Origin of the sequence: Nocardia inohanensis NBRC 100128, assembly GCF_001612945.1 — a bacterium.
Taxonomy (GTDB): domain Bacteria; phylum Actinomycetota; class Actinomycetes; order Mycobacteriales; family Mycobacteriaceae; genus Nocardia; species Nocardia inohanensis.
Genome location: NZ_BDBK01000001.1, coordinates 1 through 56506, shown reverse-complemented (window position 1 = coordinate 56506; position 56506 = coordinate 1). Strand labels below are relative to the sequence as shown.

The 56506-nt window shown below is 68.5% G+C and carries 55 protein-coding genes, 1 tRNA gene and 1 pseudogene (1 of these 57 cut by a window edge); 29 read left to right on the top strand and 28 right to left on the bottom strand.

What is annotated here, in order from left to right:
* Window positions 1-2665: the 5' portion of an AfsR/SARP family transcriptional regulator gene (locus tag NI1_RS00290; RefSeq protein ID WP_067812947.1), read on the bottom strand. The gene continues 557 nt to the left of window position 1, outside the view; only the first 2665 of its 3222 coding nucleotides appear in the window; its start codon is at window positions 2663-2665; its stop codon lies off the left edge, out of view.
* A 71-nt stretch (window positions 2666-2736) separates the two neighbouring features.
* On the opposite strand from NI1_RS00290, the gene NI1_RS00285 reads away from it, so the two are divergent.
* From NI1_RS00285 to NI1_RS00275, 3 genes are all read left to right on the top strand, one after another.
* Window positions 2737-3315: a carboxymuconolactone decarboxylase family protein gene (locus NI1_RS00285; protein WP_067812945.1), complete on the top strand. Its 579-nt coding sequence runs from the start codon at window positions 2737-2739 to the stop codon at window positions 3313-3315.
* A 53-nt stretch (window positions 3316-3368) separates the two neighbouring features.
* Entirely contained in the window at window positions 3369-4322 is a 954-nt protein-coding gene (locus NI1_RS00280; RefSeq protein WP_067812943.1) for a pyridoxal-phosphate dependent enzyme, read from the top strand.
* Window positions 4323-4407: 85 nt separating this feature from the next.
* A complete protein-coding gene (locus tag NI1_RS00275) occupies window positions 4408-5847 on the top strand; it encodes a TIGR00366 family protein (RefSeq protein ID WP_067814933.1) in 1440 nt (479 codons plus the stop codon).
* Window positions 5848-6330: 483 nt separating this feature from the next.
* On the opposite strand, the gene NI1_RS00270 is transcribed toward NI1_RS00275, so the two are convergent.
* The 4 genes from NI1_RS00270 to NI1_RS00255 form a co-directional block, all read right to left on the bottom strand.
* Window positions 6331-7008 carry a PAS and ANTAR domain-containing protein gene (locus tag NI1_RS00270; RefSeq protein ID WP_067812941.1) on the bottom strand — a complete coding sequence of 226 codons (678 nt, stop codon included), beginning with the start codon at window positions 7006-7008 and terminating at the stop codon, window positions 6331-6333.
* Between the two features lie 26 nt (window positions 7009-7034).
* Window positions 7035-8123 carry a GlxA family transcriptional regulator gene (locus tag NI1_RS00265; RefSeq protein ID WP_245663008.1) on the bottom strand — a complete coding sequence of 363 codons (1089 nt, stop codon included), beginning with the start codon at window positions 8121-8123 and terminating at the stop codon, window positions 7035-7037.
* Window positions 8124-8125: 2 nt separating this feature from the next.
* The gene (locus NI1_RS00260) at window positions 8126-9004 is read right to left on the bottom strand and encodes an alpha/beta fold hydrolase (RefSeq protein WP_067812939.1); all 879 of its coding nucleotides are present in this window, start codon (window positions 9002-9004) and stop codon (window positions 8126-8128) included.
* A gap of 205 nt (window positions 9005-9209) precedes the next feature.
* Window positions 9210-9779 (bottom strand): DUF8020 domain-containing protein, encoded by a 570-nt coding sequence (locus NI1_RS00255; protein WP_067812937.1) that lies wholly within the window; start codon window positions 9777-9779, stop codon window positions 9210-9212.
* Between the two features lie 683 nt (window positions 9780-10462).
* Here NI1_RS00255 and NI1_RS00250 point away from each other — a divergent pair.
* The gene (locus tag NI1_RS00250) at window positions 10463-11029 is read left to right on the top strand and encodes a phytanoyl-CoA dioxygenase family protein (RefSeq protein ID WP_245663007.1); all 567 of its coding nucleotides are present in this window, start codon (window positions 10463-10465) and stop codon (window positions 11027-11029) included.
* An 11-nt stretch (window positions 11030-11040) separates the two neighbouring features.
* On the opposite strand, the gene NI1_RS00245 is transcribed toward NI1_RS00250, so the two are convergent.
* The 5 genes from NI1_RS00245 to NI1_RS00225 form a co-directional block, all read right to left on the bottom strand.
* The gene (locus NI1_RS00245; RefSeq protein WP_157534868.1) at window positions 11041-12048 is read right to left on the bottom strand and encodes a hypothetical protein; all 1008 of its coding nucleotides are present in this window, start codon (window positions 12046-12048) and stop codon (window positions 11041-11043) included.
* Window positions 12049-12147: 99 nt separating this feature from the next.
* Entirely contained in the window at window positions 12148-13062 is a 915-nt protein-coding gene (locus NI1_RS00240; RefSeq protein ID WP_245663006.1) for a D-alanyl-D-alanine carboxypeptidase family protein, read from the bottom strand.
* A 53-nt stretch (window positions 13063-13115) separates the two neighbouring features.
* Window positions 13116-13529 (bottom strand): PPOX class F420-dependent oxidoreductase, encoded by a 414-nt coding sequence (locus NI1_RS00235; protein ID WP_067812930.1) that lies wholly within the window; start codon window positions 13527-13529, stop codon window positions 13116-13118.
* A gap of 53 nt (window positions 13530-13582) precedes the next feature.
* On the bottom strand, window positions 13583-14425 hold the full coding sequence (locus NI1_RS00230) for an acyl-CoA thioesterase (protein ID WP_084522420.1): 843 nt from the start codon (window positions 14423-14425) through the stop codon (window positions 13583-13585).
* A gap of 47 nt (window positions 14426-14472) precedes the next feature.
* Window positions 14473-15036 (bottom strand): PadR family transcriptional regulator, encoded by a 564-nt coding sequence (locus NI1_RS00225; RefSeq protein WP_067812928.1) that lies wholly within the window; start codon window positions 15034-15036, stop codon window positions 14473-14475.
* A 122-nt stretch (window positions 15037-15158) separates the two neighbouring features.
* On the opposite strand from NI1_RS00225, the gene NI1_RS00220 reads away from it, so the two are divergent.
* Entirely contained in the window at window positions 15159-15575 is a 417-nt protein-coding gene (locus NI1_RS00220) for a nuclear transport factor 2 family protein (protein ID WP_067812927.1), read from the top strand.
* Entirely contained in the window at window positions 15572-16411 is an 840-nt protein-coding gene (locus NI1_RS00215; RefSeq protein WP_067812926.1) for an SGNH/GDSL hydrolase family protein, read from the top strand. Before NI1_RS00220 ends, NI1_RS00215 begins: the two co-directional genes overlap by 4 nt.
* A gap of 4 nt (window positions 16412-16415) precedes the next feature.
* Here NI1_RS00215 and NI1_RS00210 read toward each other — a convergent pair whose 3' ends face one another.
* A complete protein-coding gene (locus NI1_RS00210) occupies window positions 16416-17348 on the bottom strand; it encodes an LppP/LprE family lipoprotein (protein WP_067812925.1) in 933 nt (310 codons plus the stop codon).
* A 213-nt stretch (window positions 17349-17561) separates the two neighbouring features.
* Between NI1_RS00210 and NI1_RS00205 the strand changes: the two genes are divergently transcribed.
* A complete protein-coding gene (locus NI1_RS00205; protein WP_067812924.1) occupies window positions 17562-18170 on the top strand; it encodes an ankyrin repeat domain-containing protein in 609 nt (202 codons plus the stop codon).
* 6 nt (window positions 18171-18176) lie between these two features.
* Here the strand turns inward: NI1_RS00205 and NI1_RS00200 are convergent, their stop codons facing one another.
* From NI1_RS00200 to NI1_RS00190, 3 genes are all read right to left on the bottom strand, one after another.
* Window positions 18177-19442, bottom strand: coding sequence for a vWA domain-containing protein (locus tag NI1_RS00200; RefSeq protein WP_067812923.1), 1266 nt, complete (start codon window positions 19440-19442; stop codon window positions 18177-18179).
* Entirely contained in the window at window positions 19439-20692 is a 1254-nt protein-coding gene (locus NI1_RS00195; protein WP_084522419.1) for a sigma 54-interacting transcriptional regulator, read from the bottom strand. Before NI1_RS00195 ends, NI1_RS00200 begins: the two co-directional genes overlap by 4 nt.
* Before the next feature lie 75 nt (window positions 20693-20767).
* The gene (locus tag NI1_RS00190) at window positions 20768-21589 is read right to left on the bottom strand and encodes an LLM class flavin-dependent oxidoreductase (protein WP_245663005.1); all 822 of its coding nucleotides are present in this window, start codon (window positions 21587-21589) and stop codon (window positions 20768-20770) included.
* Window positions 21590-21754: 165 nt separating this feature from the next.
* Between NI1_RS00190 and NI1_RS00185 the strand changes: the two genes are divergently transcribed.
* Window positions 21755-22969, top strand: a complete 1215-nt coding sequence (locus tag NI1_RS00185) for a cation:proton antiporter (RefSeq protein ID WP_067812912.1) — start codon at window positions 21755-21757, stop codon at window positions 22967-22969.
* A gap of 249 nt (window positions 22970-23218) precedes the next feature.
* Window positions 23219-23291 (top strand) — tRNA-Arg (locus tag NI1_RS00180).
* A gap of 7 nt (window positions 23292-23298) precedes the next feature.
* Here NI1_RS00180 and NI1_RS00175 read toward each other — a convergent pair.
* A complete protein-coding gene (locus NI1_RS00175) occupies window positions 23299-23784 on the bottom strand; it encodes an FKBP-type peptidyl-prolyl cis-trans isomerase (RefSeq protein ID WP_067812910.1) in 486 nt (161 codons plus the stop codon).
* A 57-nt stretch (window positions 23785-23841) separates the two neighbouring features.
* On the bottom strand, window positions 23842-24180 hold the full coding sequence (locus NI1_RS00170) for a hypothetical protein (protein WP_157534866.1): 339 nt from the start codon (window positions 24178-24180) through the stop codon (window positions 23842-23844).
* Window positions 24181-24441: 261 nt separating this feature from the next.
* Here NI1_RS00170 and NI1_RS00165 point away from each other — a divergent pair, with 261 nt between their 5' ends.
* Both NI1_RS00165 and NI1_RS00160 read left to right on the top strand, forming a co-directional pair.
* Window positions 24442-25320, top strand: a complete 879-nt coding sequence (locus NI1_RS00165; protein WP_067812908.1) for an ABC transporter ATP-binding protein — start codon at window positions 24442-24444, stop codon at window positions 25318-25320.
* Window positions 25317-26504: an ABC transporter permease gene (locus NI1_RS00160; RefSeq protein ID WP_067812906.1), complete on the top strand. Its 1188-nt coding sequence runs from the start codon at window positions 25317-25319 to the stop codon at window positions 26502-26504. The genes NI1_RS00165 and NI1_RS00160 overlap by 4 nt, the downstream gene beginning before the upstream one ends.
* 9 nt (window positions 26505-26513) lie before the next feature.
* Here the strand turns inward: NI1_RS00160 and NI1_RS00155 are convergent, their stop codons facing one another.
* The 3 genes from NI1_RS00155 to NI1_RS00145 all read right to left on the bottom strand — a co-directional run bounded on the left by NI1_RS00155 (window position 26514) and on the right by NI1_RS00145 (window position 33127).
* Window positions 26514-29114, bottom strand: a complete 2601-nt coding sequence (locus tag NI1_RS00155) for a DNA translocase FtsK (protein WP_067812904.1) — start codon at window positions 29112-29114, stop codon at window positions 26514-26516.
* A 305-nt stretch (window positions 29115-29419) separates the two neighbouring features.
* Window positions 29420-32383, bottom strand: a complete 2964-nt coding sequence (locus NI1_RS00150) for an AfsR/SARP family transcriptional regulator (protein WP_067812902.1) — start codon at window positions 32381-32383, stop codon at window positions 29420-29422.
* A 126-nt stretch (window positions 32384-32509) separates the two neighbouring features.
* Window positions 32510-33127: a TIGR03085 family metal-binding protein gene (locus NI1_RS00145; RefSeq protein ID WP_067812900.1), complete on the bottom strand. Its 618-nt coding sequence runs from the start codon at window positions 33125-33127 to the stop codon at window positions 32510-32512.
* A gap of 176 nt (window positions 33128-33303) precedes the next feature.
* On the opposite strand from NI1_RS00145, the gene NI1_RS00140 reads away from it, so the two are divergent.
* Window positions 33304-33705 carry a DUF4189 domain-containing protein gene (locus tag NI1_RS00140; protein ID WP_157534865.1) on the top strand — a complete coding sequence of 134 codons (402 nt, stop codon included), beginning with the start codon at window positions 33304-33306 and terminating at the stop codon, window positions 33703-33705.
* A 33-nt stretch (window positions 33706-33738) separates the two neighbouring features.
* Entirely contained in the window at window positions 33739-34284 is a 546-nt protein-coding gene (locus NI1_RS00135) for a WKL family lipoprotein (protein WP_067812896.1), read from the top strand.
* Window positions 34285-34445: 161 nt separating this feature from the next.
* Here NI1_RS00135 and NI1_RS00130 read toward each other — a convergent pair whose 3' ends face one another.
* The gene (locus NI1_RS00130) at window positions 34446-36518 is read right to left on the bottom strand and encodes a ribonuclease J (protein WP_067812893.1); all 2073 of its coding nucleotides are present in this window, start codon (window positions 36516-36518) and stop codon (window positions 34446-34448) included.
* Window positions 36515-37423, bottom strand: a complete 909-nt coding sequence (dapA, locus tag NI1_RS00125) for a 4-hydroxy-tetrahydrodipicolinate synthase (protein ID WP_067812891.1) — start codon at window positions 37421-37423, stop codon at window positions 36515-36517. The genes NI1_RS00130 and dapA overlap by 4 nt, the downstream gene beginning before the upstream one ends.
* A gap of 147 nt (window positions 37424-37570) precedes the next feature.
* On the opposite strand from dapA, the gene NI1_RS00120 reads away from it, so the two are divergent.
* Window positions 37571-38059 carry a hypothetical protein gene (locus NI1_RS00120; protein WP_067812890.1) on the top strand — a complete coding sequence of 163 codons (489 nt, stop codon included), beginning with the start codon at window positions 37571-37573 and terminating at the stop codon, window positions 38057-38059.
* Window positions 38060-38068: 9 nt separating this feature from the next.
* Here the strand turns inward: NI1_RS00120 and NI1_RS00115 are convergent, their stop codons facing one another.
* Genes NI1_RS00115 through NI1_RS00095 form a run of 5 tightly spaced genes read right to left on the bottom strand, consistent with a single transcriptional unit; the run spans window position 38069 to window position 42196 of the window.
* The gene (locus NI1_RS00115; protein ID WP_067814923.1) at window positions 38069-39112 is read right to left on the bottom strand and encodes a DUF8320 family protein; all 1044 of its coding nucleotides are present in this window, start codon (window positions 39110-39112) and stop codon (window positions 38069-38071) included.
* Window positions 39099-40385: a sensor histidine kinase gene (locus NI1_RS00110; protein WP_067812889.1), complete on the bottom strand. Its 1287-nt coding sequence runs from the start codon at window positions 40383-40385 to the stop codon at window positions 39099-39101. The genes NI1_RS00115 and NI1_RS00110 overlap by 14 nt, the downstream gene beginning before the upstream one ends.
* Window positions 40382-41086, bottom strand: coding sequence for a response regulator transcription factor (locus NI1_RS00105; RefSeq protein WP_157534864.1), 705 nt, complete (start codon window positions 41084-41086; stop codon window positions 40382-40384). Before NI1_RS00105 ends, NI1_RS00110 begins: the two co-directional genes overlap by 4 nt.
* 57 nt (window positions 41087-41143) lie before the next feature.
* Window positions 41144-41596: a flavodoxin family protein gene (locus NI1_RS00100; protein ID WP_084522418.1), complete on the bottom strand. Its 453-nt coding sequence runs from the start codon at window positions 41594-41596 to the stop codon at window positions 41144-41146.
* An 18-nt stretch (window positions 41597-41614) separates the two neighbouring features.
* Window positions 41615-42196: a hypothetical protein gene (locus tag NI1_RS00095; protein WP_157534863.1), complete on the bottom strand. Its 582-nt coding sequence runs from the start codon at window positions 42194-42196 to the stop codon at window positions 41615-41617.
* A gap of 129 nt (window positions 42197-42325) precedes the next feature.
* Between NI1_RS00095 and NI1_RS00090 the strand changes: the two genes are divergently transcribed.
* From NI1_RS00090 to NI1_RS00080, 3 genes are all read left to right on the top strand, one after another.
* The gene (locus NI1_RS00090) at window positions 42326-42535 is read left to right on the top strand and encodes an NfeD C-terminal domain-containing protein (protein WP_218026659.1); all 210 of its coding nucleotides are present in this window, start codon (window positions 42326-42328) and stop codon (window positions 42533-42535) included.
* 9 nt (window positions 42536-42544) lie between these two features.
* Window positions 42545-43996 (top strand): flotillin family protein, encoded by a 1452-nt coding sequence (locus NI1_RS00085; RefSeq protein ID WP_067812884.1) that lies wholly within the window; start codon window positions 42545-42547, stop codon window positions 43994-43996.
* 108 nt (window positions 43997-44104) lie between these two features.
* Complete coding sequence (locus tag NI1_RS00080) at window positions 44105-44404, top strand: DUF6342 family protein (protein WP_067812883.1); 300 nt, start codon at window positions 44105-44107, stop codon at window positions 44402-44404.
* A gap of 480 nt (window positions 44405-44884) precedes the next feature.
* Here NI1_RS00080 and NI1_RS40035 read toward each other — a convergent pair.
* A pseudogene (locus NI1_RS40035) lies at window positions 44885-45229 on the bottom strand (class I tRNA ligase family protein); the annotation flags it as partial.
* Between the two features lie 371 nt (window positions 45230-45600).
* On the opposite strand from NI1_RS40035, the gene NI1_RS00065 reads away from it, so the two are divergent.
* Genes NI1_RS00065 through NI1_RS00045 form a run of 5 tightly spaced genes read left to right on the top strand, consistent with a single transcriptional unit; the run spans window position 45601 to window position 48204 of the window.
* Window positions 45601-46014, top strand: a complete 414-nt coding sequence (locus NI1_RS00065; RefSeq protein WP_245663004.1) for a hypothetical protein — start codon at window positions 45601-45603, stop codon at window positions 46012-46014.
* Window positions 46004-46825: a hypothetical protein gene (locus NI1_RS00060; RefSeq protein WP_067812877.1), complete on the top strand. Its 822-nt coding sequence runs from the start codon at window positions 46004-46006 to the stop codon at window positions 46823-46825. The genes NI1_RS00065 and NI1_RS00060 overlap by 11 nt, the downstream gene beginning before the upstream one ends.
* Window positions 46822-47289 carry a roadblock/LC7 domain-containing protein gene (locus tag NI1_RS00055; protein ID WP_245663003.1) on the top strand — a complete coding sequence of 156 codons (468 nt, stop codon included), beginning with the start codon at window positions 46822-46824 and terminating at the stop codon, window positions 47287-47289. The genes NI1_RS00060 and NI1_RS00055 overlap by 4 nt, the downstream gene beginning before the upstream one ends.
* A gap of 11 nt (window positions 47290-47300) precedes the next feature.
* Window positions 47301-47672 carry a hypothetical protein gene (locus NI1_RS00050; RefSeq protein ID WP_067812873.1) on the top strand — a complete coding sequence of 124 codons (372 nt, stop codon included), beginning with the start codon at window positions 47301-47303 and terminating at the stop codon, window positions 47670-47672.
* A gap of 28 nt (window positions 47673-47700) precedes the next feature.
* Entirely contained in the window at window positions 47701-48204 is a 504-nt protein-coding gene (locus tag NI1_RS00045) for a hypothetical protein (RefSeq protein ID WP_067812871.1), read from the top strand.
* On the opposite strand, the gene NI1_RS00040 is transcribed toward NI1_RS00045, so the two are convergent.
* Window positions 48182-49606, bottom strand: coding sequence for an MDR family MFS transporter (locus NI1_RS00040; RefSeq protein ID WP_067812869.1), 1425 nt, complete (start codon window positions 49604-49606; stop codon window positions 48182-48184). The genes NI1_RS00045 and NI1_RS00040 overlap by 23 nt on opposite strands.
* An 86-nt stretch (window positions 49607-49692) precedes the next feature.
* Between NI1_RS00040 and NI1_RS00035 the strand changes: the two genes are divergently transcribed.
* From NI1_RS00035 to puuE, 7 genes are all read left to right on the top strand, one after another.
* Window positions 49693-50133, top strand: a complete 441-nt coding sequence (locus NI1_RS00035; protein ID WP_084522417.1) for a MarR family winged helix-turn-helix transcriptional regulator — start codon at window positions 49693-49695, stop codon at window positions 50131-50133.
* A 59-nt stretch (window positions 50134-50192) separates the two neighbouring features.
* Entirely contained in the window at window positions 50193-50927 is a 735-nt protein-coding gene (locus NI1_RS00030; protein WP_084522607.1) for a GntR family transcriptional regulator, read from the top strand.
* Between the two features lie 91 nt (window positions 50928-51018).
* Complete coding sequence (locus NI1_RS00025; protein WP_067814908.1) at window positions 51019-52512, top strand: NCS1 family nucleobase:cation symporter-1; 1494 nt, start codon at window positions 51019-51021, stop codon at window positions 52510-52512.
* A 5-nt stretch (window positions 52513-52517) separates the two neighbouring features.
* The gene (locus NI1_RS00020; protein ID WP_067814902.1) at window positions 52518-53264 is read left to right on the top strand and encodes an aspartate/glutamate racemase family protein; all 747 of its coding nucleotides are present in this window, start codon (window positions 52518-52520) and stop codon (window positions 53262-53264) included.
* Window positions 53261-54475 carry a DUF6986 family protein gene (locus tag NI1_RS00015; RefSeq protein ID WP_439957213.1) on the top strand — a complete coding sequence of 405 codons (1215 nt, stop codon included), beginning with the start codon at window positions 53261-53263 and terminating at the stop codon, window positions 54473-54475. The genes NI1_RS00020 and NI1_RS00015 overlap by 4 nt, the downstream gene beginning before the upstream one ends.
* Window positions 54472-55494, top strand: coding sequence for an allantoicase (alc, locus tag NI1_RS00010; RefSeq protein ID WP_067812865.1), 1023 nt, complete (start codon window positions 54472-54474; stop codon window positions 55492-55494). Before NI1_RS00015 ends, alc begins: the two co-directional genes overlap by 4 nt.
* A 6-nt stretch (window positions 55495-55500) precedes the next feature.
* Window positions 55501-56418, top strand: a complete 918-nt coding sequence (gene puuE, locus NI1_RS00005; protein ID WP_067812863.1) for an allantoinase PuuE — start codon at window positions 55501-55503, stop codon at window positions 56416-56418.
* Window positions 56419-56506 lie beyond the last annotated feature (88 nt).

Genomic DNA, 56506 nt, shown 5'->3' with positions numbered 1-56506 from the left:
GGAAGTATTCGCGAGCCGCGTCGGGATCGTGTTGCCGCCAACGAACATTGCCGAGGGTGTTGAGCGCGCGGGCCTCCTCGAAGCGGTCCCCGTTCGCCCGGGCCACCGACAGCGCATGCTCGGAATACCTTGTCGCGTCCGCGTATTCGCCGCGCCGCCAATGCGTCCAGCCGAGGTCGGCCAGCGCCCGCGCTTCGCCGGAACGATCACCCAGCCGGCGCCCGGCCACCAGCGCGATCGCATGCAGGCGGGCGGCGTCGGTGTGGTGGAAATAGCCGTCCAGGTACGGTCGCAGCGTCGCCGCCGCATCGCGCACGAATTCGGGTCGCTCGTGATCGGCCGCGTAGCCGATCACCGCCAGCAGGTTGGCCCGCTCGGCGTGCAACCACTGCACCGCGTCGTCCGGATCGTCGACGCCGGTGACCGGGCTCGTTGCGGGCGGCAGCGTTCGGCGATCGGTCGCGCTGTGCGGAAACAGCAGGTCCACCGCGGCGCGCGCGGTGTGCAGATAGTGGTCGAACAGCCGTGACAGGGCGGCCTGCCGGGCGATGTCGGATTCGTCGGCCGCCACGATCGCGGTGGCGTGGGCGCGCAGCAGATCGTGCAGCAGGTAGCGCCCGGGTTCGTGCTGGGCGACGACGTGCACATCCAGCAGTTCCTCGAGCAGCACTTCGGCGTCGTCGGCGTGCGGCAGATCGGCGAGCGCGGCGGCGGCGACGGGATCGATATCGCGGCCGGGATGCAGGCCGAGCAGCCGGAACAGGCGCTGCTGCGCCGGGGCGAGCTGCCCGTAGGAGAGCGAGAAGGCCGCCGCCACACCACGTTCGGCGGTGGTCAGTTCGACCAGCCGGCGGCGCTCGTTGCGCAGCCGGCCCGCCAGATAGCCCACACTCCACTGCGGTCGATGCAGCAGCCGCGCCGCCGCGATCCGCACCGCCAGTGGCAGGAACCCGCACAGCTGCAATACATCCAGCGCCGCCACCGGCTCGGCGATCGCGCGGGCGCCGACGATCCGTTCGAACAGCGCGACCGCGTCACGCGGCGGCAGGACCGGCATCGACACCGCGTGCACGCCATCGAGATCGATCATGCGCCGGCGGCTGGTGATCAGGATCAGGCTCTCGGTGATGGCGGGCAGCAGCGGGCGCACATGATCGGCGTCGGCGGCGTTGTCGAGGACCACGACGATCCGGCGTCGAGCCAGCTCGCTGCGCCAGAGCGCGCTGCGGTCGGCCTCGCCGACCGGGATGCGATCAGCTGGAATACCCAGCTGCCGCAACAGTATTTCCAGCGCGGCAGCCGGGGGCACCGCGACGCGTTCGGCCGTGTACGCCTGCAAGTCGACGAACAGCCGGCCGTCCGGATACCGCTCGGCGAGGCGATGCGCGGCATGAACGGCCAACGCGGTCTTGCCCACCCCGGCCATGCCGTCGATGGCGACGATCCCGCCCGGCCCCGCCTCATCGGGTACGCCCAGCCGATCCAACTCGGCTGTGCGGCCTGCGAAATCGGGAATGTCGTAGGGCAGGAAGTTCGCGCCGGCCGGCGAGACCTCCAGCGATGCCGCGGCCGTTGCCTGGGACCACTGCGGCGGCTGGGACGTACCGATCGGCTGAGCCGGTTCCAGTCGCTGAACTGGATCCAGCCGACGCGCGTGGTCCAGCCGCTGAGCGTGTTCCGGTCGCAGGGCATGGTCCAGCCGCTGCACGTGTTCCGGTCGTAAGGCATTGTCCAGCAGCTGCGCGTGGTCCGGTCGCAAGGCGTGGTCCGGCAGCCGAGCGTGGTCCGGTCGCAAGGCGTGGTCCGGCAGCTGAGCGTGGTCCGGTCGCAGGGCATGGTCCGGCAGCTGAGCTTGCTCCGGTTGCTGTGCCGAATGTGGCGGCGGGGCCCGGTGCAGTTCCGGGTGTATGGGTTCCGCGGGAAACAGCAACTCCGGATCGCCCCGCAGTACAGCCTGTTCCAGCTCGATGAACGCCGGTCCCGGGTCCAGCCCGTGCTGTTCGACGAGTGCGGTGCGCAGCGCGCGGGCACTGGCCAGCGCGTCGCGTTGCCGTCCCGCGCGGTACAGCGCCAGCACCAGTTGCCCGGTGAGCCGCTCCCGCAACGGATTCTCGGCGACCTGGGCGATCAACTCATCCAGCAATTGCCGGTGCCGCCCCAGCGACAGTTCCAGCTCCATCAGGCGCTCGAGCGCGGTCAGCCGCTGTTCGTGCAACCGGGCGCGGGCAGCGGCGACATAGGCGGCGGTCAGGTCGCCCAGTGCGTCACCGCGCCAAACCGCCAGTCCCGCGCGCAGTTCCGCGATCGCGTCCCGGGGGTCCGCCGCGCGTTCGGCGGCGGCGACATGATCGGTGAAGTCGGTGAGATCGAACCGGGCCGATGCCGGATACGCGACATAACCGGCCGCACGGGTCTGGATGGTCTGCACCGCATCGCCCGCGCGCAGCACCCGCCGGATCGCGGTGAGCGAGGCGTGGATCTGAGCCCGCGCGGTATCGGGCTCGTCGAGCCCCCAGACCGCCTCGATGAGCCGGTCGATCGTGCAGACGCGATCGGCATTGAGGAGCAGGTAGGCGAGTACCCCGCGGTGGCGCGGCGCGAGGGTCGCGACCTGATCGCCGATCCTGACTTCGACCGGCCCGAGAATCGAGAAACGTACATCCATTGTCGTGTCACATACAACACCCATCGCGGGCGCATCGCAAAAGTATCAACGCGCACCGCCATCCTGGCCTGATGACCGAGCTACCACCGCTGCCGCTGATCGAGCCGGAGGCCGCCACCGGCGTGACCCGAAACCTCTTCGACGCCGCTCAGCAGCTGTTCGGCATCACACCGAATATCGCCAAGGTATTGGCGCACAGTCCGGCGGCGATGCGCGGTTACCTCGCGCTCGCCGATTCCCTCTGCGCGGAAAGCACTCTGGACTCGGACACCCGCACCCGCCTGGGTCTGCTGCTGGCGCAGGAACACGGCTGCGATTACGTGCTGTCGGCGCACAGCTTCCTCGCCGCGCGGGTCGGCGGATTGAGCGAGCAGGCGATCACCGACGCGCGCTCCGGCTCGGCGGCCGACCCGAGGCAAGCTCAGGTGCTGGCCTGGGCGGCGGCCCTGGTCCGCCGTCGTGGCGCGGTCACCGACGCGGAGGTGAGCGCGGCCCGCGCCGCATTGACCGACGCCGAGTTCGTCGACGTCGTGGCCGAGATCGCGCTCGCGGTATTCGACTCCTACCTCTCCCTGGCCGGGCGGGTGCCGATCGATTGGCCGCTGGTGCGGCACAGCGAGCGGAGCGGGGATACCGAGTCCGAGCGCTGATACCATCCCCCGGCCCGCCATGTCCGAGTTCGCGGCGGGCACGAGGAGGAGTGATGGGTCCGTGGGCGCCGGTATTCGACGACGTCATGGCGGCCTCCCGGCGAATAGCGGGAATCGTCCGGCCCCTCACCGTGATCGACGCCGATACCGAGCTCGCCCCGACCGGCGGGATCAGCCTGGCGCTCGAATTCCTGCAACACACCGGCTCTTTCAAGGCCAGAGGCTCGGCGAACCTGGTGGCCGCGCTGCTGGAGACGGGCCGGATGCCGCGCGCGGGCCTGGTCTCGGCCACCGGCGGCAACGCCGACATCGGATTCGCTTGGGCCGCCAAGCGTTTCGGCGTCCCGGCGACGGTGTTCCTCAGTCGTTCGGCAGCCCCGGACAAGGTGCGATGCCTGCGTGATCTGGGCGCGCAGGTGCGGGTGACCGGCGCGACAAAGGCCGCGGCCCAGCGGGCGGCACAGCTGTTCCAGGACGACACCGGCGCCATCGACGCCTACACCTACGACGACGTCTTGACCTCGGCCGGGGCCGGCACCATCCTGCTGGAGCTCGCCGCGGCGCGACCGGACCTGGACACCGTGGTCTGCGCGGTCGGCGCCGGCGGCATGTTCTCCGGAATCGCCGCCGTCGCCGCGAAAACGAGCATCCGGGTGGTCGCGGCCGAACCGGAGGGCAGCCAGGCGCTGCATGCCGCCCTCGCCGCCGACACCGTGCGGGAGGTCGTGAACGATTCCATCGCCGCCGATTCCCTGGGCGCGCCCCGGGTTTCGCCCGCCGCCCTGAACTGGGCGAAGACCGCGGGCACCCGCTCGGTCGTGGTCGGCGACGCCGCGATCATCGACGCACGGTTACAGCTGTGGCGGCGCCATCGCCTGGCCGTCGAGCACGGTTCGGCTACCGCGCTGGCGGCCCTGCTGGCCGGCGCCTACCGGCCCCAGCCCGGGGAGCGGATCGGAATCGTGCTGTGCGGAGCCAACACCGATCCCGCGGACCTCGGCCGCTGACCGATCCGGGTAGCCGAAGAGCACCCTGCCCGCCGGCGTGTCATAGTTCGGCTCCCGAAACGCGTTGAAGAAGAGGGACACCCGGATGGCGACACCGACCATGGAAACCAGCCCCGAGAAGGGGCTCGCGCGCATCGCGCAGGCGCTCGCCCGGTGGACCGAGAAATGGTTTCCGGACGCCTATGTCGTCGCGCTCGCGGGATTGGTTCTGGTGGCCGTCGCGGCCGTGCTCAACGGCTCGTCGCCGCGCGCTGTCGCGGACGCGTTCGGTGACGGCTTCTGGGATCTGACGGCGTTCACACTGCAAATGGCCATGGTGGTGCTGACCGGATACGTCGTGGCCACCTCGCCACCGGTCACGCGGCTGATCAACCGGTTGGCCACCGTACCGGGCACCGCCGCCGGCGCCGTGAGTTTCGTTGCGCTGCTGTCGATGTCGGTGTCCCTGCTGAACTGGGGGCTGAGCCTGATACTCGGCGGCCTGCTGGCCCGGGCGGTGGCGCGCCGGACCGATCTGCGTGTCGACTACCGCGCGCTCGGCGCGGCCGCGTTCATGGGAATCGGGTCGGTGTGGGCGCTGGGCATCTCCTCCTCGGCGGCTCAATTGGAAGCCACGGCCACGTCATTGCCGCCCGCGTTGCTGAAGGTCACCGGCGTGCTCGACTTCGGGCACACGATCTTCACCTGGCAATCACTGTTCATGTGCGCCGTCCTCATGGCGCTCACCGTGGCGATCGCGTACTTCTCCGCACCCACCGGGGCGGCGATCGAGACGGCACAGGAAATGCACGTCGACGTCGATGACGTACCGACCGAAATACCGCCGCGCTCACGTCCGGGAGAATGGCTCGAATACAGCCGCATTCTGCCGATCCTGGCCGTCCTCCTGACGGCGGGCTGGCTGATCTCCCAGCTGATCAGCAAACCGGTGCTCACGGTCGTCAGCAGCCTCAACTGCTATCTGCTGGTCTCCTTGATGCTCGGCCTGGCATTGCACGGAACGCCGAAGAAGTTCCTGCACGCCGTCTCCCTGGCGGTACCCGTCACCGCCGGAATTCTCGTCCAATACCCGCTGTACGCGGCAATAGCCGCCATTCTCGCCCGGGCGAAAGGGCGCGGCGGACATACCGTTTCCGACCAGCTCACCCAGATCTTCACCCATATCAGCGGCGGCGGCAGCTTCGCCGTCGTCCTCGCCCTGTACACGGTGATACTGGGCGTCTTCATCCCCTCGGGCGGCGGGAAATGGCTGATCGAAGCCCCGTTCGTGATGCAGTCCTCGACCGATGTCGGGATGAATCTCGGCTGGACGGTACAAATCTACAATGCGGCCGAGGCCCTGCCGAACCTCATCAACCCGTTCTTCATGGTGCCGCTGCTGGCGGTATTGCGACTGCGGGCGCGTGACCTAGTCGGATTCACCTTCCTACAGTTCATCATTCACCTGCCGGTAGTCCTGCTCCTCGTTCAGCTGCTGGGCATGACATTCGAATACCTGCCACCCATTCTGCCTGTCACGCCGTGAACCGGCTGTGCCGATTCGAATTGCGGCAACCCCGGGATATCCGGTGGGGGTACCGGTGAGTGCCCGCCACTTATCCGGGTGTGCCGGCGTGGTTACGGGCGGCAGGGGCGGACGCCTACCGTGAGATAAAGCCTTCTCGGAGGAGAGAATTCACGGAACAGGAGTTGATGAAAATGATCGCGAGATTTATCGGTTCGGCAGCTGTTACCGCATTCGTACTGTCCCTCGGCGTTATCGGGGCGTCCACCGCGGAGGCGCGTGCACCGCAAGCCACGCCGGTGGACGGATCGGTGGGTATCTGTTTCACGATTCCGATGCCGGGGTCGGCGGATTTGTATTGGTGTTTGTGAAGGAACCGGGCCGGTTCGGGTCGGCCGAGGTGAAGACCGGGGCGAGAACGCGTCAGTCTCCGCCTCGGCGCGACGAGGCGAGGCTGTCTTCTCAACCACTCCTCACCATGGCCATATCCCGGGCGACCGGTTGTTATGCGCCGCGGGGCCGACGTTCGTGCAACGTCAGCAGAATGTGATCGAATGCGGCGACGGTTTCGGGCGGGGCCGGGGGCACCGACGGCAATTCCGCGATGAGTTGCTCGGCCAGGTCGCGCAGTTTGACGTTGGTTTCCTGCGATCGCCACACCAGGACCTTGAACGCCTGGTCCGCGCTGATCCGGTACATGCGCATGAGCACGCCCTTGGCCTGCTCGATGACCGCGCGCGCATCCACCAGCACGGGAAGTTGCTGAGACAGCGCTTCGCGTTCGGCGTCGGCGAGGGTCGCCGACAGGTCGATATAGAACCCGGCGGTACCGACCGGGTCGCCGTCGCGGCCGTCGATGCGGTCCGCCACCACCATCACCTGATGCTCGGCGCCGTGAATATCGATGAACCGGTGCCGGCTCGAGAACGGCACGCCCTCGGTGATCGAGCGGGCGATGGCCGCGGCCACGTTCTCGCGATCATCGGGATGCTTGTGCGCCAGCAACAGTTCCGTCGTCGGCTCGACCTGCCCGGGTTCGTAACCGTGCATCCGGTACACCTCGGGCGACCAGTCCCAGCGCCGGGTGGCGAACCAGAACCGGAAGCTGCCCGTCGCGGGCCCGGAGCGCGGCGCCTCGGCCGAGGCGGCCGAATCGCCGGGCTGGTCAGTCGGTGAATTCACGCTCCGATTATCCCCGTAACCGACGCCTACCCGACAGTGACCGCGCCGGTCGCGAAATGCTGGCGATAGCGCTCGGGGGTGGTGCCCAGGCGCCGGGTGAACAGCCGGTGCAGGGTTTCGCCGTGGCGGTAACCGACCTGGCGGGCGATCGCGGCGATGGTCAGTTCGGTGGATTCCAGCAGGCGGCGCGCGGACTCGATACGCAGGTCTTCGATGAAAGCCGCCGGGGTGCTGCCGGTTTCGGCGCGGAAAGCGCGGGCGAAGTTGCGTTCGCTCATGCCGGCGCGGCGGGCCAGAGCCGCGACGGCGAGGTCCTCGCCGAGATGGTCGGGAAGCCATTGCTGCACGGCGTGGATGGCGGGCGTTCTGGCCGGTTGGGCGCGCAGCTGGGCGCTGAACTGAGCCTGGCCGCCGGGGCGGCGGGTGAAGACCACGTATACGCGCGCGATCATGGCGGCGGTTTCGCGACCGTGGTCGTCCTCGACCAGCGCCAAGGCCAGATCGACGCCCGCGGACATGCCCGCCGAGGTCCAGCGGTTGCGATCGCGGACGTAGATCCCATCCGGTTCGACGGTGACCCGCGGAAACCGCTGGGCCAGCACGCCGGTCGAGGCCCAGTGCGTGGTGGCCCGGTAGCCGTCCAGCAGTCCGGCGGCGGCCAGCAGCAGCGCGCCCGCACAGACCGATGTCACCCGGCGCGCCTTGCGGGCCAGGGCGGGCAGCTCCGGAACCACTTCCGCGGCGCCGGGACCGGAGACGTCACCACCGACGACGATCAGGGTGTCGAAGTCGGCGCCGGCGGCGATGTCCCGCAGCGAGTGGGAGACCGCGAGCGTCAGACCGCCGGCGGCCTGGATCGGACGGCCGCCGGGCGAGGCCGTCAGCAGGCGGTAGGGCGGTTCCGAGGCGGCCGGAGCGCCGTCCGCCTCGTCCGCCCGCCATCGCAGCTCCGGTGGCAGCTGCTGCGCGGGCCGCTCGGCGATGCCGTTGAGCAGCGCGAAAACATCGAGCGGCCCGGCCAATTCGGAGATCTGCATGCCTTGGAAGACAACGAAAACGATGGTGCGAGACGCGGGCACCACGCCATCATCGCAGTCCATGCGTTCGGCTGCCACGGTCAATTGCTGATCGATCCCGCCGCATCGCGGGTGGTGTGGCGGTCGAGGAACGGGATCAGCAGCGCGGCCACCCGGTCGGGGAATTGGGCGTGCGGATAGTGGCCGGCGTCGTCCACCATGGCAACCCGGCCGAGTCCGGGCGCGAGCGCGGCGACGATCCGGCGGCCCTCCGCCTCGGGGTGGGCATAGTCCGGATCCGCCGAACCCATGATCACCAGTGCGGGGCAACGAACTTCGGCCACCCGGGCGTGCGCGTCCGCGGGGGTCGTCTTGCCGGTCTTCATGAACTCGTCCCACCGGCCGGGCTGCCGCAGCAGGTTCCGCAACCCGAGCAGGTAGCCCTCTTGATCGGCAGGCGCGGTCGGGTAGGCCACGCCGCCCAGGTACCGGAACCACAAGCGGGGCGAGCTCAATGACTGCGTGCCGACCAGTTCCAGCATTCCGCGCCGATAGCGCCGGATGGTCAGCAGCCCGCCGAAGTCGACGTCGTATTTCAGCGTGAACGGGTTGATCTCGACGATGGCCGACACCTCTTGCGGCGCCTCGGCGGCCGCGATGGTAGCCGAACCGCCGGAGAGCGAATGCCCGACGATCACGGCCGGACCCCCGAAATGCCGGATCACGCCGAGCAAGTCGTGCGCCACGTCGGTGCGGCTGATCGCGCTCTTACCGGTCACCGAGGGCCAGCCGAGCGTGGACTCACCGTGCCCGCGCATATCGGCATTCACCACCCGGTACCCGGCGGCCACCAGTGGCGCGACCAAATGCCGGAAGTCCTGCCGCCAGGTCCCCATTCCGTGCGACAGCACCACCAGGGGCCCGTCCCCGGCCACGTCACACGCGATCCGTCCATGCTCGAGCGTTACGAACTCGGTCATTTCCCGTTCCTTCCAAGCGATTTCAATCCCTTGCCGTGCATCACGGCATGCCGGAATTGAACGCCGGAAACGGCGGCCGGCCGAGGGCGCGGGCCGAACCGATCAGTGGTGTGGCCGATCCGATCAGCCCCTGACCACATCGGCCGCGGGCCGAAAGCAGTGTGGGGCCGCGGCTCGCGCCACGGCCCCACACACGCCGGATCGATCAGAGAACTACGGCACCGGCGATCGCGCCGAGGATGGCGCCCGCGATGGCGCCCACGAAGATCATCGGGACACAGCCGACGATCAGGCCGGCCAGGCCGATCATGCAGCCCGCGACGGCGCCCGCGAAGAAGCCGACGACCATGCCCGCGGTGCCACCGACCAGGCCGATATCCTGCGCGTCGGTGACCGAGGCGGTCTTCTCCACGGCGGTCGGGTGCATGGTGAGGGTGCTGCCGTCGGCGCTGACCTCGGTGGTCAGGCGCACGATGTGCTGCGGGCCGGCGTAGACGGTCGGCATGCTCTCGACCAGGGTGCCGTCCGCGCTGGTGACGTTGACCGTGGTGCCGTCGGGGGTGACCTCGAAACGCCCGCCGACCAGCTGCGCGGTGATGCCGGTGCCGTCCGCGGAGGCGCCGGTGGTGAAGTCCATGCCGTGTTCGGTTCCGGTCATGGTGGGCCCGCTGAACACGGGGGCCGCGACGGCGGGTTCACCGTGAGCCGTGGCCGATGCCAGTCCCGTCGCAGCGACAGCCAGCAACGAGGTAGCAACGAACTTCCGGATCCACATGTATAGATACACCTTTCAGTCGGCACCGGCGAAACCGGCGCGCAATGATGGGAGGAGAAAACACTTCCGATTGGTACGGCTTCGCCGCAGGTAGAAGAAGAACCAGCTCGGCGAGCGACCCAGACCTTACACAGATTTCCGGCAGATCGAACAGGCTGACACTCGGCGTGGCGCGAAGTTTCTCGGCCGCGAATTCCCAAGAAGCCCACCATTATTCAGCTGGACATACCTCGCATTTCGGACTTTTCGACATAATCAGCAATTCTTTGGCTAACTCACCGCATGGTGGATTTCGGATACATCAGGCGGCGAATTTCCGATAAAAACAAGGAGACCGGTCGTTTCTGTTGTTGCGCCACAGTAGTTTTCGTGGAATGCGGGAAGACGCATCCAGCGACAGAGCGAGCACGGCGACGCCCACCGCGAGCCAGAGGATGGCCGAAATCAGCAGGCTGCCCCGCCTGTAGAATCGTGAGGTGACGCTCGATGCCGGTCAGGTCACCAAGTTCATCGAAGACGGATTCGTGTGCATCACAGCGGCATTCCCGCGGGAAATCGCGCGGCGATGCGTCGAGATCATGTGGGCGGATACCGGATGTGCACCGGGCGATCCCGCGACCTGGACACGGCCACTCGTTCGATTGCCCGGCTATGACACGGAGCCGTTTCGCACGGTCGCCCGAATGCCAGTGCTGGAGCGGGCATTCGATCAATTGGCCGGGCGCGGGCGGTGGGTTCGCAGGTCCGGGATCGGTCCCTGTGCGGTCCGTTTTCCGAATCCCGAGCCGCCGGATGACGACTATTGGCACTTCGAGGGCAGTTATGTGCCGGCGGGCTGGGCGGGGCACTCGCTGACCAACTTCCGGTCCCGGGGACGGGCGCTGCTGATGTTGTACTTGTTCACCGATGTCGGCGAGCGGGACGCACCGACCCGGATCCGGGTCGGCTCGCATCGGGCGGTGCCCGCTCGGCTACTCCCCTACGGCGACGACGGGGTGGACGCGACGCGGATCGGGGAGACCGGGGTGCTGGAGGCGACCGCCGGATCGCCGATCGCCTACGCGACCGGGCACGCGGGCGATGTCTACCTGTGCCATCCGTTCCTGATCCACGCCGCGCAGGCCAATCATGGTGAGACACCACGGTTCCTGGCGCAGCCGGCGCTGGAACCGGCCGGCGCGCTCGATATCGAGCACGGCCGGTCACCCGTGGAACGAGCCATCAGGCTGGGGCTCGACGACGCCGGGTGATTCGCGGGTGACTACTGGCAGGATCCGGTGGCGGCGCGATCGAATGCCTCGGCCCAATCGGATGCGGGGGTGAACGCCGGCGGCGGCACTTGCGCCCGCATCGCCGGGAGACCGCCGGGAAACTTGTTCTCCTGGTTGAGCAGTCCCTGACAGTATCCGCGGATGGCGGCGTCGTGCATGTCTCTCGGGGGCGCGGTGGCGGCGGGTGGGGCGGGTTCCGGTTCGGGCTCACGGGGTTTCGTGGTGGTCGGCGCGGGGCGCACCGTCGTACTCGGCGGGCGTTCGGGGGTAGGTGGTGCGGGTTCGGGCGGGGGCGCGGCCACCACCGGGATGGTGGTCGCGGGCAGCGACGGGACCGCGGTGGTGGAGGGCGCGGCGGTCGTCGTCGTGGTGGTGACCGGTTGCGTGGTCGAGGCGCTAGTTGTTGCGGCAGCGGCTGTTTCATTGTCGCGATCGACCAGCACGGCGGCCGCCGTTGCCGCACCGGCGATTACGACCACGAGCGCCAGGATCGCGGCCCAGACGGGCGCTTTTCGCGAGGCAGGCGGTTCGAGATCGTCCAGGGGTGCATTCCATGGCGGAGCCGGTTGCCGCGGAATCGGGGCGGGCGCCGGGCCGACCACGGCGAGCAAGGCGCCGCGCGCCGCCGACGAGCCGGGCCCGTCGCCGGGAAAGGGCATCGTATCGTGCGCGGCGGCCGCCGAAACCGGAAGCAGCCGAAGCACATTCGCCGGATATCCGACGGCCGCCGCCGCATGGGTGAGCAGTCCGGCCTGATGGGGTAGCCAGTTATCCGGATACGCCAGCACCAAGCCCGACGGCGGCTGCACGCCTCGATCGACCCGGCCGGCGTCCAGCGCCGCACGCAGGGCGAATATCGCCGCCTCGGGATCCGGCGGTATCGCGACCACTTCCCGCGGCAGCGCCAGCGGAACCGCTTGCCGCGCAACCAGATCCATACTCGCCGCAGCCGTAGCCGTCGTCTCGAACGCGACCCCTAGCAGCCATTCGCCCCCCACACGTTCCTCCTGGACGGTCGTCAAGCTGGCGCCCAGTATAGGCAAGCCGACGGCCCCCGGACCCGGATCGGCGAGAGTCCCGCGCTCCCGCCGGCAGCCTCAGCCGACCGGCAGTGCCGTGAGGATCGGACCGTAGGCCCAGCCGAGCATGCGTTCGGCGTCGTCCCTGGCGGCCGCACCGCTGCCGGAGGAGCTGTGCAGCACCACCCCGATCAATGGAATTCCGGCCCTGACGGTTTCGAACAGCAGGCAGGCTCCGGCGGCATCGGTGGATCCGGTCTTGATGCCGATCGCCCCGGGGTATTGGTGCAGCAGCTGGTTCGTGGTCTCCCAGAGGTGATCGCGATTGGCCGGCCCCGCGGGCAGGTGGTAGCTGCGCGCACCGGCGACCTCACGGAAGACCGGCAGGATCATCGCGCGCAGGCCGAGGGTGATCAGGTCCGCCGGGGTGGAGTAGGTGGCGTAGTCGTCGGGCACGGGCAGGCCGCTCGGATCGGCGAAATAGGTTGCGCCCAAACCCATCTGACGGGCGGTGTCGTTCATCTTGCCGATGAACCCGTCCTGGCCGGGACCGAACGCCTCGGCGAGGGTGTACGCGGCGTCGCAGCCCGAGGGCAGCATCATGGCGTAGAGGAGCTGACGCGTGGTCAGCACCTCACCGGCGGACAGCCCGGCGGTGCTGCCGTCGTTCCGCACGCAGTAGGCGATGCTCTCCGGCGGCACGGTGATCGCCCGGTCGAAGTCACCGGTATTGATCACGACCAGGGCCGTCATCACCTTCGCGATGCTGGCGATGGGGACCTGGGTATGCAGCTCCCGCGACCACAGCATGGTGCCGGTGACCCCGTCCGCCAGCGCCGCGCCCGGCGCCCGCACTCCTTCCGGTTCGGAACCGACCCAGGGCAGGGGGATCAGCGGGGCGCTCACCGCCGGCGCGGCGGTGACACCCTGACCGACCACGACGACCAGCGCAGCGACGACGACAGCTTGCGACAATCGGGCAAATGTCCGCACGCGCCACATTCTGCCTCCCGATGCCCGCCAACCCCGGCCGACACGACGACGGGCTACAGGTTGCGCGCTCCCCCATCCGGGTCGGCGGGATCGAGATGCCACTGGTGGACGCGCTGCGGATGAATGCGGATGATCTCGTGCGAGAACCACTCCGGAGCCACCGGGATGTCCTCGACGGTAATGATCTCCGCCCGCCCGCGAATCTCGATGCCGCGCCCCCAGCCCGGCTTGACCGCGCCCGGCTCGTCCGGGGTCATATCGTCGACCACCAGGCTCACGTACTCGTTGGCCTTCACATTGCGATACCGCTGCGCGTTCGGGTTCGGCCCGCCGATATCGATGGTCCCGTCGGCATTGAGCCGGAAACCGACCGCCACGATATTGGGGCGATTGTCCTTGGTGACGGTCGCGAGCCGGGCGAGCCGCTGGCCCGCGAGGTATTTACGTTCCACTTCGGTGAATGGCATGCACCCCACCGTAGAAGCTCGAGTGCGGTTGAGGTCAAGCCGGCGCCGGCAGCTCAGCCGGATTTGCGCATCAGGCCGTGCGCGTTCGCCGAGGCCACCAGATCGCCTGTCCGCGTGAATATCTCGATCCGCCCGTACATGCGGCCGCGACCGGCGAACGGGCTCTCGCAGCGCAGCAGCAGCCACTCGCGCAGCGTGAACGGGCGATGGATGGTGACCGTCTGGGCGAGCATGGCCGAGATTCCACGGCCGCCGCGGCGGGCGATCTCGGCCTCGGGATAGGGGCGCAGCGCGACCGGGCCCAGGAAGGCTTCGCTGGCGTGGGCCAGCAGCGCGCGAGCGATGGCGGGGCGGTCGGGCGACTTGTCGCAGCGCATCCAGACATCCAAGGACGGCGGACCCGCGAGCTCGGGAGCTAGGGCATCGGCCCCGCCGAGCGTGCGAACCTCCCACGGCAGCAAGGCACATGGAAGTTCCGCACACTCCTCCGGGCCGGGCACATCGGCGGGCAGATCGGCATCGTGAGTGAGGAAGTCCGGCTCGTCGGTGCTGAGCATCGCCAGCACGCGGGCGTGTTCGCGGCCCTCCTGACGGAACGAGACCTGCACGGTCGCCAGCGCGCGGCCCGACTGGACGACCTCGACCTCCACCTCGACCTCGCGATCGGCCCGCCCGCCGCGCGGGAACACGCCGTGCAGGGATTGCACGCCCATGTGCGGCACCGTGAGTTCGGCGGCGACCACGGCTTGCGCCAGCGTCTGACTGCCCAGGGTCGTCGGCAGCGTCGAGGTCACGTTGCGGGCGCGGAAACGGCCCGCGCCGGCATCGGTGAGATCGAGTGCGTCGAGCAGGTCGGTCAGATCGACAACCGGCCACATTCGGGTACCACCAGCCATCGCCGCATGCTCGCATAACCGGCCGGAACCCGAAAGCGCCGGTCCCACTAGCCGCCCGCGGCCGCGCGCCGGTCGATGACCGACAGCGCGAACTCCGCCCAGCGAATGTTCTCCTGCTCGAAGGCGATGCCGCGCAACAACGTCAGATACGGCCCGATGCGTTCGGCCTCGACCAGGTACGCCTGTTCACTGCGGCCGTCCAGCAGCCGCGCCCGCAAGCGTTCGTACCGGGCGAGTTTCGTCTTCGACCACTCCAGTTTGCCGGCCAGGGTGGCGCGCACGGCCGGTGCGTCCTCGGCTTCCATGGCCTGGACCTGCACCATCAGCTCGTCGCGGATGGCGGTGGGTTTGGGCTGGGCGGCAATGAATTCGTGCAGCGTCGCCCGGCCGGCCGGGGTGATGGCGTGCAGCCGCTTGTTGGGCCGGCGCTCCTGCTGCACCACCCGGGTCTCGATGAGACCGTCGGCGGCCATGCGTTCGAGCTCCTTGTAGAGCTGCTGCGGGGTGGCCAGCCAGAAATTGGCGACCGACGCGTCGAAGCCCTTCGCCAGGTCGTAGCCGGAAGCCTCGCCTTCCAGCAGGGCGGCCAGGACCGCGTTGCGTAGCGCCATGCGGTCAGCCTAACACCCGGAGTGATTAATCAATTTCTTGTCCAACCGAGGGTGGACATGGTTCACGAGCAGGGCTACGGTTCGATACAGATAGTCAACTAATTGAGTACGAGAGGTGAACTATGCATCCTTTCCGCGCAGCCGTCGAGGCCCGTGACGAGGCGGCCATCGAGGCCCTGCTGGCCGACAATGTGGTGTTCACCAGCCCCGTGGCGTTCAAGCCGTATCCCGGCAAGCCGATCACCGCGGCCATCCTGCGCGCGGTCATCCGCGTATTCGAGGACTTCCGGTACGTCCGGGAGATCGCCGATGCCGGCGGCCGCGACCACGCCCTGGTCTTCGAGGCCACCGTCGACGGAAAACAGTTGTCCGGCTGCGACTTCCTGCACTTCGACGCGGACGGCAAGATCGACGAATTCACCGTGATGGTGCGGCCGCTCTCGGCCGCGCAAGCCCTCGCGGCCCGCATGGCCGACCAATTCGAACGCATCAAAACCGAAGCCACCGAACAACTTCAGCGCGAGGCGGCCGGGGCGTGAGCGACTCCGCCGCCGATCAGCCCGGCGCCGCAGGCGTTTACACCCGCTACGTCGCGCTCGGCGACAGTCAGACCGAGGGCGTGGGCGACGGCGATGATCTGACCGGCGTACGCGGCTGGGCCGACCGGCTCGCCGAAAAGCTGGCCGCGGTCGACCCCGGCGTTCAGTATGCGAACCTCGCGGTGCGCGGCAAGCTCGCTCATCAGGTGCGTGCCGAACAGCTCGACGCCGCAATGGCATTGCGGCCCGATCTGGCCACCGTCATGGCGGGGGTCAACGATCTGCTGCGGCCGGGTTTCGACGCCGATGAGGTCGGCGGGCACCTCGATGCCATGTTCGGCGCGCTGACCTCGATCGGCGCGGTGGTGGCCACGGCGACCGTTCCCGACATCGCCCGCATCACGCCGCTGGCCCGGCCGCTCAGCGGACGGGTCAACGCGCTCAATCAGCGCGTCCGCGAATCGGCCGCACGGCACGGGGTGATCGTCGCCGAAACCGCGCACCACGCCGTCGTCACCGATCCGCGGATCTGGAGCCGGGACCGCCTGCACGCCGGTCCGATCGGACATCAGCGGATCGCGGACGCTCTCGCCCAGGCATTGAATCTGCCTGGCGCGGACAGTAGTTGGACCGAGCCGTTGTGGCCGATCCTGCCACCCCGGGGTAGGGCCGAGACGATCCGGACCGAATTGCACTGGGTCGCGACCTTTCTCGGTCCCTGGCTGGGGCGACGGCTCACCGGCCGGTCCTCCGGTGACGGTCGCATCGCCAAACGCCCGCGGCTGCTGCCGGTTCGCGACGCGATGGAGATTCAGCACATCGCGAACCAGCCCTAGGCGGTCAGTGGCAGATCTTGTCCGCGACGTCGGCGGGCACGCCGAGCTCGGTGCAGCGCAGGGCACTGCCGAGGTCGACGGGCCGCCAGCCGCCATTGGCCGCGACATAGTGGAACAGCACCTGGGCGCGGTTGACGGTGTTGTTGTGAGTGCCGCTGTGCGCCAAGGCCCAATCGCCCGCGCAGTTGATGCTGTCCTCCAGCTCGATCGGCTTGGCCAGCCGCGACTCGACGTCGGTGCCCTTCAACGCCTCCAGCAGTACGGCTTTGGTGACCGGGCACACCGAGGTGCTGCCGGGGCTCGGATCGGTTGCCTGGGTGGGGAAGTCGCGGTCCGGGGTCACCGTGTGATCGTCGGAGCCCAGGGTCAGGGTGACCACGACCGGGCCGCCCGAGGGGCAGCAGCTGGAGTCCTGGCCTGCGAGCCAACGGTATCGGACCTGGACGCTGCGATCGGAGGAGCCGACGACGGCGGTGTAGGAGGTCGACTTCTTGGTGGCGGTGCCCAGATAGCCGGAGTGGTTGAAGAGCAGCACGTGCCAGGGTGAGCTGGCGGTGCCGTGCGGAGTGCCGGCGAGCACCCAGAGCAGGGCCGGGCACGAGCCGACGGCGGCATCGGTGCCGCTGTCGGCGTAGAAGCCTTCGCCGCCGACATTCGCGCCCAGCTTGCCGAGCGCGGCCGTCACCACCGCGGAGTTCAAGTCCACGCATTTGCCGTTTCCGGCGGTGGCGGGCGCCTTGTCACCGGCGGGTGCGGTGGCCGGTGGCTGCTGCGCACCGGAACTCTCGCCCGAGGACCCGCCGGATGACGGCGCGCCGGTACCGGCGGAGCTCGAGGTCGTCGACGTCCCCGGCGGCTGCGTCGTTCCGTCGTCCTGGCAGGCCGTCGCCAAGGTCAGCGCGGCGACCGCCATGATGATGCCGACGAACCTCTTCATCGAATTCCCCTTCCGTCAGTCCTACCGAGCACGTCGTGTTCCGGGGGAAGTTCGTTCCGCCCCCGGTTTCATGGGCAGCCCTTCGCATCCCGTCCGATGATGACCCGCGCGGCGCCGCACGAGAGATCATGGATACCGGAACTCTGGTCCAGGGGAGCGAAGACCATGTTGTTGTTGCCGAGATCGGTTCGGTGCGGGGGCGCGGAGCACGCGGTGGGATATCTGAACGGCGAACTGTGCGCGCCCGCGCACGAAAGCACCGAGATCGAGCGGGAACAGGCGCTGGTCGCGTTCGGCGGGACGGCGAGCGGGTGCTTCGAGCAGCTCTTCGGGGCGTACCAGGAGTGGATTCAGCAGCGCATGCAGGAGGTGATGGCCGGCCGGCGCGGCAGTGGACCGGGGTCGGTCCAGGAGCTGATCGACCTGTTGCGATGCGGTGGCGGACTGGAGACCCGGTCCGCACTGGACGGCTACACGCCGCTCGAAGTGGCCTGTGCGGCAGGGCATTCGGAGACCGTGCGCGCGCTGCTGCGGTTGGGGGCGAATCCGCGGGCGAATGCGGCGCGGTCGTTGCGGGTCGCGGCCGCGCACGGGTTCGCCGAGATCGTGGGGATCCTGCTGTACGCGGGAGTCGAGGTCGATCACGCGGATGCGGCGGGGCGGACGGCACTGCACGTGGCGGCCGCCAATGGCAAAGCGGGCGTGGTGCAGTTCCTGATCGCGGCGGGCGCGGATCGGGATCGGCCGAACCGGCGGGGGGAGACGCCGTGGCAGGAGGCGATGGCGCACGCGCATTTCGATCTGGTGGTGTGGTTGTGCTGATGCCGTTCAGCCGGAACGGGTTTCGATCTCGACCGATTCGATCCAGGCGGGCGGTGCGGGCGGGGACTCGCCGATGAGGACGGCGATCACGCGCGCTCCGGGCGCGGCGGTGGGCCAGTCGGTGTAGCCGTCGGTGAGCACCACGATCACCTGCGGGCGGTGCGGCAGGCGCAGCGCGGCCTCGATGCCGATGGTGAGATCCGTTCCGCCGCCGCCACGTAACTCGATCTCCTCGATGCGGGTGATCCGGCGCACCGTGTGCACGGCGGCATCGCAGGTGAGTACCGTGACGCGTTCGGCGCCCAGGCCGACGCCGCGCAGGATGCCGGTGATCTCGGCGAAGGCGACCGCCAGATCGTCGGCGCCCATGGACGCGGAGGTGTCGATCACCACGGCCACCCGCGGCAGCGGACGGGCCAGCGCGGGCAGCACCACCTCGGGTACGGCGGCGCCGCGCCGGGCGGGGCGGCGGCGAGTGTAGTCGACCGCGCCGCCTGCCCACGAGATCGCTTCGCGCAGACCACCTCCCAGTTTGATACGCCAGTCGACAACCGGTTCGAGGGTGTGATCGGCCCAGCGCCGCCAGCCCTCGGGCACCGAGCCGGCGGTGCGATCGTGGGCGCGGACCGCCTCGGCGGTGGTCTTGCGCAGCGCGGCGGCCTCGGCGGGATGGACGGCGGGCGTGTCGCGACCGGCCTCGGCCTCCCAGCCGCGACCGCCCGGCGTCGCACCGCAGTCGGGTGGAGCGCCGATATCGAAGCCATAGCGCTCCGCCAGCCGCTGCGGCAGCTCGTTGTCGCCGAAACCGCCTGCGCCGGAACCGGACTGCCGCTCCAGCTCCGCTCGGATCGATCGCACGTACTCCTCGAACATGCGTCCCTCGGGCAGCTCGAAGGTGGCGGGCAGCAGCGCGCCCGCCGGCAGCACCAGTTCATCGGCCACCAGATCGTCGTTGATCTCGCAATCCTGGGCGATGTTCACCAGCAGCGGATGCGCGGGCTCGGCCAGCCGTTCGGCGCGTTCGAAATGCGCGCGCAGCAGATGCGACACCTCGTGGATGAGAGCGCCCGCCAACGCCGGAACCTCGTTGCGCGCAACGAATTCCGGTCCCACATAGCAGCGCCAGCGGGCATCCACCGCCAGCGTCGGCACCAGGCCGGTGGGCACGAAGGTGAGGGCGTAGAGCGCGGTGGCCAGATATGGGCGATCGGTGGCGGCGCGAAATCGGGCCGCCAGCAACTTGGTTCGATCCACCTCGGGCGCGAGGCTCACGGCCGGGACGGCATTCGGCCGGCGAGGCGCAGCACCTCGATGAAGGCGTCGAGCACCGGCGGTGCGGGCCAATCCTTTCCGGCGCGCAGGGCCGCCAGATCGAAGGCCGCGCGGGCCGCCACATCCGGCGAACCCGCGTGCACCGCCTTACCCAGCACCTCCCAGCCCGCCTCCCAGCGCTCCCGGGTCACCCGGCCCTGCACGGCCGCGACCACGGCGGTGAGGAAGGCCAGCTGCCGGTCGCCGCGGGCCGGTAGCGCGAAGGCCTCCGGATCGGCGAGCACGGCCTCCGGATCGGGCAGATCCAGTTCGTCGATGAACGCGAGCAGCTCCAGGCCCGCGCCCGGCCCGACCGCACCGGAGACGGCGAGGGTGACCGCGTGCCGGTCCGCCCCGGCGGCGAAACCGAACGCGAGCAGCCGCACCACCATCTCCCAGGTGCGCGGGGACGGCCAGGCGCGGCCCCGGTCCTCGGTATCGGGCGGCAGCCGATGCGCCAATGCCGGTCGCGCGGAAAGGAATCCGGATACCAGGCCGCGCGCCCGGGCGACCGCCGAGGGCCCCGCCGCCGGATCCACCCGCGGCACCGTCACCGCCGGCCAGGTGCCCGCCAGCCCCCGCGACACCACCGCCGGATCGTGCATCCAATCCAGATGCACGAAGCGATTCGCCAGCGGCGGACTCAAATGCCAGCCGTCGGCCGCGCTCGCCGCCGGATTCGCCGCGGCCACGATCCGCACCGGCGGCGGCAGCTCCAGACTCCCGACCCGCCGCTCCAGCACCACGCGCAGCAGCGCGGCCTGGACCGCGGGCGGCGCGGAGGACAGCTCGTCCAGGAACAGCAGACCGTGCCCCGCCCGCGCCAGCCGGACCGCCCAATCCGGGGGCGCCATCGGGACACCGTTCACCGTGGGATCCGCGCCGACGATCGGCAGGCCCGAAAAGTCCGACGGCTCATGCACACTCGCGATCACCGTCTCGACCCGCACCCCCAGCCCCGCCCCCAGCTGGAGCAGCGCCGCGGTCTTGCCGATCCCCGGCTCACCCCACAGCAGCACCGGCAGATTCGCCCCCACCGCCAGCGCGAGCGCCGACACCGCCGCGTTCTCCGAGGGTTCGTACCGGTACTCGGCGCAGCGCGCCAGCAGCGCGTCCGCCACCGCGAGCGCGTGCGGCGGGGACCCCCGGTTCACCCCCGCGCCGTTCTCCCCCGCTCCCTCACCGATATGCCCGTCCGTGCGATCGACCATGTTCGGATCCTCCCTCCGTTTCCCCACTGTGCCAGAGGTTTTCGAGGGATCCCAGGGTCGCTGCTCGAGACCGCGCTACGGAGCGGATTCGCCACGCGCCGCGGCGACCGCGCTCCGAACCGCAGGGGCGGTTTCGGTGGCGAAGCGGGCGGCTTCGGCCTCGGCGTCCGGGAGCACCGGCAGCAGGAATCCGCTGATGCCCTCAGACAGCGCCAGATCGGTCAATTGCGCGGCGGTCATGGCCGCGTCCACGATGTAGACGCGGCGGATCCGCGCCGGCTCTCGTCCGGCCGCGGTCGCCGCCTCGTCGATCGCCCGCATGAATGCGGGCAGCTGTTCCGGTTCGCCGCGGGTCGCGTCACCGAGCCAGCCGTCGGCCAGCCGCCCGGTCATGCGCAGGAAGCGCGGACCGTACGCGCCGAGCCAGATACCGATGGGATGCGCGGGTTTCGGGCCGGGCCGCGCGCCGCGCAGTGCGTAGTACTCGCCGTCGAACTCGACGGACGGGGCATCGCTCCAGAGCGCGCGCATCACCTCGATCGCCTCGGCCACCGCGTCCAGAGCCTGCTCCGGAGTGCGTACCGGCCCGCCCATGGCCGCCAGATCGTCCCCGAAACCCCCTGCGCCCAAACCTATTTCGATGCGCCCGCGCGTGAGGATGTCGAGGGTGGCGGCGCTGCGCGCCAGCAGCGCCGGTGCCCGCAGCCCCAGATTCGCCACGGCCGGAACGAAGGTCAGATGCCCGGTCTGCGACGCCAGATAGGTGAGCAGCGTCCAGCTCTCCAGCGAGGCGGGATCGTGCGGATGATCGCTTACGGCCAGCAGATCCAGGCCGTCGGCCTCCATCAACCGCGCCAGCGCCACGATCCGCTGCGCCTGATTCGCCGCGGGCCGCACGTAGCACCCGAATTGCAGTTCGTGCCCGTAGTCGGTCAGGGTGTGCTCCTCGAGTCCGCGCGGAGTGGTGCCGGTTCGAGATCAACGCTGTTCCTACCCTACAGCGCCGAGAAGCGGCCCGTGTCATCGAATAACGGAGCGGTTGCCGCATGACACGATGATTCGATGACGCTCTCCGCGGAAGCCCTCTCCGATTCACCTTCGGCGATCGTCTCGCTGTTCTGGATAGCGGTCGTCGCGGTCCTCGCACCGATCGCTTCACGTTTGCTGCGTGGCTTCATACCGGCCGTGGTGATCCTGCTGGTGCTGGGAATGCTGCTGGGCCCGAACGGTATCGGCATCACCGGGACCGCGGGCGGGGTCGACCTGCTCAGCGAACTCGGCCTCGGCATGCTGTTCCTGCTGGCGGGCTACGAACTCGATCCACGGCTGCTGGGCGGCAAACCCGGGCGGGTGGCGTGGCTGACCTGGCTGGCGGGGCTGCTGCTGGCGCTCGGGATGGTGTGGCTGGTGGCGCGCGGCGACAGTTTCACGGCGCTGGTGGCGGTGGCGATCGCGCTGACCTCCACGGCGCTGGGCACCCTGCTGCCGATCGTCAAACAGGACGGGGTGCTGGATCAGCCGTTGGGCCGGGCGGTGCTCGCCCACGGCGCGGTCGGCGAGCTCGGTCCGGTGCTGGCCATGTCGGTGCTGCTGACCAGCCGCAGTCCGGTGGCGGCCGTGGTGGTGCTCGCGCTGTTCCTGGCCGCGGCGGGCGTGATCGCGGTGGTGCCGCGCCGCCTGCTGGACCGATTCGCGGGCAGCGGCGGGTTCTTCGCCGAGATGTGGGCGGGCACCACGCAATTGCCGGTCCGGCTGGTGTTCCTGCTGCTGCTGATCCTGATGGCCGTCGCCGAGACCTTCGACCTCGATATCGTGCTGGGCGCGTTCGCGGCGGGCCTGATCCTGCGCAGCCTGATCGCCGAAACCCATCCGGAGATCGAACACTCCCTGGAGACAATCGGTTTCGGGCTGCTCATCCCGATCTTCTTCGTGGTGTCGGGCATGGGCATCGACCCCGCGGCGGTGGCGCGCAACCCGGTCATGTGGATCGTGTTCGTGCTCGCCATCGCCCTCGCGCGCGGGCTGCCGGTATGGGCCGGCGAACGCTTCGTCGCGCACGGCGAGAATCTCGAATCCGCGCACGAGCGGGCCCAGCTGGCGCTCTACGCCGCCACCGGCCTGCCGATCATCGTCGCGGTCACCCAGGTGGCCACCGGCGCCGGCCTGATGAGCGATGCCCTGGCCTCGACCCTGGTGGCGGCGGGCGCGACCACGGTGCTGCTGTTCCCGTTGGCCGCCAAAGCGATTGCCCGCTCGACCGCCGCGGCGCGGCCGTAAATCGTTTTACCGGTACGGAACCCGCTGCTACCGTGATTTCACCAGCTCACCGACGACAGGAAAGGCGGCCCCGTGACCGAGCTCGTACAGCTCCCGTTCACACGCGACATCGTCGGCCGCGTCCGCGCCGGTTTCCGGAGCCTGCGCTGACATCTCTCGGCCGTCGCCGAATCATCAACTCCCCCAAGCAAACCCCGCGCACCTCAGTGCCGAGTAGATGTCAGCGCCGACATCCGCGCGGGGTTTCGAATGCCCGTAGCTCAACGGATAGAGCGCCTCACTACGAATGAGAAGGCTGGAGGTTCGATTCCTCCCGGGCATGCCGATACTCAGTGCTCGTCGTCGTCTTCCCCGTGCGGATGCCCGTGCGCGAGCTCCTCCTCGCTGGCATCGCGGATCTCCACGACCTTGACCTTGAAGTGCAGGCGCTGGCCGGCGAGCGGGTGATTGGCGTCGATGGTGACCTCGTCGCCGTCCACCTGCACTACCGTCACGATCTGGGATTCGCCGTCGGGGGCCTCGGCGTGGAACTCCATACCCGGCTCCAGCTCGTCGACGCCCTCGAACATCTCACGGTCGACGGTGCTGACCAGTTCGGCCAGGTATTCGCCGTAACCGTCCTCGGGATCGATGACGACCTCGAGCTCGTCTCCGGTGGTCTTGCCCTCGAGGGCCTGCTCCAGACCGGGGACGATGTTCTCGGCGCCGTGCAGGTAGACGAGCGGGGCTTCGCCGACCGAGGTGTCGAGCACTTCCTCATCGTCGTTGGTCAACGTGTAGTCGATGGAAACGACCTTGTCGGTAGCGATCAGCATGGTATGGAGCCTAGAGCCATCGGGGCCGGTAACCGAGCACCGGGCCACACAGGCCGGTCAGGAGCGGGTGACGAGCAGCTCGACGCGGTATTCCGATGGCTCGATCGGGTGTTGGGAACGCGGGAGGGGATTCAGGGCGAGCAACTGGATCGCATAGCCGCCGGCCGTCGCGATCGGGGTGGCCGCGGCGGGACTGTGGAGTTCGACGCGGGCGTCGGCGCCCGCGACGGTGGCGGTCAGCACGACCGTCGCCTCACCCGCCCAGACACAGGTGACGTCGACCGGGCAGCGGCTGTCGGAGGGGACTTCGCTCAGCCGCAGGATGAGGTGGTCGTCGTCCAGCCCGACCGGGACGCCGGGGGCGAGGGTGATGCGGGCGCCCAGCTCGGCGGCCACCGGCGTGTTCGTGGTCGATGCGGTCGTGGCCGATGCAGTCGTGGCCGATGCAGTCGTGGCCGAGGCGATCGGGCCCTGCGCGGATTCGCCGGGCGAAGCACACCCGGTCGAAGCCAGCAAGACGGCGAGCGGGACCCAGCATGCGAAACGTATTGCGCCCATGCCCCATTGTGGCCATCCGAGCGCGCGGTCGCCTACCGGGCAAACGGGGCGCGCTGGGGCAAGATGGGCCTTGGATTGTCCGGGTTCAGGGGAGGTTCGATGCTGGAAGTCGCGCATCTGGTGCGCAGGTTCGGTGCCAAGACGGCGGTGGACGATGTGTCGTTCACGGTGCCGGACGGAGCCATGACCGGGTTCGTCGGCGGGAACGGGGCCGGCAAGACCACCACCATGCGGATGATCATGGGGGTGCTGGCGGTGCACGGCGGGCAGGTGCGCTGGGGCGGGCGGCCGGTGACGGTCGAGGATCGGCGGCGCTTCGGGTACATGCCCGAGGAGCGCGGGCTGTATCCCAAGCAGCCGGTCGCGGATCAGCTGGTCTACCTGGCGCGATTGCGCGGGATGAGCGCCGCGGCCGCCAAGACCCGGGCGCAGGAGCTGCTGGATCGGTTCGAACTCGGGGCGCGGGGCAAGGATAAGCTGGAATCGCTGTCGCTGGGCAATCAGCAGCGGGTGCAGATCGCCGCGGCGGTAATGGCGCAACCGGAGCTGCTGATCCTGGACGAGCCGTTCTCCGGGCTCGACCCCGGCGCGGTCGATTCGATGGCGTCGCTGTTGCAGGAGTTCGCGGCGCAGGGCGTGCCGATCCTGTTCTCCTCGCATCAGCTGGATCTGGTCGAGCGGCTCTGCGATCAGCTGGTCATCCTGGCCAAGGGCAAGGTAGTGGCGTCGGGTTCGGCGGCGGAGCTGACCGCCGGCGGACCGCAGCACTACCGGCTGCGGCTGGACGGCGACCTCGAATGGCTGCGGTCCTTCCCGGGCGTGGCGGTCGCCGAGCTCGGCGGCGGCACCGCCCTGCTGGAGCTGACCGGGGCATCGACCGACGAATTACTCACCAAGGCAATGGCTTTCGGATCGGTTCGGGAACTGGCCGAGATACGGCCGACGGTCTCGGACATCTACCGCGAGGTGACGGCATGAACGACACGGCTACCCGGCACGGCGTCTGGCGGATCGTCGCACAGCGCGAGATCCTGGTGAAACTGCGGGACCGTAACTTCCTCATCTCCACCGGCATCACCATGCTGCTGCTGATCGCCTCGCTGGTGGTGAGCGCACTCGTCGGCGGCCGGACCGAAACCGTGGATATCGCCGTCACCGGTCAGGGCGCGACGGAGGTGATCGAGCTGGCGGGTCAGCTGGCCGAGCAGGCCGATGCCAAGAAGTCCTTCGCCGTCCACGAGCTCGGCAATACCGCCGCCGTCGAGCAGCAGGTGCGCGACGACAGCGCCGAGGCCGGACTGGTGCCGGCGCAACCGGGCGGCTGGCAGCTGCTGGGCAAGACCGGTGAGAACGACGCGGTGAACACCTATGTGGGCGCGGCGGTCCGCCAGCTCGCCATCGCGCGCAATGCCGCGGCGGCCGGGCTCTCGCTCGAACAGCTCGGGCAGGGCGCGACGGTGAATTACGTGGTGCTGGAACCGGATTCGGTGGACGAAGGGCTCGCCAAGATCGCGGCGGTGGTCTTCGGGTTCCTGTTCTACCTGGCCTCGATCCTGTTCGGGTTGTCCATCGCGCAGAGTGTGGTGGAGGAGAAGCAGAACCGCATCGTGGAGATCCTGGCCAGCGCGATTCCCCTGCGGCAGTTGCTGATCGGCAAGGTGCTCGGCAATGCGGTGATGGCGTTCGGGCAGTTGCTGCTGTTCGTCGGCGCGGGCCTGGCCGGGCTCGCCGCCACCGGCAAGGGCGACCAGATCAGCCAGATCGGCGGGGCCGCGGGCTGGTTCGTGGTGTTCTTCGTCGTCGGCTTCCTGGCTCTGGCCAGCCTGTGGGCGGTGGCGGGCGCGGTGGCCACCCGCAACGAGGATCTGCAAGCGACCTCGACACCGCTGACCATGTTCCTGATGGCGGTGCTGTTCGCCGGAATCTTCCTGTCCGGCACCGCCTTGACCATCGCCTCGTATGTGCCGATCGTCTCGGTGGTGGCCATGCCCAGCCGCCTCGCCGCCGGTACCGCGAACTGGTGGGAGCCGCTGATCGCGCTCGCCATCATGGGGGCCGCCACCTACGGCACGGTCGTGCTGGCCGAGAAGATCTACCGCCGTTCGCTCATGCAGACCCAGGGCCGCATCAGCATCCGGCAGGCCCTCGCGCTGGAGGACTGAGCGCCCCGGTCAGTCCTCGTCGTCCCCGGCGGGCGGTTCGCCACCGCCCCCGCGGATCGACCACAGGATCCCGTCCAGCTCATCGGGTTTGATCAGCACATCACGCGCCTTGGAGCCTTCGCTCGGGCCGACCACGCCGCGGGTCTCCATCAGATCCATCAGGCGGCCGGCCTTGGCGAAGCCGACGCGCAGCTTGCGCTGCAACATGGAGGTGGAGCCGAACTGGGAGGTGACCACCAGTTCGGTGGCCTGGAGCAGCAGGTCCAGATCGTCGCCGATATCGGCGTCGACGTCCTTCTTCTCCCCCGCCTTGGCGGCGGTGACGCCCTCCTGATAGTCGGGTTCCTTCTGCTCCTTGGTGAATTCGACGATGGCGTGGATCTCCTCGTCGGAGATGAACGCGCCCTGAAGTCGGGTCGGCTTGTTCGCGCCCATCGGCAGGAACAGGCCGTCGCCCATACCGATCAGCTTCTCCGCGCCCGGCTGATCGAGAATGACCCGCGAGTCGGTCAAAGACGAAGTGGCGAAGGCCAACCGGGACGGGACATTGGTCTTGATCAGGCCGGTGACCACGTCCACCGACGGCCGCTGGGTGGCCAGCACCAGGTGGATACCGGCCGCACGCGCCTTCTGGGTGATGCGGACGATGGCGTCCTCGACATCGCGCGGGGCGGTCATCATCAGGTCGGCGAGCTCGTCGACGATGGCCAGAATGTACGGGTACGGCTTGTACACCCGTTCACTGCCCAGCGGCGCGGTGATCTGCCCCGACTTGACCTTGCGGTTGAAGTCGTCGATATGGCGGACCTTGTTGGCCTGCATGTCCATGTACCGCTGTTCCATCTCCTCCACCAGCCAGGCCAGCGCGGCGGCGGCCTTCTTGGGCTGGGTGATGATGGGGGTGATGAGGTGCGGAATGCCTTCGTAGGGGGTGAGTTCCACCATCTTGGGGTCGATGAGGATCATCCGCACCTCGTCCGGCGTCGCGCGCTGCAACAGCGAAACCAGCATGGAGTTCACGAAACTCGACTTACCCGAGCCGGTGGAGCCCGCCACCAGCAGGTGCGGCATCTTGGCCAGGTTGGCGCAGACGAACTCGCCCTCGATGTTCTTGCCGAGGCCGATCACCAAGGGGTGATGGTCGTTCCGGGTGGACGGGGCCTTGAGCACATCGGCCAGGCGCACCAGTTCGCGATCGGAGTTGGGGACCTCGATGCCGACCGCCGACTTGCCCGGGATGGGGGCGAGCAGGCGGACGTTCTCGGTGGCGACGGCATAGGCGATATTGCGGGCCAGCGCGGTGATCTTCTCGACCTTCACGCCCGGGCCGAGCTCGACCTCGTAGCGGGTGACCGTCGGGCCGCGCACGAAACCGGTGACCGCGGCGTCGATCTTGAACTGCACCAGGACCTCGGTAATGGCCTCGATCATGGATTCGTTGGCGGCGCTGCGCTTCTTGGGCGGATCGCCATCGGTGAGCAGGGTCAGCGGGGGCAGCTGGTAGTCGCCCTCCACCTCGCGCTCGGTGACGAACTCCAGCTGCTGCGGTTCCGGCGGCGGCGGAGTCTGATCGACGACCTTCGGGGCCTTGCGCGGCTTGGGTTTCGGAGGCTCCGGCTCCGTCTCCTTGACAATGGATTTGGCGTCCTGCAAAGGCGGTTCGCCGATGACCTCGGTGGCCGCGTCGGAGCCGCCGAACTCGTCCGGCGGATAGTTCTCCTTCGGCGTGCGCCCGCGCTTGCGCGCCTCGGGGCGATGCAGCGGGAAACCGTCCGCGTCGTAGTTGGCGGGATCGTAGAGGCCGGGCTCGTCGGAGTAGCTCTCGTATTCGTCGCCGCCCGCACCGGTTCCGAAGATCTCACGCAGCGCGTCCGGCACCTCGCGCACCGTGGTGCCGGTGACCAGCAGAATGCCGAAACCGACTGCCAGCAGCAGCAATGGCACCGCCAGCCAGCCGCTGAGCCCGTCGCGTAGTGGACCGCCCATCACGAAGCCGACGAAACCGGCGGCGTGTGCGCGCCCGTGCGCGTCGGTGGGTGCGCCCGCTGCCAGATGCCACAGGCCGAGCACCGGCAGGCCCATCAGCAGACCGCCGAGTATCAAGCGCGGCCGGATCTCCGGCTGCGGTTCGGTGCGCATCAAGATCACCGCGATGGTCACCGCCACGAAAGGCAGCCCCGCCGAAGCGGATCCGGCGATCGCGCGCACCACGGTATCCACCCAGCCGCCGACCGGGCCGCCCGCCGAGCACCACACCGCCGCCGCGATCACCACCGCGAAAGCCACCAGCCCCAGCGCGATCCCGTCCCGCCGATGCCCGTGCTCGATATCCCCCGCCCGGCTCACCGCGCGAGTACTGGCGCCCAGCCCGCGCGCCAGCATGTTCCAGCCACTGCTCACGCCCCGCCGGACCACCGCCAGCGGCGCGGTATCGGACTGCCGCCGCGCCGCGGGCCGCCTGCGCGCCGGCGCCGGCCGCCCCGCCGCCGGGGCCCGCTTGCGCGGTGCGGGTGTACGGGGAGCCCGCGCCTGGGACCGTGCCGGAGCCTTAGCCCGCGCCGATCCCCCGCGCGAACGTGACGTTGCGGTGCCGCGGGCCTTACCTGCCATGCGGTCCAGGCTAGCCGCAACGGCACCATGCGGACCATCCGCAACACCCGACCCACCCATTTCAGACACTGTCGAACAGGCCACATCGATAGCCGCGCGACCGGCCGTAAATCAGTGATCACGTCATGGGTGACCAGCGCAGCACCGGCCCTTCCGGCGTGCACCGACTCCGCCGTTCGGGCGTGCACCAAATTCGTCATCCCGGCGCGCGCCCGGCCGGAATCCCACTTCGGCGGGCGAGATGGGGCGGCCGTGAAGACTGCGAGATGACGAGATCGCCCGGCAGCGGATGCCGAGAAGACCGGTCAGTGGATGGCCGGGAGGCGGGGAGCCGGTTGGGTTTTGGGACTGCGGGCGATAGCCGACCACCGGCTGAGGGCCGCATCGAAGTCGGGGATCTCGTCGGTGGCGGCCCGATAGCATTCGGCGGCATCGACATTGCGGCCGAGGCGGCGCAGGGCGGTATAGCGGACCAGCATGTTGTAGGTGTGCAGGTTGTCGATGCGGCCGGAATCGCGGGTGGCTTCGGCGCGTTCGGCCTGTTCGGCGGCTTGGGACAGCCGGCCCGCGCTGAGGTGGGCGAGGGCGGCGCGGGTGTGGATGGTGGATTCGAAGCGGGAGCTGCCGGTGCGCTGGGCGGCGTGCAGGGCCAGATCGAAGAGATAGGTGCCGAGTTCGGCTTCGCCTTCGCTGCTCATCACCCACGCGGCTTCGGTCAGCGCCCACATGACATTGCGGCGGGTGCCCGGATGGCTGTCGCCGACCACGGCCCGTGCGGCGGCGGCCAGCGAATCGCGGTGGCGGCCGGCGGCCGAATACGCCTGGGCGAGGAACGAATACGCGACACGCACGCATTCGGGGCTGGCGCCGGCGCGGTAATGACGCAGCGCGGCGGCGGAATGCGTGGCGGCCCGCTTCGGATCGCGTTGATGCAGGGCGACCACGCCGGCGAACAGGTGCGCGCAGCCCGCGACCCAGGGTTCGGCCTCGGGATCGACCTCGTCCAGCAGCCGCTGCACGTGCACGGCCGCGCGGTCCGGTGCACCGAACTCGGCGACCAGGGCGAAGACCAGAGCCAGCCGGGCTCGCTGCGCGGCCACCGCATTGCCGTCGAGTTCGGCGGCGCGGATCAGCTCTTCCAGGGCTCTCTCGATATCGACGGTCGAATCCCCGGCCAGCATGGTCTCCCCCACGGCCAGCGCGAGATCCGCGGCGACGGTGCGGTGATGCGGCTCGCCGGCCGCGGCCAGCCGGTACAGCGCCACCAGATTGCGGCGCTCGACATGCAGGAAATCGCAGGTGACGTCCAACCCGATCACACGGGTGCCCGGATGCCCGGTCGGGGCCAGCCGCAGCCGCAGACCCGGATGCCGTACGCGCAGCACGGCTTTCATGGTGGCCAGGTAGTAGTCGAGCAGGCGCGCGGTGACATCCACGCCGGCCTCCGCGCGGTGGCCGAGCGCGAACAGGCGCATCAGATCGTGGTAGTGGTAGCGGCCGCGCCCCACCGTCTCGAGCATGCCGCGATCCACCAGCTCCTCGCACAGGTCCTCGGCCATGGGCTCGGTGGTGTCGAGTACGGCGGAGGTCGCGGCCAGGGACAGATCGGGCAGATCCGCCATGGCGAGCAGGCGGAAGGCGCGGGCGGCATCGGCGGGGAGTTGGGCGTATCCGGCCCGGAAGGCCGCCGTCAGCGCCAGGTCACCGACGCGGAAGCGGTCCAAGTCGTGCCGGTCGGCGGCCAGGCGATCGGCCTCGGAGATCAGCGTCCACTGCGGCCGGGCCGCCACTCGCGCGGCCACGATCCGCACCGCCATCGGCAGCAGACCACAGAGTTCGACGATGCGGCGGGCGGCCACGGGTTCGGCCGCGACCCGGTCCGTGCCCACGATCCGGGTGAAAAGCGCTACGGCTTCGGCGATATCGAGCACCTTGAGCGCCGCCGTGCGCACCCCGGGCAGCGCGGTCAGCGGCCGGCGCGCGGTGACCAGCACCGCGCATCCGGGCTCACCCGGCAGCAGCGGCACCACCTGGGCCGCGTCGGCGGCATTATCCAGAAGGATCAGCATGCGGCGGCCGCTCATGGCGGATCGGAACAGCGCGGCGCGCTCGGCGGCCCCGGCCGGGACTTCACGCTGCGGCACCCCGAGCGCACGCAGGAACGCCCCCAGGACGTGTTCCGGGTCGGCCGGTTCCTCCCCCGCGCCGTAGAGGTCCACATACAGCTGACCGTCCGGATAGTGATCCCGGATCCGGTGCGCCACATGCAGTGCCAGGGTGGTCTTGCCGACGCCGCCCATTCCGGAGAGGGCCAGCAGCGGCGGAGCGCTCTCGCCCTGACCACCGTCCACGCGACCGGCCCCGTGATCACCGGCGTCGACGAGCGCGGCGGGACGAGCGGATACGCCCGACAGCAGGGCGCAGAGTTCCCGCACCATCTCCTGGCGTCCGGTGAAATCGGCTGCGTCGGGCGGCAATTGGGCCGGTTTGGGCGCGGCCACCGCCAACGGGACCGTATCGGTCCCGGGCAGCTCGTCGGCCAGGATCTGCCGATGCAATTCCAGCAGCACCGGTCCGGGTTCGATGCCCTGCTCCGACACCAGCACCCGCCGGATGCGCTGATACTCCTCGAGCGCCTCGGTCCGCCGCCCGGCCCGGTACAGCGCGGTCATCAGCAGTGCGCGCAAGCGTTCACTGTGCGGATCGGCGGTGATCAACGCGGTCAGATCGGCGACGGCGCGCGAATAGTCGCCGCGCTGCACGGTGATCTCGAGCAGATCCTCTTCCAGGGTCAGCCGCAAGCGCCGCAGCCGGGCGCGTTCGGCGGCCGCCCACGGACCCGGCACCCCGGTCAGCGGATCGCCCCGCCATTGCTCGAGCGCGGCCCGCACCGCTGCCTCGGTATGTTCGAGATGCCCTGCGGCGCGGGTGTGTTCGACCTCGGCGCGGAAGCTCTCGACCCGGTCGATATCGAGTTCGACGGGCCCGCACAGCCGGTAACCCCGGGTCTCGGAGGTCAATTCGAGCGTCCCCGGGCGCACGGCCAGCTGCTTGCGCAGCGCCCACGCGTAATTGCGCAGCGCCCCCACCGCCGAGGACGGCCGATCCGCACCCCAGATGCCGTCGACCAGTTCCTCGACCGATACCGTGCGCCCGCGCGCCCACGCCAGCATGACCAGGGCGGCCTGTTGCTTGGGCGGCATGGGCGCGGCCGGCGCGCCCGCACACCTCAACTCGACCGGTCCGAGAACCGTCAGTTGCCAAGACATTGCGACCACCTCATCACACACGGGCTCTCTGCCGATCACGAAAGCTACCGCTCGTCGCGTGATCGTTTCATGATCGGCAGCGGCGCCGCCAACCGGATTGGGAACCCGATCCCGTCAGGTGGACGGTCAGACGCTGCGGTCGAGCGCGTGCACGGCGTTCACGTCGGCCGGATCACCGGTGGCGGTCAAGCGGACCTCGTTGCGCCCGAAGGCGTGCAGCAGCAGTTCCGAGGGCGGCCCGGTGAGCACGACGGTGCGCTCGCCGGCGCGGTGCGCGACCGTGCGGCGGCCGTCGGGGGCAGCCAGCTCGACGGTAACCGGTGATTTGCGATATGCCATGCGCGCCAAGCCCTTCAGCACTTTCCAGAGCTGATCCTCATCGGCGGCGGGCAGTTCGCGCGGTTCCCAGCCGGGCGCGCCCCGGCGCACGTCCTCGTGGTGCACGAACATCTCGGTGGTGTTCAGCAGCGCGTCGATCGGGCGCAGGTACCAGGGCGGGCCGTTGCGCACCACGTCCAGCAGCTGCGGGTAGGGGCGCTGGGCGACGCGGCTCTGCACGCCGTCCAGGTAGGACGCGAGGGGTTTGACGAGAATGCCCGCGGAGGCATCGGGGCGGCGTTCCCGGACGATCAGGTGGGCGGCCAGGTCGCGGGTCGTCCACTCACCGCAGAGGGTGGGGGCATCCGGACCGGCGGCGGCCATCGCCTGCACCAATGCTTGGCGTTCCCGTTGGGCCATGCTCATGAGGTCACCCTAATCGGACATTACCGGCCGTGCACAGTACCCCTCGCCGGTCCGCATGATTCCGGATGGAAATGCGGGTACGAAACCTCTTTTGTGCGAGACGTTTCGGATTGGCGTCAACCAATTTGTATCGGTAGCTTGATCAGTCGGTCCATCGGGTCGTGGGCCGTGTGCACATGAAGGGCATCAAATTGAAGAAGTTCGTCACCGGCGCCGTCGCGATCGCTGCGACCGTCGGTTCACTTTTGGTCAGCGCGGGTTCGGCGAGCGCGGCTCCGGTCTATTTCGGCGCGATCTCGGTATCGCCCTCGACCGGCAATATCGGCACCAGCCTGGACTACTTGTCGATGGGTGAGGCGCGCAGCAATTCCCAGCAGACCTGCGGTCCCGGCGATTGCAAGACGCTGGCCTCGTGGTCCAACGGCTGCGGCGCGGTCGCCTACTCGCGCTCCGCTCGCCAGTACACCGGCGGGGCCGCGGCGACGGTGCGTGCGGCACGGTCGGCGGCGACGGCCGCGAACCGGGGCAATGACGCCACCATCGTCAAATGGGCGTGCACGTCCAATCACGCGGTATAAGCCGGGTATTCCGAAATCACGGGGAGAAATTCGTTGAAGCACACCGTTTTCCGCGCCACCGCCGCACTCGCGCTGGCCGCCTCGGCATTCGCCATGGTCGCCTGTAGCTCCAGTGAGGCCGAGTCCGGCAAGTCCGCCGCAACCTCAACCAGCGCCGCCAAGTTCGAGAGCGCCGGCGGTGAGAACGCCGAGGGCGAGCCGCCGACCACCACCACCGTCCCGAACCTGCCCAAGCCCACCGTGCAGGAGTTGAACGACAAGATCACCAAGGCGTTCGATCCGTCCGTGGACGCCAAGTCCAAGGCCGCCATGATCGAGAACGTCGACCTGGACCCTAACCTGGCCGTCAAACTGGTCGACGCGGCCAAGGCGAACAAGGTCAAGATCCAGATCACCGAGGTCGGCGAGCCGTCGGACGGCAAGCTGGTAGCCAAGGCCAAGGTCACCATGGACGGCAGCAACGTCGACGACGCCAAGGTCACCTTCGTAGCCTCCGGCACCGACTGGAAGATCGACCACAACTACGCGTGCAGCATCGTCAAGACCGCCAAGCTCGACTCGGCCGCCTGCCAGGACTGAGGCCAGGTCTCGAGTGCCCCGCGGCTCGACGCCGCGGGGCACTTTGCATAAGTGGGTAAGCGCGCTCGCAGCCCGAATCGCCTGGGCCGCTTCGCGTTCCGCCCCCCAACGAACGAGCGCCCCGCAGCTACTGCTGCGGGGCGCTCCTTGTTCGTCAGTTTTCAGACGCCGATCACCGTCGGGATGATCATCGGGCGGCGGCGGTACACATCCGCCACCCAGCGGCCGACCACACGGCGCACGCTTTGCGCGATGCGGTGGGTGTCGGTGACACCCTCGACCGCCAGGCGATGCAGTTCCGATTCCACCAGCTGCTGCGCCGCCGACAGGGCGTCGGGATCGTCGGAGAAACCGCGACCGTGGACCTCCGGCGAACTGACGGCCTTACCGGTGGAGGAGTCGACGGCGACGGTGATGGAGATGAAACCGCCCTCGCCGAGCACCAGGCGATCCGAGAGCGTGGACTCGCCGACATCGCCGACCGAGAGGCCGTCGACGTAGACCTGACCGACCGGCATCCGCCCGGTGATGGTCGCGATGCCGTCCACCAGATCGACCACGACGCCGTTCTCCGCGAGCACCACCCGCTCCTCCGGCACACCGGTGGCAACCGCCAGCGCGCCGTTGGCCCGCAGATGCCGCCACTCGCCGTGCACCGGCATGGCATTGGTCGGGCGCACCGCGTTGTACAGGTACAGCAGCTCACCGGCCGAAGCATGGCCCGACACATGGACTTTCGCGCTCTGCTGCGTCACCACGGTCGCGCCCAGCCGCGCCAGGCCGTTGACCACGGTGAAGACCGCGTTCTCATTGCCCGGGATGAGCGAGGAGGCCAGCACCACCAGATCGTCTTCCCGAATATTGATCTGGCGATGGTCCCCGCGCGCCATCCGCGACAGCGCCGAGAGTGGCTCGCCCTGCGAACCCGTCGAGATCAGCACCAGCTTGTGCACCGGCAGGTTCGCGGCCTGATCCAGATCGACCTCCAGGCCGTCCGGAATGTTCAGGTACCCGAGATCCTGCGCGATCTGCATATTGCGCACCATGGACCGGCCGACGAAGCAGATGCGGCGGTCATAGCGCGAAGCCACATCCACCACCTGCTGAATACGGTGCACGTGCGAAGCGAAGGACGCCACGATGACGCGGCCCTTGGCCTTGCCGATCACGCTGTCCAGCACCGGGCCGATCTCGCGTTCGGGCGTGACGAACCCGGGCACCTCGGCATTGGTGGAGTCCACCAGGAACAGATCCACGCCCTCGTCGCCCAGGCGGGAGAAACCGGCCAGGTCGGTGAGGCGGCCGTCCAGCGGCAGCTGGTCGAGCTTGATGTCACCGGTGTGCAGTGCGATACCCGCGGGCGTGCGGATCGCGACCGCGAGCGCATCCGGGATGGAGTGGTTGACCGCGAAGTACTCGCAGTCGAACGGCCCGTGCTGGGTGCGCTGCCCCTCGATGACCTCGATCAGCTTGGGCTGCAAGCGATGCTCACGGCACTTGGCCGCGACCAGCGCGAGGGTGAACTTGGCGCCGATCACCGGGATGTCCCGGCGCAGGCGCAGCAGGAACGGCACCGCGCCGATGTGATCCTCGTGCCCGTGGGTGAGGATGACGGCCGCGACATCGTCCATGCGGTCCTCGATGGGACCGAAGTCGGGCAGGATCAGGTCGACGCCGGGCTGCTGGTCCTCGGGGAACAGCACACCGCAGTCGATGATCAGCAGCTTGCCGCCGTACTCGAAAACGGTCATATTGCGGCCGATTTCGCCGATGCCGCCGAGCGCGAACACCCGCAGGCCGCCCTTGGGCGCGGCGGGCGGGGTGCCCATGGCGTGCGGATCGCGACGGATCGGGGCATCCTGCTGACGGCCACGGCCACCACCGCCACCGCGGCGATTACGGTCCTGACGCGGGCGCCCGGAGCCGGAATCCTCGGAACGCGAACGGGACTCGTCCGGGCGGGCGGCGGGCGCTTCCTCGGACTGAGCGGCGGCGGCGCGAGCGCCTCGGCCGCCGGTGGTGCCGTTGCGGCGGTCACCACGCGCGGTGCGGCTCGAACCCGACTGCGCGGCAGCGGTTTCCGGCTGCGCGGCGGGAGCCTGGGCGGCGGGCGCCGCGGCGGGCGCGGCTTCCGGCTGCGTCACCGGGGTGACGGGCTGCGCGGGCGCCGGTTCGGGCGCACCCGCGGCACGGGAAGCGGTACGACGGGGACGGCGGGCTACTGGGTCGCTCATGCAAGCACCCCGGCAGCGCGGAGGTCCACCGCGAGTTCATCGAGTTGATCCGGTGTCGGCATCACTTGTGGCAGACGGGGTTCCCCGGTTTCGATGCCGAGCAGACGCAGTGCGCCCTTGGTCATTGCGACACCTCCCAGGCGGGCCATCGCCCTGTTGAGCGGAATCATGCTGACATTGATCTCACGAGCGCGCCGCACATCGCCCGCCTGGTAGGCGTCGACGAGAGCGCGCAGCCGATCCGGCACGAGATGACCGACGACGGAGATGAATCCGGTCGCGCCGACCGACAGCCACGGCAGGTTGAGCACATCGTCACCGGAGTAGAAGGAGAGGCCGGTTTCGGCGATGAGTTCCGCGCCGGCGTTCAGGTCGCCCTTGGCGTCCTTGACCGCGACGATGCGCGGATGCTCGGCGAGCCGGCGAATGGTGTCCGGGGCGATGGCGACCACCGAACGCGGCGGGATGTCGTACAGGGTGACCGGCAGCTCGGTCGCGTCCGCGATGGCGGTGAAGTGCGCGAACAGCCCGTCCTGGGTGGGGCGCGAGTAGTACGGCGTGACGACGAGCAGGCCGTGCGCCCCGGCGCGCTGGGCTCCGCGCGCGAGCTCGATGCTGTGCGCGGTGTCGTAGGTGCCGACCCCGGCGATGACGGTGGCGCGGTCCCCGACTGCGTCGACGACGGCGCGCAGCAGATCGGACTTCTCGGACTCGGTGGTGGTGGGCGATTCACCGGTGGTGCCGGAGATGGCGAGCAGGTCGACGCCGCCGTCGATCAGGCGAGCAGCGAGGGCGACACCGGCATCGACGTCGAGCTTGCCTTCGGCGGTAAAGGGGGTCACCATCGCGACACCTACTGTGCCGGACGCGTGCAGCTCGATTCGCGTCGATTCACCGTTCGTCATAGTCAGAAAGGCTACAGCGTCACTGGAACGACTTTTGCACCGTTATACCCGAACCGTGCCACCGGCGACGGTGATTCGCGCGACGCGCCTGTCGATGACGCCAAACTGCGCCTTGTATGACGTCACGAATGACAGCACACTGGTGTCATGAACCTCGACAAATACACCACCCAGCTGCGCGAGAACCTGATCGCGGCCGCCGCGCTGGGCGATGAGAAAACCCAAGCCACCGCGGCCGCCCTGGGCGCCGCCACCGAGCACTCGGCCCGGCTGGTCCTGCTGGCCGCGCTCTCCGATCTGGCGACCGAAGTCAGTGCCACACTGCCCGATCGCACCGTGCACGTCTCCGTCGACGGCACCGACGCGCACGTGGATGTGCGCAAGGCCGCCGGCGATGACGAAGCGCAGCCGACCTTCGAGGAGATGACCGGCGATATCAGCCGCGTCACCCTGCGCCTGGTCGAGCAGATCAAATCGCGCGCCGAGGAAGCGGCGGCACAGTCCGGGCAGAGCCTGAACTCCTGGCTCGGCGCGGCCGTGCAGGGCGCGCTGCGCGATCAGATGAAGCGCGCGGGCGGGCCCCGCTGGGATCGGCCGAACAACTGGGACAAGGACAAGCCCGGCTCCGGCGAGTAGGCCCAGCCGTCAGTCGATGACGGTGACCCGGCCGTCGGTATCGATCTCGGTGCGGTGGTCGTTGTCGGGCGCGTCGGCCATGATCGTGGCCAGCACGCGGCGGCCCAGCGGCAGCACCCGGACCGTGATGGATCCCGAATTGGCCGCGTCCAGTTCCCTGGTGGCGGCATCGATCACACGTTTGCGCACCCATTCCGGCACGCCCGCGAAACCGCCGTCATCCAGCAGCACCACGGTGACGCCGCGCGAACGGGCACCGCGCGCCGCGCCGCTGAGCTCGTCGGTGACCAGTTGCGGTGCGCGCAGGCCGTCACGCAGTTCGGCTTCCAGCAGGCGGCATTCCTCGCGTTCGACCGCGGAGAGTTCCGCGCCCTCGGCGATGCGTTCCAGGATCGGCCGCGCCACCCGGTCCAATCGCGAAAGCTGGCGGGTGCGTTCGTTATCGGCGGCCGCCATGGTGGCTTCGGCGGCGGCGCGCAGCATGGCGTCCTCGCGCAGCAGTCGCAGGGAGCGCTGCATGGGCCGCATGACCGCGGCGAACACGGTGATGGCGGTGACCGTGCCGACCGGAATCAACGATCCGACGATGGTGCGGGATTCGAGATTGTCACCGAGCCCGGCCGCCAGCAGCACACCCGCGGTGGCCAGCACGCCGACCCACGCGGTGCGCACCCGGCCGCGCAACACCAGCACCGCGAATACATAGGAAGAGGCGAACGCCGACCACACCGACTGCTGGCCGTGCGGATGTACCGGGAACATGGTGGTCAGGGCGGTCGCCACCGGTGGCGCGGCCGCCGTGAAGATCGCGATCGGCAGCGGCAGCGGATCCACCGGGACCACCAGCAGCAATGCCGCCGCGCCCAGCATGAGCAGGGTGCCGAGCAGTGCGGCCCAGGTCGGCGATTCACCGAAATTGCGGACCATGTAGAGCACGATGGTCGCCTGCAAGATCACCAGGAACAGCCAGGCGGCCCGGCCGCGCAGGCCCAGCAGATCCCGCAGCCCGAACCGCGGATCCAGTTCCGGCACGCGGGAATCAACGGGAACCATCGCCACCCCAGACCAATGTCACGGTGGTGCCTTCGCCCGGCGCGGACTCCACGAATCCGGAACCGCCCGCCAGTTGCCGCATTCGCCCGAGAATGCTCATCGACACCCCGAGCCGGTCCGCCGAGACGGCCGCGAGGTCGAAGCCCGCGCCGTCATCGTTGAAGACGAGACGGATGCTGCCCGCCGACACGGTGGCGGTGACGGTGCGCCGCACTTCGCGTCCGGGCACGTGCGCGTGGCGCAGGCTGTTGCGGACTGCTTCGCTGAGCGCGGCGGCGATGGTGCTGGCGGTGTGCACGGGCATGCGCAGATCGTCGTAGCCCGGCCAGGTGCGGGTGGCGAAACGGATGCTCGGATTGATCTCGTGCACGGCGGTGCGCAGGAACAGCACGGCCGAGCGGGCGTCGAGCAGGTCCGGATCGCGTTCGGTGCTGTAGCCGTCGAGTTGTTCGAGGGTGCGCTCGGATTGGCGGCGCAGCACATCCGATTGCGCGCCCGCGCGGGAGGCTTCGAGCAGGGTGGAGAGCACCGCGTCGTGAATGAGCGCGGCGAAGCGGGCGTGTTCGCGGTCGCGGGCCTGGGCGGCGGCGGCCGCGGCGGCGCGCCGGCTGGCGATGGCGGATTCGCGGTCCACACGGGCGGCGGCGCCGGTGGCGGCGGTGCCGCACCAGACGAACAGGGCCGCCAAACCGGCTGCGCGCAAGAAGTTCTCGACCACCAGCAGCGGCGTCACGTGGGCGACCGTGTAGACGGTGGAGAGTGCGGCCGAGCCGGTGGCGACCAACAGATACGCCACCGACAGCCGGGTCGGCCAGGCCAGCACCGCCGTGGTCACCGCCAAAGCGGTCACCCGGTAGGGCCACACGGTGGTGGCATCGATGCTGTGCAGATCCAGGGCGAACGGGACGGTGGCGAGCGCGCCGAGGAAACTTATTGCGGCACAACCGCATACCACGCGCACGTACTTGGATCCGGCGAACGCCGACACCACCGCGATGATCGGATACCAGCCGAAGGCCAGCAGCATGGAGACCGCCGGCCACCAGGGCGCGGCGAGCCGGCCCTGTTCGGCGATCTCCGGCAATTCGAAGCAGCACACCAGGATTCCGGCGATGCCGACCGAGATGCCGAGCCGCCGCATGATCCGGTCGTAGGCCGCGGTGGCCGGGTCGTCGGCCATCGCCAGCCCACCGGTCAAACGCTGGACGAACTGGTGCACGGCGGGCAGCGAGCGCCGAACCGGCGCGGTGTCGAGGGCGCTCGATGCGGTCATGCGCGCGGGTGCCGCTCGGGAACGGGCAGCCACCCGTCCTCGACCGCACGCTTGTACAGATCGGTCTTGGTCGGTGCGGGCCGTCCCGCGTCCGCGTACTTCTGCCGGATCCGCCCCAGATAATCATTGACCGTCTGCTCGGACAGCCCGGTCATCCGGGCCACCCGCGAAGCCTTCTCCCCCGACGCGTACAGCTGCAAAACCTGCTGCTGCCGCGGACTCAACCCCACATTCGACAACTGCGGATCCCCATCGATGGCGGCCGCCCAATCGGTGGTCACCACCTGCTCGCCACCGGCAGCCCGCCGCACCGCGCTGACCACGGTCTTCGCATCCTCGGACTTGCGTACCACCCCCAGCACGCCCGCCCGGGCCGCGGCCCGCACCATGAACGGATTATCGGCCCCGGTGAACACCAGAACCTCGATCCCCCGCTCCCGCAACGCCCGCACGTTGTCCTCCGGCGAAGACCCGTCCGCGAGCCGCAAATCCAGCACCACCAAATCCAGCCGCGGCGCCGCGGCCAGCAACTCCCCCACCGTCCCCGCGGTGGTCACCAACTCCAAATCCGCCTCGGGCGCCAACATCGCGCTCAACCCGATAGCGACAGACTCATGGTCCTCGACCAGCCCGATACGGCGAATCCCCAACTCTTGCACCTCCACGGCGGCCGTCACCTCTTCCCACACTCCACGAATCACTTGCCAAGCAGTATGCCGGTGCGCGGCCCCCTACGGTCAGCCACCAGAATTCAGGGCCTACTCCATCAGCCGAGCCGCCACCGTGGCCCCCAATTCCCAGCACCGCTCGACATCGCCCTTACTCGGCGCCCCCGAAACAATCACCGCCGCAGCCGTCTTCTCCCACCCCAACCCGGTAGCAATACTCTCGATCCCCCGCTCAGCCCCCTCGGTCCCCTGATTCCCGTGCAGGTAATACCCGAACGGCCGCCCCTTCGTGGAATCCAGCACCGGGTAATAGAACGTGTCGAACGCATGCTTCAAAGCCCCCGACATATAACCCAGATTCGCCGGCGACCCGAGCAGATACCCATCCGCCTCCAGCACATCGGAGGCCGTAACGGCCAACGCCGCCCGCCGCACCAACTCGACCCCTTCGATCTCCGGATCGGTGGCTCCCGCCACCACCGCCTCGAACATCTCCTGCGTATGCGGCGACGGAGTGTGATGAATCAACAGCAGTTTCGGCACGTCCCCGAGCCTAGGTCGTCATCGCTCCCAGTCGAAGGACTCGTCGCCCGCGAGCCCGCGTTCCAATTGCTCGTAGAACATCGCCTCCCCCACCCGCAGCCCCTCGATGGTCCGCGTCAGGTCCACTCCCGCCACGAACCGCGCGCTGTCGCGACCGACCTCGAGTGCCGCCAGCCAGCCGTCCCATTTCGCGTCGCAGAGTCCGCCGCTGGTTTCCGCCCAGAACAGGACGGTGTCCGGCGCATCCCAGGTCTTGTGGCGGCCGGCGGCCGCGAATACCAGTAGGGCCGTATGTACTTCGGATTCGATATAGCCGAGGTCGAACATGTACGCGTGTAACGCCTCGTCACGATGCGTCAGCACCGTCAGAACGGGTAGTCCCTCGCGGCCCACCGCGCGCCGGCCGCCGAAGAACTCCCTCGGTGTCACGCCGACTTCGGCTCGGGACCAGGCGGGCTGTTTACCGTCCCAGAACCAGCCGGTGAAGAGGTCCTCGGGGTTCGCGATGGCTTGCGGGCCGGGCACGGGCGTGTCCAGCCATTCTTCGAATCCGTTGCGGCTCATCGGGATCCTGGCCGCCACCATGAAACTGTCCGTCACGAGGCCGAGGTTAAACGGTGGGGGTGACAGGGTTGCGGCCGTATGATTTTCGTAAAGAAGTGGCTCGGGGGGATGGGGCGGGCATAGCGTGATCTGGTCGGGTACCGGCGGCTTCGGGGGGTGAGGTTGATGGCGGCGGACGTGGTCGGGAAGTACGGGCGGGTTACGGCTGCTATCAAGCCGGGGCGCCTCGGGGAGGTCTTGATCGAGGTGCGGGCGGGGACCGAGCGGTTTCTGGCGCGTGCCGCCGAGGGTGACGCGACGATTCCCAAGCACACCCAGGTGCTCGTGGTCGGGAGCCTGGGTGGTCGCACCGTTGAAGTTGTTGCTTTGAAATGAAGGTACATCGTGGACGCCCTGGTCTATGTCGTGGTCGGGATCGCGTTTGTCGTAGTGGCATTGGCGGTTGTCCTGTTTCGTCTCGCCTGGCGGGTCGCCGAACCCGATGAGGCGCTGATCATTTCGGGATTCCGGGCCGGTACCGGGCCGGGTGGGTCGGGTGAGAGCATGGGGTTCCGGATCGTCACCGGACGCGGCTGCCTGGTCGCGCCGGGGCTGACCAAGGTGCGCCGGATCTCGTTGGAGGCGCACGAATCTCAGATCGTGGTGCCGTGCGTCAGCTGCCAGAAGATCAATCTCGCGCTCACCGGCGTGGTGATGTACAAGGTCGGCGACGACTATCCCTCGATCGCCAACGCGGCCCGGCGCTTCCTGGATCGACCGGCGGACGAGCTGGAGACCAAGGTGCAGAACGTTTTCATCGGGCATCTGCGGGCCATCGCCGGATCGATGACCGTCGAGGACATGATCAGCGATCAGGACAAGTTCTCCGAGCAGGTGCGGGATCGGTGCTCGCAGGAGATGGAGTCGTTCGGCCTGGTCATCGACTCGTTCCAGATCCAATCCATCGCCAGCGAATCGAATTACATTGCCAACCTGGCGATTCCGCATCAGGCGCAGGTGGAGCAGCATGCCCGCATCGCCCGCGCCAATGCCGAACGTGAGGCCATCGCCCAGGAGCAGTCCGCGCAGGCGCAGATCGCTTTGTCGGTGCGCGACACCCAGATCAAGAAGGCCGGTTACCAGGCCGAGGTGGACCGGGCCACCAAAGACGCGCAGCAGCAGGGACCGCTCGCCGAGGCGACGGCCCGGCAGGCGGTGGTCGAGGTGGCGACCAAGGTCGCGCAACTGGAGGCGCAGCAGAAGGAACAACAACTCCAGGTCGATATCCGCAAACCCGCCGACGCCGAGGCGTATCGGCAGACCACCCTGGCCACCGCCGCCCGCGACGCCCGCATCAGCCAGGCCGAGGCCGACGCCCAGGAAACCCGGTTGCGCGCCGAAGCCGCTGCGGCACAGACCAAAATGCAGGCCCAAGCCGAAGCGGAGGCCATTCGCATGCGCGCCGCCGCACAAGCCGAAGCGACCCGCCTGGCCGGTCAAGCCGAGGCCGACGCCATCCAAGCGCGCGGCCTGGCCGAAGCCGAATCCGTGCGCGCCCGGATGGCGGCGGAGGCGGCCGGCATCCAGCAGCGCGCCGAGGCCATGAGCAAGAACCAGGAGGCCGTCATCGCCCAGCAGCTGGCCGAGAACCTCCCCGAGATCGTGGCCGCCGCCGCGAAACCCTTCGAGCATGTCGGCCAGTTCACCGTCCTCAACGGCGCGCAGGGCGTCACCTCGGCACTGGCCGAAATCATCCAGCAGGCCGGCACCCTCACCTCGATGGCCCGCGAATCCCTGCTGCCCGCACTGAAACTCGAAACGCCGGCAACGAACGGAGAGGTCTCGCAACACTCCTGACGGATCGGATATTGGCACGGATGAGCATCCTCGTGACACAGGTCGAGGGCACATACTGAAACCCGAAATACCTTGTCCGACTTGTTGATTACCGATTGTGAGAATGCGATGACTGACATCGATCTCGGCGTGGCCAGCGACTGGGAAGAGGGCGATACGCACGGCCGGATGCGCCTGACTCCGAGCAAGATCTATCCGAATACGCCAAAGCGCGATGTGACGATCAGCGGGCCGAACGGCATCGAGTTGTCGGTGAACACCAACTTCAGCAATACGCAGGAGGCTGACAAGATCTTCTTCACCACCTATCGCGGGACCGAGAAGGTGGTTCTCGCCGTGCTGGATTCGGACGGCAATCTGCTGATCCGGGGCCAGGTCATCGACAAGCAGTCGAACCTTTCCTACTAGCGGGCTGATTCGCGGGAACGAAGCCTCCGGAACTCGCTTCCGGAGGCTTTCGCGTGGGCGGTCAGCGCCTGGGTTGCACCGGCCGAGATGGCGGGAGTTGTCCGGAGGCGGTGACGGCGCATTGGGTGGCGATGCGGGCGGACAGATCGGGGAGGAACGGTGTGAGGTGACGGGCGACGGCCTGGCCGGTGTGCAGGAGGGTGGCCAGGATCCGGTCCAGATCCGGGTTTTCGGACGGTGATTCCCAGGGGCGGCTGTCGTTGATGTAGCGGTTGGCGGCATCGACGATGGCGCGGTGGACGAGGCGGGCTTCGGTGAAGTCGGCGTCGCCGAGGCGGGGTGGTTCGCGCAGCAGCCACCAGCGGACGGCGTCGGGGCCGTAGGTTTCGGCCAGGGCGGCGGGGTCGATGGTGTTGCCGAGGGCGGTGAGGTAGTTGGCAAGGGCGTCTCACCAGACATAGACGACCTGGGTCGGTAGAGATCGCCGGCGGCCGCGCTTGCCCGCCACAGCTTCTCGACCCCCGCCCGATGCCGGGGATCGCTGCTGGTGCGGATCACCGAGTCGATGGAGAGTGAAAGCGGCTGCGCCAGTGCGGTGAAGGCCGCCGCGTTGGCGTCCACGAACTCCTGGACGCCGATCCCCGCGGCCTCCGCCGCCAGTACGTTCTTCAGCGAATTGTCGTCGGTGCCGGTGTGCAGCCGGACCTGCTCGCCGCGCCCGCGCAGATAGCGCGCGAGCACATCGGCCTGCACCAGTTCCAGCGCGAACCCCAGGTGCGGGCGCGCGTTGACGAACGGCAGGGTGGTGGTGATGTAGGTGGTCATCGGATCCTCCGGAAAGACGGCAGGGGCTCCGACCCCGAACACGAATCGAGGCCCCGGTGGTCAGGGCCTCGAAACGGTTGTCGCGCAGCGTCAGTGGCCCCTGGAGCGGGGCATCATGGCGAGGGTCTGCGCGGACGGGTTCCCGCCCGGAATGCTACCGGCGCGACCGCCGGACCGACAGCGAATTTGCGTACCGCAGCGGGCTCCGCACTGTCATTCCGTGCCACCCTTTGAATACCAATAGGTATTCTTTCCGGCATTCCCCAGGAAACACATTGGGTGCGCGGAATTCTCGGGCAAACGCCGCACATCGATCATGAAGCGTGTGTAGCGTCGGGCTTGCTCGAGAACTCTTATGAACAAGTGGTGGCGTGGTGCTCGGTATTGACGGCTGCTTGAAACGCATCGGCGAAATTCCCGGTGCACGCAGCGTGACACTGGTAGATGGCGCGAGTGGCCTGGCGATAGCGGCGACCGGTCGGCACGAACTGGTGGACCCGGACGAAGATGCCGCTGCCACAACGGATGTGGTGCGCGCCGTGCTGGCCTGCCCGGCGCTGGCCAGCGGGGACGGCGATGAGATCAGCGAGATCATCGTGTGCGGGCCACGCGGTTACCACCTTCTGAATTTGATCGACGGCGACTTCGACGGACGCTTGTTCGTGCATGTGCTCTTCGACGAGGACAGCGGAAATCTGGCCATTGCCAGATTCCAGCTCCGCACCATTCTTGCGGAATTTGCTGGCGGCCCATCGGAATTTGCTGAGGGCCGTCATGCGCGGTGAACTGGCGGTCGAGTTGGCTCGCCTGGAATCCGAACGGCTAACCGGAGTACTACGCACCGGCGACGGCGCCTTCCACCTCATCGAGGGCGCCATCGTCGGCGCGGACTGCCGCCGCACTCCCGGCCTGGATCGCATGGTGATCGAGGCCGGGGTGGCGACCGCCGAGGACTGGCGGCGTGCCGTCACCGGCGACGCGGGACACGTGCTGGAGCGCCCGCGCCTGGAAGCCCTTGCCGTGCTGTCGGTTTTCGACGCCGCCTACTTCCTGCTGTCCGCTCCCGCGCTGGCCGAATTTCAGCCCGCTCCCCCGCACTGGCTGGCCGGCGTCTGCCATATCCCGCCCCGCGCCCTGGTGCACGAGTGTGCCCGCCGCGGCGATCAGGGCCCCTGGTCGGCGGGCCTGGTGGACCGTGTCCCCGTCGTCCCGGTGCGCCGGACCAGGCGAAAGCGCGTGGTGCTCACCGGCGGTCAGGCCGAGGTGCTCGCCGCCGCCGATGCCCGCCGCAGTATCGCCGTCATCGCCCGTGACCTGGGCCGCACCGCCTACGGCTGCCTGGTGGCCGTCCGCGACCTGACCGCGGCGGGCCTCATCGAACCACCCGCCCCGCACACCCCCGTCGTGATGACCGAGTCGATGGTCACCGAACCGGTGGTCGCCCCCGCCGTCACCGGACCGGTGCCGCTGCCCCGCAGGCGCGGGCGCGCGACCGCCATCGCGGCCCCCGCGCCGCTGCCGGTGCCGGACCTGTGGGAACCGGTGGATCGGGACATACTCGTCCGCCTGCGTGCGGCTTTGGAGGAGCTCGCGTGAACACGCGGAAGAAAAGGCTCGGATTGATGGGAAGGTTGACCAAGGTGGCGATGCCCGAACCCAACGCACAGGTGTTGGCGGAGCTGAAAGCCTTGCGGGAGCGGGTACCCCGGGTGACGGGGTCGCTGGTGGCGTCCAATGACGGACTGCTCATCGCGCACGATCTGCCCACGCAAATCGAACCGACAGGGATGGCCGCCATGACGGCCGCGCATCTCTCACTCTCGCACCGGCTCACGGTCACCGCGCACGGCGGCGGCTTCCACGAGGTGGTGGTGCGCGGCACCGGCGGCCACGTCGTCATCTACGCGGCCGGCTGGACCTCGCTGACCGTGCTCGCCGAACCCGAGATCAATATCGGCCGTCTGCATCTGGAGTCGCGCCCGGTGGCCCGCGCCATCGCCGACCATCTGGCCGTCACCGCCAAGAACGGCACCAAGGACCCGGCAACGAAAACCGAATGAAAGGAAAACGCATGTCCAACATGGATATCGCGCTGAAGGACATGATGGTGATCGACGGCTCGATAGGCGCGGCCGTCGTCGACTACAACAGCGGCATGGCGCTGGGGATGCTCGGCAGCTCCAAGCAGCTCGACCTACAGGTCGCCGCCGCCGGCAATACCGAGGTGGTGCGGGCCAAGATGCGCACCATCGAACAGCTCGGACTGGGCGAGGCCATCGAGGACATGCTCATCACCCTCTCCAACCAGTACCACATCATCCGCCCGATGACCGGGCGCAAGTCCAAGGGCCTGTTCCTGTACTTGGCGCTGGACCGGGACCGGGCGAATCTGGCGCTGGCCCGGCATCGGCTCAAGACCATCGAAGAGGATCTCGAGGTCTGAACGGCGCGCTCTGCGCTACCGTTTCGAAGTGCTTCTGGACGACTTCGAGAACAAGGACAACTGGGAGATCGCGGGTACGGGCGCGGCCCGTACGCATCTCACCACTTTCATGGAGGGTGCGCCGAACAAAGAGCCCGGAGTCTACGCGGATGGTGTTGCCGGGCGTGACATCCGGGCTCTGGTGCTGCTCGTGCGTTCGGCCACCGACGAATTCGAGGTGGAGCTCGTCCGCAAACCGGACGCGGCCTTCCCGATCGCCGGTGACCTGGCGGCGGTGAACCTGTGGATCCGTTCACCGCACGCCGCGCTCCTGGTTCACGCGCACCTGCGCGATGCCGCCGGGGCCTCGCGAGATGTGCTGCTGGGCAAGGTTTCCGGCGAACCGGAGTGGAAGCAGCTCGAAGCGGAGCTGCCCGATCCGGTCACCGATGCCGTGCTCACGGGCTTCACCATCCGGATCACGGAAGTGGTCAAGACCCAGGGCGAGGTGATGATCCTGCTCGACGATCTCACCGCGCGGACGCGTTCCTGAGCAGAACCGACAGGACCGCCGCGACCAAGGACAGCGCGGTGATCCCGGCGAAGGCGAGCTGATATCCGGAGGCCGGATCCCAGCCCGAAGCCGTTGCGCGGGACAGGATCACCGCGATGCCCGCGACCCCCACCGCGCCGCCGATGCGCTGCACGATATTGACGAACGCGGTGGCGTCGGGCAGTTGCTCGCGCCGCACGGAGGCGTAAGCCGCCGAGACCAGCGGCATGGCGGCCACCCCGGTCGCCAGTCCCGCCAGGAACAACAGCACCTCGACCAGCGCCGCGTTCGCGTTCACGGGAAGGAACACGAACGGCAGGAAGGCCACTGCGACAAGGAGATTCCCGGCGATGGCGACCCGGCCGCCGCCGAACCGGTCGGCGAGCCGCCCGCCCAGCGGCAGCATGACCACGCCGCCGGCGCCGAAGGCGATCAGCTCCACGCCGGTGCGGATCAGGCCGTCCCCGTGCAGGACCTGGAAGTACAAGGGCAGCAACACCATCGCACCGAACATGGAGCCGCCCGCGAAGAAGCCGGCGGTGTTCGCGGTGGCGAAGGCGCGATTGGCGAAGAGCCGCAGATCCAGCAGCGGGTTGGTCATACGCACCCCGCGCAGCACGAACCCGATGATGCCCGCCAGGCCCAGCAGGATCGGCAACCACACCGAAAGCGCTGTGGCGGAGCCCTTCTCACCGATCTCGGACAGTCCGTAGACCACGGCCGAGACGCCACCGCCGCCGAGCACCACACCGGCCACGTCCAGCGGTTGCGTCGCGGTGCCGCGATCCATCGGCAGATAGCGCAGCCCCAGTGCCAGGCCGATCACCCCGAGCGGGATGTTGATCAGGAACAACCACTCCCAGCTCCAGTGCGCGAGCATGAGCCCGCCGATGGTCGGGCCGAGGGCGGGCGCGCCCACCACGGCGATGCCGACCACGCCCATCACCCGGCCCATGCGCTGCGGCCCGGCCGCCTGCCCGAGGATGGTCTGCCCCGCCGGAATCATCAGCCCGGCGGCGAGCCCTTGCAGAATCCGCAGGGCGATAAGCCAATTCGCGGTCGGCGCGAAGGCGCAGGCCGCCGAGACGATGGTGAAGGCGGCCAGCGCCAGCACCCAGAGCCGCCCCACCCCGACGCGGCGGGCCAGCCAGCCGACGACGGTCAGCGAAACGCCGAGGGCGAGCAGGTAACCGCTGGCCACCCATTGAATCGTGGCCAGTGAAGCATTCAGGTCGGCCCCGATGGTGTGCAGCCCGATATTCACCAGCGAGGTGTCGAGCATGCCCATGACCGCGCCGAACACGACGACACCGGCGGTGCGCCAGACGTGAGCGGGGATCTTGTCGGATTCGACGGGTTTCGAGATGACGGGGGTTGCGTCGTCCGTGCGCGTCTGCGCCATCGGACCCCTCCTTCAGTTGTTGTTGAGCACTACAATTGCTGAGGGTAACAATGATTGAGTCACTCAACAATAGATATAATCAACGGGTGACCGAAGACCGCGAGTATCACCCCCGGGGCCTGCTGCGTTTCCCCACGTACGCACTCGGCAAGCTGCACAAGAAGTTGCATAACGAAATCGACTCCAACCTGCGCGAACACTGGGTGCTGACCTACCTCGCCGAACAGGGCGAGATCTCGCAGCAGACCATGGCCGATGCCATGGAGATCGATCGCAGCGAAGTGGTACGGCTGGTCGACAGCCTGGAGAAGGCGGGCTTGGTCAGCCGGCAGCGCGATCCCGCCGACCGCCGCAAGAACTGCCTCGTGATCACCGCGGCCGGGAATCGGGTGCGAGCGGAGACGGACGCGAAGGTCGCCGCCACCACCGAGGTACTGCTGCACCGCCTGACCCCCGCGGAACGGGCCCAGCTGCACGAACTTTCACTCAAAGCGCTCGGATACGAGCTCGGCGACCTCGAACCGTAACCAACCCGCCGGTCCGGATTGCCCGTTGCGCCCGGCCCGCGAACCGCTACCGTGTGCACGTGCCTTCTCGACCCCGGCTTCCCCGCCTACCTGCTCTGACACCCCCGCTGGACGCCCGGCGCGGGTATCACCAGGCGGAAATTCTCAACGAGCTGCGGCGACTGATCATGGAAGGCAATCTGCCGCCCGGGACCGGTATGCCGCTGGGCGAGCTGGCCCGAAGCTTCGGGGTGAGCGCGATTCCGGTGCGCGAATCGTTGCAGACGCTGATCGGTGAGGGACTGGTCGAGCACAAGCCCAACCTCGGCTATCAGGTCACCTTGCTGACCACGCGCGAGTTACGGGAGCTGTACGTGGTCCGCGAGCGACTGGAATCCGCTGCCCTCGCCGCGGCCGTCGACCGGGCCACCGCGGCCGACCACGAACTGGCCCGCGAGACCCACACCCTGCTGGAGCAGGCCATCCTGACCGAGAACGCGCTCGCCTATCACCGCGAGACCCGCAACTTCCATCTGGCCCTGGTCCGCCCGTCCGGCATGGCCCGCGTGGTGCACATGCTCGAATACGCCTGGAACATCACCGAACCCGTGCAGCCGATGGTGCACGCCAGCACCGCCGACCGCATCGTGCTGCACGCCGATCACTCCAAGCAGCTGGCCGCGTTCCTCGCCCGCGACGCCGAGGCGCTGCTGCTGGCAACCGATGAGCACCATCTCCGCTTGAACGGAGTAGTGTCGCGCCTGCCTACCGATACCGGACTTTTTGCGGAACCTGACGACGTACAAGATATATAGTTTCAGCAATACCCGGGCAATACCGACTCGATAGCGTCGCGCACACCTTTGGTTTCCGATGAACGGGACCTGACGAGATCGGATGTGCGAGATGACCGAAACCGTTGCGCCGTCGGCAGCGCTGCCGGCGACCAACGCGCCGGATTACGATCCCCGGCTGACGAACGAAGATCTGGCTCCGCTGCGCAAGCAGACCTGGGGCACCTACAACATCTTCGCGTTCTGGATGTCCGACGTGCACAGCGTCGGCGGATATGTAACCGCGGGCAGTCTCTTCGCGCTCGGCCTGCACTCCTGGCAGGTGCTGGTGGCCCTGGTCGTGGGCATCACCATCGTCTACGGGCTGTGCAATCTCGTCGCCAAGCCGTCGCAGGTGACCGGAGTTCCGTATCCGGTCATGTGCCGCAGCTCGTTCGGCGTGCTCGGCGCGAACATTCCGGCCATCATCCGCGGGCTGATCGCGGTGGCCTGGTACGGGATTCAGACCTTCCTCGCCTCGGCCGCGCTGGACGTGGTACTGATCAAGCTGTTCCCCGGGCTGGCCAAGTACGCGGTGGTCGGCGATTACGGGTTCCTCGGGCTGTCGGCGCTGGGCTGGGCGAGCTACCTGCTGCTGTGGGTGTTGCAGGCGGCGGTGTTCTGGCGGGGCATGGAATCGATCCGCAAGTTCATCGACTTCTGCGGGCCCGCGGTGTACGTGGTCATGTTCGTACTGTGCGGGTACCTGATCTGGAAGGCCGGCTGGAGCGGCATCGACCTGAACCTGGGCAAGGCGACCTTGAGCGGCTGGTCGGCGCTGCCGGTCATGCTGGGCGCGATCGCGCTGGTGGTGTCGTACTTCTCCGGGCCGATGCTGAACTTCGGTGACTTCTCGCGCTACGGCAAGTCTTTCGCGGCGGTGAAGAAGGGCAATCTGCTCGGGCTGCCGCTGAACTTCCTGGTGTTCTCGCTGCTGGTGGTGGTGACCGCGTCGCTGACGATTCCGGTGTACGGGGAGCTGATCACCGATCCGGTCGCCACCGTGGCGCGCATCGACAACACCTTCGCGATCGTGCTGGGGGCGTTGACCTTCACCATCGCGACCATCGGCATCAATATCGTCGCCAACTTCATCTCCCCCGCGTTCGACTTCTCGAACGTGAACCCGCAGAAGATCTCGTGGCGGATGGGCGGCATGATCGCCGCCGTCGGGTCCGTGGTGATCACGCCGTGGAACCTGTACAACAATCCCGATGTCATCCACTACACCCTGGAGACGCTGGGCGCGTTCATCGGCCCGCTGTTCGGTGTGCTGATCGCCGACTACTACCTGGTGCGCAAGCAGCGGATCGTCGTGGACGACCTGTTCACCATGAGCGAGCGCGGAAGCTACTGGTACCGCAAGGGTTACAACCCCGCCGCCGTGCTCGCGACCGTCGTCGCCGCGGCCGCCGCGGTGTTCCCCGTCCTGACGTCCGGCACCGTGACCGGCATGTACACCGCCGCGCAATACAGCTGGTTCATCGGCTGCGGGCTGGGATTGATCTGCTATTACCTGCTGGCCACGCGCGGACCGCTGAAGCTGTCCGTCGCCGGAAATCGGTGAGGATCATGCGAATTCGAGTCATCAACCCGAACACCACGGCGGCCATGACGGCGCTGATCGAGGCGAGCGCGAAAGCTGTCGCCGCGCCCGGGGTGCTGATCGAGGGGATCACGCCGAGCATGGGGCCGGCGTCGATCGAGAGCCACTACGACGAGGCGATGGCGGTGCCCGGCCTGCTCGCGGAGATCGCGGCGGGGGAAGCGGCGGGCGTCGACGGGTATGTGATCGCGTGCTTCGGCGATCCCGGGCTGGACGCGGCGCGGGAGCTGGCGCGCGGGCCGGTCATCGGGATCGCGGAGGCGGCCATGTACGCGGCCAGCCACCTGGGGCGCTCGTTCAGCGTGGTCACCACCCTCGCCCGCACCGCCGGGCGCGCCCACGATCTGGCGGAACGCTATGGCATGCAACGGTTCTGCGCGGGCGTGCACGCCTGCGAGATCCCGGTGCTGGAGCTCGAGGATCCCAAAGCGCGCCGCGTCATCGCCGACGCCTGCCGTGATGCCGTGCACGCCGACAATTCCGATGCGATCGTGCTGGGCTGCGCCGGCATGGCGGATCTGTGCGAATACTTGACCGAGGAGGTCGGGGTGCCGGTGGTGGACGGGGTCGCCGCCGCCACGCTGACCGTGCAATCGCTGGTGACCATGGGCTTGCGCAAGTCCGGGCGCGGGGAGTTCGCGGCTCCGCTGCCCAAACGGTACGTGGGATTGCTGAACGGATTCGGGATCGACGAGCAGGAGGATCGGGCGTGATCTTGTCACCGGATGTGCTGGCCGGGTTAGGATCTCGGCTGAACGGCGTGGACGCGGAGCTGGCGCGGGACTATCCGGGTGACCGGCCCGGGCAGCCGATCCACACCGCGTACATCAGCGGTGCCGATGCGGCGCCGGATATGCCGCGGGTGTGGGGTGCGGCGGCGCTGAAGCTGGCCGAGGCGCAACGCGGGCTGCTGAGCGAGCTGGCCGGGGACGAAGTGGTGGCGCGGGTGCTGGACGTGTTGCGGGAGCGGCCGATCCAGGATCTGCGCTTCGATTTCGAGGACGGGTACGGGACGCGTGGGGACGAAGTCGAGGACGCGGATGCGCTGCGGGCGGGGGCGGCATTGAAAGCGCTTCCGGCCGAGGTGGTTTCGCGGGGTATTCGCATGAAGGGGCTCACCACGCTGGAGTGGGCGCGGGCGGTGCGGACGCTGGAGAAGGTCCTCGAAGGTGCGGGCGGGGTGCCCGACGGGTTCGTGTTCACCGTGCCCAAGATCCGGCATATCTCGCAGGCGGATATCGCTGTCGATCTTTGTGACGCAATGGAATCCGCACACGGTCTGACTGCCGGTTCCTTGAAGTTCGAGCTCCAGATCGAAAGCCCGCAGGCCATCATCGCCGCCGACGGGACCGCGCCGGTCGCGCAGGCCATTCACCGGTCGGCCGGGCGCTGCACCGGATTGCATTACGGCACTTACGATTACAGTGCCGCGTGTGGCATCTCGCCGCAGTTCCAGTCGCTGGAGCATCCGGTGGCCGATCACGCCAAAGCGGTCATGCAGGCCGCGGCCGCGCAGACCGGGGTCTGGGTGTGCGACGGGTCCACCCAGGTGCTGCCCATCGGCACCGATTCCGAAGTGCGCGCGGCGGTTTCGCGGCATTTCCAGCTCGTCACGCGGTCACTGGAGCGCGGCTACTACCAGGGCTGGGATATGGGTCCCGGGCATCTGGTCACGCGCTGGCTGGCCACCTTCAACTTCTTCCGCAATGCGCTCGGTGTCGCCGCGCCGCGCATCAGCCGGTACCTGGATCGCCAGGGCGGCGCGGTCATGGACGAACCCGCCACCGCGCAGGCTCTCGCGACCGTGGTGTTGCGCGGGTTGGATTGCGGCGCGTTCGACGCCGGCGAGGTCATCGCCCTCGCCCCCAAAGCCACCGTCGAGGTATTGCATCAATTGCGAGAGAGGAAGATTCCGGCTCTATGAGCGACGTCGATTTCACGCTGCTTCCCGACCTGGCCGTCCGCACCCTGGGGGGCGCGGTGGTGTGGGCCAATGACGAATCCTTCGCCGAGAAGGAGAACCTGATCCGGCCGGAGGAATCCGAATACTCGCCCGCCACCTTCGGGCACAAGGGCCAGGTGTACGACGGGTGGGAAACCCGCCGTCGCCGTGGGGATTCCGGCGCTTTCCCGGCCGATGACGACTGCGACACCGCCATCGTGCGGCTGGGCGTGCCCGGTGTGATCAAGGGCGTGGTGGTGGACACCGCCTGGTTCAAGGGGAACTATCCGCCCGAGGTTTCGGTGGAAGCCATTGCGGTGGAGGGTTATCCGTCCGTCGCCGAGCTGGCCGCCGCGACCGGCTGGACCACCATCGTGGACCGCGCCAAGGTCGAAGGCGATTCGAAGAACCCCTTCACCGTCGATTCCGGCCGCCGCTGGACCCATGTGCGCCTGCGCATGTTCCCCGACGGCGGCGTGGCCCGGCTGCGTGTCCACGGCATCGCGAAACCCGATCTGCGCCTGCTCGATTCGGGCCCCTTCGATCTCGCGGCGCTGGAGAACGGCGGCCTGGTCGCCGACTGCTCCAACCGCTTCTACTCGCATCCGCAGAACGTGCTCATGCCCGGCCGCGCCCGCGTCATGGGCGACGGGTGGGAGACCGCGCGCGGCCGCGACAAGAACACCAACGACTGGGTGCTGGTCCAGCTCGTCGAAGAGGGCGTGCTGACCATGGCCGAAATCGACACCTCCTACTTCCTCTTCAACAGCCCGGGCGCCGCCTCCCTCACCGGAATCCGCGCCGACGGCAGCGAAGTGGAGCTCCTCCCCCGTACCGTCCTGCAACCCGACACCCGCCACCGCTTCGGCATCACCTCCGACGCGGCTGTCGTCCAGGTCCGCCTGGACGCCTACCCCGACGGCGGGCTGGCCCGCCTCCGCCTGACCGGCACCCTCACCGAAGCGGCCCGCACCCGCCTGCGCGCGGACCAGGAAGCGTGAATCCCCATGAGCGACTTCGACCTCGCCTATCCGCGGGACATGGTCGGCTACGGCCCCAACCCCCCGCACCCGCACTGGCCGGGTGACGCCAACATCGCCGTCAACTTCGTCCTCAACTACGAAGAAGGCGGCGAGAACAACATCCTCGACGGCGACGAAGGCTCCGAAACCTTCCTCTCCGACATAGTCCCCGCCGCGTCCTTCCCCGACCGCCACATGTCGATGGAAACCATCTACGAATACGGCTCGCGCGCGGGACTGTGGCGAGTTCTGCGGCTCTTCGAACAGCGCGACATCCCGTTGACGATCTTCGGCGTGGCTCGCGCTCTGGAACGTAATCCCGAGGCGGTTGCGGCCTTCAAACGTCTCGGCCATGAAATCGCTTGCCACGGTTTGCGGTGGATCTCCTATCAGAGTGTCGATGCCGACACCGAGCGCAAGCATATGGAGGAAGCGGTTGCCATTATCACCCGTCTCTTCGGTGAACCGCCGAAGGGGTGGTATACCGGCCGCGATTCGCCTCGGACGCGTGAATTGGTGGTCGAGCACGGTGGTTTCAGCTATGACTCCGACTCCTACGCCGACGATCTTCCCTACTGGGTGAAGGTGGGTGACAAGGACCAGCTGGTGGTTCCGTATACGCTCGAGACCAATGACATGCGGTTCTCCTCTCCCGCCGGCTTCGCTAATGGCGAGGAGTTCTTGGGCTACCTCAAGGACGCCTTCGATGTGTTGTACGCCGAAGGTGAAGGCGGGGCCCCGAAGATGCTCTCCGTGGGGCTCCACTGCCGGATTGTGGGGAAACCTGCCCGGACTAAGTCCCTGGAGCGTTTCCTCGACTATGTCCAGTCTCATGACAAGGTGTGGCTGACACGGCGCATTGACATTGCCGAGCATTGGCGCAAGGTGCATCCGGCTGGTTGAAACGGCTTGTAGCGCGGGCTGATGTGGTCCGGAACTTTGGTTGAGTTCCGGGCCACTGTTGCGTTTGGCGACGGGGTAAAAGATTAAA

Excerpts from the sequence above, each read along its gene's own strand:
- NI1_RS00285 (WP_067812945.1), top strand. The coding sequence starts at position 2,737 with ATGACCGAGCTACCACCGCTGCCGCTGATCGAGCCGGAGGCCGCCACC.
- NI1_RS00280 (WP_067812943.1), top strand. The coding sequence starts at position 3,369 with ATGGGTCCGTGGGCGCCGGTATTCGACGACGTCATGGCGGCCTCCCGG.
- NI1_RS00275 (WP_067814933.1), top strand. The coding sequence starts at position 4,408 with ATGGCGACACCGACCATGGAAACCAGCCCCGAGAAGGGGCTCGCGCGC.
- NI1_RS00260 (WP_067812939.1), bottom strand. The coding sequence starts at position 9,004 with ATGACCGAGTTCGTAACGCTCGAGCATGGACGGATCGCGTGTGACGTG.
- NI1_RS00255 (WP_067812937.1), bottom strand. The coding sequence starts at position 9,779 with ATGTGGATCCGGAAGTTCGTTGCTACCTCGTTGCTGGCTGTCGCTGCG.
- NI1_RS00250 (WP_245663007.1), top strand. The coding sequence starts at position 10,463 with ATGCCAGTGCTGGAGCGGGCATTCGATCAATTGGCCGGGCGCGGGCGG.
- NI1_RS00235 (WP_067812930.1), bottom strand. The coding sequence starts at position 13,529 with ATGCCATTCACCGAAGTGGAACGTAAATACCTCGCGGGCCAGCGGCTC.
- NI1_RS00230 (WP_084522420.1), bottom strand. The coding sequence starts at position 14,425 with ATGGCTGGTGGTACCCGAATGTGGCCGGTTGTCGATCTGACCGACCTG.
- NI1_RS00225 (WP_067812928.1), bottom strand. The coding sequence starts at position 15,036 with ATGGCGCTACGCAACGCGGTCCTGGCCGCCCTGCTGGAAGGCGAGGCT.
- NI1_RS00220 (WP_067812927.1), top strand. The coding sequence starts at position 15,159 with ATGCATCCTTTCCGCGCAGCCGTCGAGGCCCGTGACGAGGCGGCCATC.
- NI1_RS00210 (WP_067812925.1), bottom strand. The coding sequence starts at position 17,348 with ATGAAGAGGTTCGTCGGCATCATCATGGCGGTCGCCGCGCTGACCTTG.
- NI1_RS00195 (WP_084522419.1), bottom strand. The coding sequence starts at position 20,692 with ATGGTCGATCGCACGGACGGGCATATCGGTGAGGGAGCGGGGGAGAAC.
- NI1_RS00185 (WP_067812912.1), top strand. The coding sequence starts at position 21,755 with ATGACGCTCTCCGCGGAAGCCCTCTCCGATTCACCTTCGGCGATCGTC.
- NI1_RS00175 (WP_067812910.1), bottom strand. The coding sequence starts at position 23,784 with ATGCTGATCGCTACCGACAAGGTCGTTTCCATCGACTACACGTTGACC.
- NI1_RS00165 (WP_067812908.1), top strand. The coding sequence starts at position 24,442 with ATGCTGGAAGTCGCGCATCTGGTGCGCAGGTTCGGTGCCAAGACGGCG.
- NI1_RS00160 (WP_067812906.1), top strand. The coding sequence starts at position 25,317 with ATGAACGACACGGCTACCCGGCACGGCGTCTGGCGGATCGTCGCACAG.
- NI1_RS00155 (WP_067812904.1), bottom strand. The coding sequence starts at position 29,114 with ATGGCAGGTAAGGCCCGCGGCACCGCAACGTCACGTTCGCGCGGGGGA.
- NI1_RS00150 (WP_067812902.1), bottom strand. The coding sequence starts at position 32,383 with ATGTCTTGGCAACTGACGGTTCTCGGACCGGTCGAGTTGAGGTGTGCG.
- NI1_RS00145 (WP_067812900.1), bottom strand. The coding sequence starts at position 33,127 with ATGAGCATGGCCCAACGGGAACGCCAAGCATTGGTGCAGGCGATGGCC.
- NI1_RS00140 (WP_157534865.1), top strand. The coding sequence starts at position 33,304 with ATGAAGGGCATCAAATTGAAGAAGTTCGTCACCGGCGCCGTCGCGATC.
- NI1_RS00130 (WP_067812893.1), bottom strand. The coding sequence starts at position 36,518 with ATGAGCGACCCAGTAGCCCGCCGTCCCCGTCGTACCGCTTCCCGTGCC.
- dapA (WP_067812891.1), bottom strand. The coding sequence starts at position 37,423 with ATGACGAACGGTGAATCGACGCGAATCGAGCTGCACGCGTCCGGCACA.
- NI1_RS00120 (WP_067812890.1), top strand. The coding sequence starts at position 37,571 with ATGAACCTCGACAAATACACCACCCAGCTGCGCGAGAACCTGATCGCG.
- NI1_RS00115 (WP_067814923.1), bottom strand. The coding sequence starts at position 39,112 with ATGGTTCCCGTTGATTCCCGCGTGCCGGAACTGGATCCGCGGTTCGGG.
- NI1_RS00110 (WP_067812889.1), bottom strand. The coding sequence starts at position 40,385 with ATGACCGCATCGAGCGCCCTCGACACCGCGCCGGTTCGGCGCTCGCTG.
- NI1_RS00090 (WP_218026659.1), top strand. The coding sequence starts at position 42,326 with ATGGCGGCGGACGTGGTCGGGAAGTACGGGCGGGTTACGGCTGCTATC.
- NI1_RS00080 (WP_067812883.1), top strand. The coding sequence starts at position 44,105 with ATGACTGACATCGATCTCGGCGTGGCCAGCGACTGGGAAGAGGGCGAT.
- NI1_RS00060 (WP_067812877.1), top strand. The coding sequence starts at position 46,004 with ATGCGCGGTGAACTGGCGGTCGAGTTGGCTCGCCTGGAATCCGAACGG.
- NI1_RS00050 (WP_067812873.1), top strand. The coding sequence starts at position 47,301 with ATGTCCAACATGGATATCGCGCTGAAGGACATGATGGTGATCGACGGC.
- NI1_RS00040 (WP_067812869.1), bottom strand. The coding sequence starts at position 49,606 with ATGGCGCAGACGCGCACGGACGACGCAACCCCCGTCATCTCGAAACCC.
- NI1_RS00025 (WP_067814908.1), top strand. The coding sequence starts at position 51,019 with ATGACCGAAACCGTTGCGCCGTCGGCAGCGCTGCCGGCGACCAACGCG.
- NI1_RS00020 (WP_067814902.1), top strand. The coding sequence starts at position 52,518 with ATGCGAATTCGAGTCATCAACCCGAACACCACGGCGGCCATGACGGCG.
- alc (WP_067812865.1), top strand. The coding sequence starts at position 54,472 with ATGAGCGACGTCGATTTCACGCTGCTTCCCGACCTGGCCGTCCGCACC.
- puuE (WP_067812863.1), top strand. The coding sequence starts at position 55,501 with ATGAGCGACTTCGACCTCGCCTATCCGCGGGACATGGTCGGCTACGGC.